The sequence below is a fragment of the Pseudoruegeria sp. HB172150 genome (genome assembly GCF_013184805.1).
Taxonomy (GTDB): domain Bacteria; phylum Pseudomonadota; class Alphaproteobacteria; order Rhodobacterales; family Rhodobacteraceae; genus Psychromarinibacter.
This window is the reverse complement of record NZ_JAATNG010000001.1, coordinates 1,583,448-1,641,118: the sequence shown is the minus strand read 5'-3', so window position 1 is coordinate 1,641,118 and position 57,671 is coordinate 1,583,448. Positions and strand designations below refer to the sequence as shown.

Annotated in this window: 43 protein-coding genes (2 of these 43 cut by a window edge); 18 read left to right on the top strand and 25 right to left on the bottom strand. The window is 61.3% G+C overall.

The genetic code is table 11. The features are described 5' to 3' along the window. From HCO70_RS07865 to HCO70_RS07840, 6 genes are all read right to left on the bottom strand, one after another. Nucleotides 1-647, bottom strand: partial view of a CerR family C-terminal domain-containing protein gene (locus tag HCO70_RS07865; protein ID WP_172294691.1) — the 5' portion only. 4 nt of this gene lie to the left of the window's left edge; the window shows 647 of its 651 coding nt (coding positions 1-647); the start codon lies at nucleotides 645-647; its stop codon lies off the left edge, out of view. Between the two features lie 153 nt (nucleotides 648-800). After that, the gene (locus HCO70_RS07860) at nucleotides 801-1,526 is read right to left on the bottom strand and encodes a GntR family transcriptional regulator (protein ID WP_256372955.1); all 726 of its coding nucleotides are present in this window, start codon (nucleotides 1,524-1,526) and stop codon (nucleotides 801-803) included. A 406-nt stretch (nucleotides 1,527-1,932) separates the two neighbouring features. Then, nucleotides 1,933-2,826: a LysR family transcriptional regulator gene (locus HCO70_RS07855; protein WP_172294687.1), complete on the bottom strand. Its 894-nt coding sequence runs from the start codon at nucleotides 2,824-2,826 to the stop codon at nucleotides 1,933-1,935. Between the two features lie 49 nt (nucleotides 2,827-2,875). Continuing rightward, the gene (locus HCO70_RS07850; protein ID WP_172294685.1) at nucleotides 2,876-4,873 is read right to left on the bottom strand and encodes a TRAP transporter permease; all 1,998 of its coding nucleotides are present in this window, start codon (nucleotides 4,871-4,873) and stop codon (nucleotides 2,876-2,878) included. Continuing rightward, nucleotides 4,873-5,337 carry a DUF1850 domain-containing protein gene (locus tag HCO70_RS07845; RefSeq protein ID WP_172294683.1) on the bottom strand — a complete coding sequence of 155 codons (465 nt, stop codon included), beginning with the start codon at nucleotides 5,335-5,337 and terminating at the stop codon, nucleotides 4,873-4,875. Before HCO70_RS07845 ends, HCO70_RS07850 begins: the two co-directional genes overlap by 1 nt. Continuing rightward, entirely contained in the window at nucleotides 5,334-6,293 is a 960-nt protein-coding gene (locus HCO70_RS07840) for a TAXI family TRAP transporter solute-binding subunit (protein ID WP_172294682.1), read from the bottom strand. Before HCO70_RS07840 ends, HCO70_RS07845 begins: the two co-directional genes overlap by 4 nt. Nucleotides 6,294-6,466: 173 nt before the next feature. Here HCO70_RS07840 and HCO70_RS07835 point away from each other — a divergent pair, with 173 nt between their 5' ends. Genes HCO70_RS07835 through HCO70_RS07825 form a run of 3 tightly spaced genes read left to right on the top strand, consistent with a single transcriptional unit; the run spans nucleotide 6,467 to nucleotide 7,462 of the window. Further along, complete coding sequence (locus tag HCO70_RS07835) at nucleotides 6,467-6,790, top strand: helix-turn-helix transcriptional regulator (protein ID WP_172294680.1); 324 nt, start codon at nucleotides 6,467-6,469, stop codon at nucleotides 6,788-6,790. Beyond that, on the top strand, nucleotides 6,787-7,197 hold the full coding sequence (locus tag HCO70_RS07830; protein WP_172294678.1) for an SRPBCC domain-containing protein: 411 nt from the start codon (nucleotides 6,787-6,789) through the stop codon (nucleotides 7,195-7,197). Before HCO70_RS07835 ends, HCO70_RS07830 begins: the two co-directional genes overlap by 4 nt. Nucleotides 7,198-7,240: 43 nt before the next feature. Next, nucleotides 7,241-7,462, top strand: a complete 222-nt coding sequence (locus HCO70_RS07825) for a hypothetical protein (RefSeq protein WP_172294676.1) — start codon at nucleotides 7,241-7,243, stop codon at nucleotides 7,460-7,462. Here HCO70_RS07825 and HCO70_RS07820 read toward each other — a convergent pair. Genes HCO70_RS07820 through HCO70_RS07800 form a run of 5 tightly spaced genes read right to left on the bottom strand, consistent with a single transcriptional unit; the run spans nucleotide 7,459 to nucleotide 12,571 of the window. Further along, a complete protein-coding gene (locus HCO70_RS07820) occupies nucleotides 7,459-7,950 on the bottom strand; it encodes a GFA family protein (RefSeq protein WP_172294674.1) in 492 nt (163 codons plus the stop codon). The two genes, HCO70_RS07825 and HCO70_RS07820, sit on opposite strands and share 4 nt — an antisense overlap. Then, the gene (locus tag HCO70_RS07815) at nucleotides 7,951-8,361 is read right to left on the bottom strand and encodes a Rieske (2Fe-2S) protein (protein WP_172294672.1); all 411 of its coding nucleotides are present in this window, start codon (nucleotides 8,359-8,361) and stop codon (nucleotides 7,951-7,953) included. Nucleotides 8,362-8,383: 22 nt separating this feature from the next. Next, the gene (locus HCO70_RS07810) at nucleotides 8,384-9,490 is read right to left on the bottom strand and encodes an amidohydrolase family protein (RefSeq protein ID WP_172294670.1); all 1,107 of its coding nucleotides are present in this window, start codon (nucleotides 9,488-9,490) and stop codon (nucleotides 8,384-8,386) included. After that, nucleotides 9,487-10,572, bottom strand: a complete 1,086-nt coding sequence (locus HCO70_RS07805) for an amidohydrolase family protein (protein WP_172294668.1) — start codon at nucleotides 10,570-10,572, stop codon at nucleotides 9,487-9,489. Before HCO70_RS07805 ends, HCO70_RS07810 begins: the two co-directional genes overlap by 4 nt. A 19-nt stretch (nucleotides 10,573-10,591) precedes the next feature. Next, nucleotides 10,592-12,571, bottom strand: coding sequence for a tripartite tricarboxylate transporter permease (locus tag HCO70_RS07800; RefSeq protein ID WP_172294666.1), 1,980 nt, complete (start codon nucleotides 12,569-12,571; stop codon nucleotides 10,592-10,594). Nucleotides 12,572-12,830: 259 nt separating this feature from the next. Here HCO70_RS07800 and HCO70_RS07795 point away from each other — a divergent pair, with 259 nt between their 5' ends. After that, entirely contained in the window at nucleotides 12,831-13,688 is an 858-nt protein-coding gene (locus HCO70_RS07795) for an alpha/beta fold hydrolase (protein WP_172294664.1), read from the top strand. A gap of 8 nt (nucleotides 13,689-13,696) precedes the next feature. Here the strand turns inward: HCO70_RS07795 and HCO70_RS07790 are convergent, their stop codons facing one another. From HCO70_RS07790 to mdlC, 3 genes are read right to left on the bottom strand one after another with little or no spacing between them, the layout of a single operon-like run. Then, the gene (locus HCO70_RS07790; protein ID WP_172294662.1) at nucleotides 13,697-15,091 is read right to left on the bottom strand and encodes an FAD-binding oxidoreductase; all 1,395 of its coding nucleotides are present in this window, start codon (nucleotides 15,089-15,091) and stop codon (nucleotides 13,697-13,699) included. Then, a complete protein-coding gene (locus HCO70_RS07785; RefSeq protein WP_371742197.1) occupies nucleotides 15,088-16,797 on the bottom strand; it encodes a thiamine pyrophosphate-requiring protein in 1,710 nt (569 codons plus the stop codon). The genes HCO70_RS07790 and HCO70_RS07785 overlap by 4 nt, the downstream gene beginning before the upstream one ends. A gap of 3 nt (nucleotides 16,798-16,800) precedes the next feature. Next, nucleotides 16,801-19,911, bottom strand: coding sequence for a benzoylformate decarboxylase (gene mdlC, locus HCO70_RS25045; RefSeq protein WP_216665296.1), 3,111 nt, complete (start codon nucleotides 19,909-19,911; stop codon nucleotides 16,801-16,803). A gap of 121 nt (nucleotides 19,912-20,032) precedes the next feature. Between mdlC and HCO70_RS07770 the strand changes: the two genes are divergently transcribed. Then, nucleotides 20,033-20,968, top strand: a complete 936-nt coding sequence (locus HCO70_RS07770; RefSeq protein WP_172294658.1) for a LysR family transcriptional regulator — start codon at nucleotides 20,033-20,035, stop codon at nucleotides 20,966-20,968. A 27-nt stretch (nucleotides 20,969-20,995) separates the two neighbouring features. Here HCO70_RS07770 and HCO70_RS07765 read toward each other — a convergent pair whose 3' ends face one another. Together HCO70_RS07765 and HCO70_RS07760 are read right to left on the bottom strand one after the other, a co-directional pair. Continuing rightward, on the bottom strand, nucleotides 20,996-21,775 hold the full coding sequence (locus HCO70_RS07765) for a GntR family transcriptional regulator (protein ID WP_253913137.1): 780 nt from the start codon (nucleotides 21,773-21,775) through the stop codon (nucleotides 20,996-20,998). 142 nt (nucleotides 21,776-21,917) lie between these two features. Then, nucleotides 21,918-23,015, bottom strand: coding sequence for a hypothetical protein (locus tag HCO70_RS07760; RefSeq protein WP_172294656.1), 1,098 nt, complete (start codon nucleotides 23,013-23,015; stop codon nucleotides 21,918-21,920). Nucleotides 23,016-23,490: 475 nt separating this feature from the next. Here HCO70_RS07760 and HCO70_RS07755 point away from each other — a divergent pair, with 475 nt between their 5' ends. The 6 genes from HCO70_RS07755 (at nucleotide 23,491) to HCO70_RS07730 (ending at nucleotide 30,168) form a co-directional block, all read left to right on the top strand. Continuing rightward, nucleotides 23,491-25,161, top strand: coding sequence for a hypothetical protein (locus tag HCO70_RS07755; protein ID WP_172294654.1), 1,671 nt, complete (start codon nucleotides 23,491-23,493; stop codon nucleotides 25,159-25,161). A gap of 64 nt (nucleotides 25,162-25,225) precedes the next feature. Then, the gene (locus HCO70_RS07750; protein ID WP_172294652.1) at nucleotides 25,226-25,957 is read left to right on the top strand and encodes an SDR family NAD(P)-dependent oxidoreductase; all 732 of its coding nucleotides are present in this window, start codon (nucleotides 25,226-25,228) and stop codon (nucleotides 25,955-25,957) included. A gap of 198 nt (nucleotides 25,958-26,155) precedes the next feature. Next, nucleotides 26,156-27,169, top strand: a complete 1,014-nt coding sequence (locus HCO70_RS07745) for a TRAP transporter substrate-binding protein (RefSeq protein ID WP_172294650.1) — start codon at nucleotides 26,156-26,158, stop codon at nucleotides 27,167-27,169. Nucleotides 27,170-27,265: 96 nt separating this feature from the next. Next, the gene (locus tag HCO70_RS07740; RefSeq protein WP_172294648.1) at nucleotides 27,266-28,279 is read left to right on the top strand and encodes a TRAP transporter substrate-binding protein; all 1,014 of its coding nucleotides are present in this window, start codon (nucleotides 27,266-27,268) and stop codon (nucleotides 28,277-28,279) included. 79 nt (nucleotides 28,280-28,358) lie between these two features. Continuing rightward, a complete protein-coding gene (locus HCO70_RS07735; RefSeq protein WP_172294646.1) occupies nucleotides 28,359-28,889 on the top strand; it encodes a TRAP transporter small permease in 531 nt (176 codons plus the stop codon). Continuing rightward, nucleotides 28,876-30,168 (top strand): TRAP transporter large permease, encoded by a 1,293-nt coding sequence (locus HCO70_RS07730; protein WP_172294644.1) that lies wholly within the window; start codon nucleotides 28,876-28,878, stop codon nucleotides 30,166-30,168. The genes HCO70_RS07735 and HCO70_RS07730 overlap by 14 nt, the downstream gene beginning before the upstream one ends. A 105-nt stretch (nucleotides 30,169-30,273) precedes the next feature. Here HCO70_RS07730 and HCO70_RS07725 read toward each other — a convergent pair whose 3' ends face one another. Next, on the bottom strand, nucleotides 30,274-31,878 hold the full coding sequence (locus HCO70_RS07725) for a GMC family oxidoreductase (RefSeq protein WP_172294642.1): 1,605 nt from the start codon (nucleotides 31,876-31,878) through the stop codon (nucleotides 30,274-30,276). A gap of 49 nt (nucleotides 31,879-31,927) precedes the next feature. After that, nucleotides 31,928-33,640, bottom strand: coding sequence for a dihydroxy-acid dehydratase (locus HCO70_RS07720; RefSeq protein ID WP_172294640.1), 1,713 nt, complete (start codon nucleotides 33,638-33,640; stop codon nucleotides 31,928-31,930). Nucleotides 33,641-34,169: 529 nt separating this feature from the next. Between HCO70_RS07720 and dctP the strand changes: the two genes are divergently transcribed. The 4 genes from dctP (at nucleotide 34,170) to HCO70_RS07700 (ending at nucleotide 37,993) form a co-directional block, all read left to right on the top strand. Next, nucleotides 34,170-35,288, top strand: coding sequence for a TRAP transporter substrate-binding protein DctP (gene dctP, locus HCO70_RS07715; protein WP_172294638.1), 1,119 nt, complete (start codon nucleotides 34,170-34,172; stop codon nucleotides 35,286-35,288). Beyond that, on the top strand, nucleotides 35,289-35,825 hold the full coding sequence (locus HCO70_RS07710) for a TRAP transporter small permease (protein ID WP_172294636.1): 537 nt from the start codon (nucleotides 35,289-35,291) through the stop codon (nucleotides 35,823-35,825). 4 nt (nucleotides 35,826-35,829) lie between these two features. After that, complete coding sequence (locus HCO70_RS07705) at nucleotides 35,830-37,143, top strand: TRAP transporter large permease (RefSeq protein WP_172294634.1); 1,314 nt, start codon at nucleotides 35,830-35,832, stop codon at nucleotides 37,141-37,143. 280 nt (nucleotides 37,144-37,423) lie between these two features. Next, on the top strand, nucleotides 37,424-37,993 hold the full coding sequence (locus HCO70_RS07700; RefSeq protein WP_253913136.1) for a hypothetical protein: 570 nt from the start codon (nucleotides 37,424-37,426) through the stop codon (nucleotides 37,991-37,993). Nucleotides 37,994-38,083: 90 nt separating this feature from the next. On the opposite strand, the gene HCO70_RS07695 is transcribed toward HCO70_RS07700, so the two are convergent. From HCO70_RS07695 to HCO70_RS07685, 3 genes are read right to left on the bottom strand one after another with little or no spacing between them, the layout of a single operon-like run. Next, nucleotides 38,084-39,502 (bottom strand): cytochrome P450, encoded by a 1,419-nt coding sequence (locus tag HCO70_RS07695; RefSeq protein ID WP_172294630.1) that lies wholly within the window; start codon nucleotides 39,500-39,502, stop codon nucleotides 38,084-38,086. Nucleotides 39,503-39,527: 25 nt separating this feature from the next. Then, nucleotides 39,528-40,184 carry an ABC transporter ATP-binding protein gene (locus HCO70_RS07690; protein WP_172294628.1) on the bottom strand — a complete coding sequence of 219 codons (657 nt, stop codon included), beginning with the start codon at nucleotides 40,182-40,184 and terminating at the stop codon, nucleotides 39,528-39,530. Beyond that, a complete protein-coding gene (locus HCO70_RS07685; protein WP_172294626.1) occupies nucleotides 40,181-41,341 on the bottom strand; it encodes a sugar transporter in 1,161 nt (386 codons plus the stop codon). Before HCO70_RS07685 ends, HCO70_RS07690 begins: the two co-directional genes overlap by 4 nt. 168 nt (nucleotides 41,342-41,509) lie before the next feature. Between HCO70_RS07685 and HCO70_RS07680 the strand changes: the two genes are divergently transcribed. Continuing rightward, complete coding sequence (locus HCO70_RS07680) at nucleotides 41,510-42,265, top strand: ABC transporter permease (protein WP_216665295.1); 756 nt, start codon at nucleotides 41,510-41,512, stop codon at nucleotides 42,263-42,265. On the opposite strand, the gene HCO70_RS07675 is transcribed toward HCO70_RS07680, so the two are convergent. After that, nucleotides 42,244-43,530: a capsular biosynthesis protein gene (locus HCO70_RS07675; RefSeq protein ID WP_172294622.1), complete on the bottom strand. Its 1,287-nt coding sequence runs from the start codon at nucleotides 43,528-43,530 to the stop codon at nucleotides 42,244-42,246. The genes HCO70_RS07680 and HCO70_RS07675 overlap by 22 nt on opposite strands. Nucleotides 43,531-43,532: 2 nt before the next feature. Here HCO70_RS07675 and HCO70_RS07670 point away from each other — a divergent pair, with 2 nt between their 5' ends. Continuing rightward, nucleotides 43,533-44,843 carry a capsular biosynthesis protein gene (locus HCO70_RS07670; RefSeq protein WP_172294620.1) on the top strand — a complete coding sequence of 437 codons (1,311 nt, stop codon included), beginning with the start codon at nucleotides 43,533-43,535 and terminating at the stop codon, nucleotides 44,841-44,843. A 24-nt stretch (nucleotides 44,844-44,867) separates the two neighbouring features. Here the strand turns inward: HCO70_RS07670 and HCO70_RS07665 are convergent, their stop codons facing one another. Genes HCO70_RS07665 through HCO70_RS07655 form a run of 3 tightly spaced genes read right to left on the bottom strand, consistent with a single transcriptional unit; the run spans nucleotide 44,868 to nucleotide 56,482 of the window. After that, nucleotides 44,868-48,101 (bottom strand): hypothetical protein, encoded by a 3,234-nt coding sequence (locus tag HCO70_RS07665; protein WP_172294618.1) that lies wholly within the window; start codon nucleotides 48,099-48,101, stop codon nucleotides 44,868-44,870. A 43-nt stretch (nucleotides 48,102-48,144) separates the two neighbouring features. Then, on the bottom strand, nucleotides 48,145-49,503 hold the full coding sequence (locus HCO70_RS07660; protein ID WP_172294616.1) for an aminotransferase class I/II-fold pyridoxal phosphate-dependent enzyme: 1,359 nt from the start codon (nucleotides 49,501-49,503) through the stop codon (nucleotides 48,145-48,147). After that, on the bottom strand, nucleotides 49,487-56,482 hold the full coding sequence (locus tag HCO70_RS07655; RefSeq protein ID WP_172294614.1) for a type I polyketide synthase: 6,996 nt from the start codon (nucleotides 56,480-56,482) through the stop codon (nucleotides 49,487-49,489). The genes HCO70_RS07660 and HCO70_RS07655 overlap by 17 nt, the downstream gene beginning before the upstream one ends. 1,125 nt (nucleotides 56,483-57,607) lie before the next feature. Here HCO70_RS07655 and HCO70_RS07650 point away from each other — a divergent pair. Continuing rightward, nucleotides 57,608-57,671, top strand: the 5' portion of a protein-coding gene (locus HCO70_RS07650; protein WP_172294612.1) for a phosphatidylglycerol lysyltransferase domain-containing protein. Its footprint extends 908 nt past the window's final position; 64 of the gene's 972 nt are visible here — the first part of the coding sequence; the start codon lies at nucleotides 57,608-57,610; its stop codon lies beyond the right edge, outside the window.

Here is a 57,671-nt window from a genome sequence, read left to right as displayed (position 1 = left end):
TCCGGATCCTCCCGATAGGCGGCCAGGATGGCGCTTAGGTTTGTGGTCAAGATCTTCTTTATCTGCTCCGTTTCCGCCGGGGCGATGCCGGACCAGCCGAGACGGCGGACGACGACAGGACGGCCGATGCGGAAGTAGAGGACCTGACCAAGCATCGAGAACGCGGTGAGGCGCGTGGTTTCGCTTTCCGGATCGGTGCCGGTCGCCTGCCCCCAGAGGCGGCAGAGCTGCCGGTGCCGGTCGGCGATGACGCCGTCATAGAGGATATCGAAGACCTCGCCGGATTCTGTCAGTTCCCTGAGAACGAAGGCGGCGAGATCCTCTGCCTCCGGTACCTGCGTCATGAAGTCCAGGAAGAGCGACAGCAGCGTTTCCAGCTGGCGTTCGGCCGCTGCCTGCCCTGCAGCGGGCATTTCGTCCGGTGCCGTGGGAAAAATGCGGTGAATGCGCGCCACGATCTCCTGAGCGCAGGCGCGGCGCAGCCCTTCCTTGGAACCGAAGTAGTAGCTCACCAAGGCGACATTCTGGCCGCCGGCAGCCAAGGCGATCTGGCGCACCGTCGTGGCTTCGTAGCCTTGATGTCCGAAGAGCCGTATCGCTGCAGCGATAACGAGATCTCTGGTCGACTGAGGATCATTGTCTTGCATATGCACCAACCTTAAACGCCTGTATAAAACAACCGTTTAAATCATGCAAGACGATGGAGGCCAAAGAAAAGCCGGCGGGAGACCCACCGGTACTGCATAGTGCTTTCGTTCACTTAGTGACGCCCGTTTAAGGCCCCGGACCGGCCCTATGCGTCAGTCGCGTGCCACCAGTTTCAACAGCGGCATATCGCGGTTCTGAGTACGAATCCGGTTGAGGTAATTCGAGATGAGATCAGCGCCTTTGTAGACATGTTCCTGCATATTCGCGCAGGCGCGCTGGGACTGGCGGCGCAGAATGGCGCAGAAGATCACCTCGTGCTCCCGCTGATTCTGATCCGCCCCGGCCTTAACGATTTCGGCGATTTCCGCGTTGACAGTCAGGACCATAGACCCGGCAAGCGGGACATTGTTTATCTGCCCGATCATCTCGGAAAGGATCGAATTGCCGGCCTCTTCGACGATTGCCTCATGAAACGCTTCGTTCAGGGCGAACCACCTAGTCGCGTAATCCTCTATGGTTTCGCGGGCGGAGTTCAGCGACTTACTTTCCTCGAGAATTTCGACGATCCGCTGCTGGCCCGCCTCGGAAATCCCGTTTTCGGCAACGAGACGGGCGGCCATAGCCTCGAGTTCACCGCGTACCTTGACCGCATCCGTGATCTCCTTGATGGAGAACTCGCGCACCAGAAAGCCGCGCTGCGGCTTGTAGATGAGCAGCCCTTCCTGAGCGAGCGCCCCCAGCGCCAGGCGGACCGGCGTACGTGAGGCGTTCAACTGTTTGGCGAGCGGAATCTCCTGCAAATGCTGCCCCGATTCGAAATCGCCCCGCATCAGCATTTCTCTGAGCTTTTGCGAGATTACTTCGAATTGTGTGGCCATGTTTATTCTCCCCTAGCCCCTTTAGTCCGGATTGTTACCGGCGAAACCTCGAAGCACCATTAAAACGTTCCTACAAGGGTGATTTTCAAAATTATGGTGGCAAATCTAGCAGAAAAACCAGTGAAAACTCACCATTTCAGAGATTTAGGTATGAAAATGCATGAAAGCATCTGGCTTTTGACCGGCGGTCGGTTGCCGTTCGGGAACGGTCTGGAAGACCCACCTTACGTAAAGTAAATTGTAGACCACTGGGCAAAGTCCGATCTGGCGGGCTTGCACCGAGTTCGACTGATTCTCTTTCACGATTCCGCTTGAAGTATCGTACCCGGACAGCCTGCCGCATAGCCCTCGCCCGTTCCTGCCCCTCCATGGCCCAGCAACCACAGCGGGTGGTCGCGGAGGGGTCCTACCTATCCCAGGGCGGCGGGTCGAATTCCTTCTGGATGTGATCAAGGAATGCGATGATCTCCGGCCTGCGGGACTTGTGGCTGGGCACCAGAGCCTTGAGCCAGAGCGCGGAGACCGGGAAATCGGGCAGCAGCTCTACGAGGCGTCCGTCGCGTAGGGGATCGCGGGCAAGGAAGCGGGGCAGAACAGCGAGGCCGAGCCCCTGGAGCGCGGCATCGAGCAGGATGCCGCTGTCGTTGACGGTGTAACGGGCACGGATCTCGGTTGAGACGGGACCACTGGGGCCCTCGAAGGTCCAGGTGTGGCCGACGAGCATGAAGGCAAGGCAGTCATGCGCGACGAGATCGGAAGGGGTCGCCGGTGGCGGCCTGACCTTCATGTAACCGGGCGCTGCAACGAGAACGCGGGGATAGGGCTGGATCGGGGTCTCGTGAACGCCCCAGTAGGATTGCGGAAGCGCGCCAAGGGATACATCGAAGCCCTCTTCCAGTGGGTTTACCGGGCGGTCGATGAGGTGCAGTTCTATCCGCATGTCGGGATTGGCCGCCTGAAACCGTGTGACCGCCTTGCCGATGAACATGGAGCCTATCGTGTTCGGGGTGCGGACGCGGAGTGTACCGCGCAGACCGCGTAACTCTGGTCCCGTGTCGGACAAGACATCCTGCAGTTCCGACACGATCTGCTGCAGGCGGGGGCGCAGGCGCTCGCCCTCGGCGGTCAGTTTCAGCGCGCGGGTGGAACGGGTGAAGAGCTTGGTGCCGAGTTCGGTTTCCAGACGCCCGACACGCTTCGAGATCACCGAAGGCGTCGTTCCAACCTCGCGCGCGGCGGCGGAGAGCCCCCCGGCGCGGGCGCTTGCGAGGAACGCCTCTATGTCGACGAGGACCGGCACGATCTGCACGCTCCTGTGTCACTGACCGACTGCAATCGGAGTTGCCGGATCAAGGGTCGGGAACCGGTTGGGGGGTGCCCTGCCCCGGATTGCTGCGTGCGCTGACCCGGTTCAAAGCAAGCAAGACACCGATTAGCGCGACGCCCGCAGCCTCTACCATGAGATCGGGCCAGAAGACCGCGATGATGCCGGGAACCAGCAGCAGACGCTGCCACAGAGGCATCGGCGCCCAGAGGAAACCTTCCAGCGCGACGGCCGCGCCAGCTATGGCAACGATGGCGATGAAGCCGTTCCACAGTACGAGCGGCACAGGACCACCGATGATGATCGGTTCGTTGAACACCATGAAGAGCGGGATGAGGTAGAGACCCTTGGCATATTTCCATGCCTGAAAGCTGGTTTCCATCGGTTTGGAGCCCGCAATGGCCGCCCCCGCGAAACCCGCGAGCGCCACTGGTGGCGTGACGTTGGAGTCCTGCGAGTACCAGAACACGATCAGGTGCGCGATCAGCAGCGGGATGCCGAATTCCTCTGTCAGCGCCGGGCCGACAAGGATGATCAGCACGATGTAGGCGGCGGTGACCGGCAGGCCCATGCCAAGGATCAGGCTGGCGATCATCACGAGGATCAGCGCCAGAACGAGGTTACCGCCGGAGAAGGCCAGCATCATCGCGGAGAACTTCAGGCCAAGCCCGGTAAGGCCGACGACGCCAACGATGATCCCGGCCACGGCGCAGGCCAGCGTCACCGGCACGGCATTGCGCGCGCCGAGTTCCATCGCTTCGACCGTCAGCTTCAGACCACGGAGGCAGAGGTCGCGAAAACCGGTGAGGCTGGGGGCATTGGTGGCGAAGGTCCAAAGCGCGCGGGCAACGGCGGCGACGACGACGGAAACGATGGCGTAGAAGCCGACGCGCATCGGCGAATAACCCGCGACGAGCAGCCAGATCAGGGCGACGATGGGCAGAAGGAAGTGCCAGCCTTCGGCAAGAACTTCGCGCACGCGGGGCAGTTCCTCGCGCGACATGCCTGTCATGCCTTGTTTCAGTGCCGCGATGTGCACCAGCAGATAGACCGCACCGAAATAGAGGAAAGCCGGGAAGATCGAGACCAGCACGATGTCGACATAGGGCACGCGGGTGAATTCGCTCATCAGGAAGGCGCCTGCGCCCATCAGCGGCGGCATGATCTGCCCGCCGGTCGACGCGGCAGCCTCGATGCCACCAGCCTGCGCGGGCCGGTAGCCCAGCCGCTTCATCAGAGGGATGGTGAAGGCGCCTGTGGTGACGACGTTGGCTATGGCGGAACCAGAGATCGAACCCATGCCGGCAGAGGCGATGACGGCCGCCTTGGCCGGCCCGCCGCGCTGACGCCCGGTGGCGGCATAGGCGAGGTCGATGAAGAACTTGCCCGCACCGGTCACTTCAAGAAAAGCGCCGAACAGAACGAAGACGAAAATGAAAGTCGCGGCGACACCGAGCGGCAGCCCGAAGATTCCCTCGGCTCCGAGCGTCATCTGACTTGCGAGGCGATCCAGCGAATAGCCGCGATGATTCAGGATACCCGGCATCCAGTCGGCGAGCCATGGCAGCTCGCCCCGGCTACCGGCGAAGGCATAGAGGAGGAAGACGGCGCCAATGATCGTCATCACCAACCCGACGGCGCGACGCGCGGCCTCGAGCACCACCAAAGTGGTAATGATTCCGACGATAACGTCGATCTGCCTTGGGAAGATTGAATTCGCGATAATGTCGATGTTCCACGGCACCCAGACCCCAACGAGAACGCCGCAAAGGATCAGGATACCATCGATGGTCCAGCCCAGCACGCCGCGCGGGCGGTCCATGCCGAAGGCCGGGTGGATCAGGAAGCACAGAACCAGAATGAAGCCGAGGTGGATCGGGCGCTGGTAGAACAGGCCGAGCGGCTGCACGCCGGCGGCGTAAAGCTGAAACAGCGACAACAGGACGCCGACGACGGTGATTGCGCGCAGCACGATCCAGGGCTGCGACGGTTTTCGCTGCGGCTCGGTGAGAGTGTCGGCCATCAGGAACCGTCCCCGGTCAGCGCGATACGCACGCGGGCATGCGGCGCCTGTGCCGATAGCGAGACTTCTTGCTCCCCCGCCTTGATCCGGTGGTTCACGAAACCGAGGCCGGGCCGCAGGATGTAGGCGTCGCCCGGCACCGGCTCGTCCAGATCCTCGATCCAGTAACCGCCCTGCCCGTCGGAGACTTGCCGCCCACGGCCCGGGATGTGATCCAGTCCCGCCGCGAAATCGGGAAGGTGCGAGCGCACCAGTACCATCCGCCCGTCGCGGTTCTCGTAACAGTCAGACACTTCGAAACCTTTCACCGAATGGTGCCACAGGATGCACCAGCCCTCCCCCTCGGGCATTTCGATCCGCGCTATTTCGGTGCCGTCGCCGACAACGGTCGCCGTCAGCGTGCCGGCCTGCGCGGCAGTCGCGAGGAGGAGGGCAAGCAGCCCTCCTCCGATCTTGCAGGTCATGGACGCAGATTGTCCGGGATCGTGGCGCCCGCTTCCTCGTAATAGCGGATCGCGCCCGGATGCAGCGGGATCGGCGTCGCGCCCATCGTGAACTCGATCGTGGTCTCGTTCGCGGCCGGGTGCACCGCCTTCAGCTCGTCGATATTCTCGAACATCGCCTTCGTGATCGCGTAGGCGAGATCGTCCGACATCTCGGAGGACACGGCCAGCACGTTCGGCACGCCGAGAACTGCTATGTCGTCGTCCACGCCTTCGTAGGTGCCACCGGCCAGAGTGGTCTCGGCGAAGATTGGAGTCGCTTCGCGGGAGGCGGCGATTTCATCGGCGGTCAGCTCGATGATGACGATGTCATTCGTCGTGGCGAGGTTGAGGATCGACGAAGTCGGAGCGCCCACGCTCCAGAATCCGGCGTCGATATCACCGTTGGCGAGGGCGTCGGCGGTTTCGTTGAAGTTCAGACGCTGTTCGTCGATGTCGTCATAGCTGATGCCGTTCGCCGTCAGGATCGCCTCTGCGTTCACTTCGGTGCCGGAACCGGGCGCGCCGATGGAAACGCGTTTGCCGGACAGGTCCGAGAGCGAGCTGATGCCGCTGCCTTCGAGTGTCACGATCTGCACCATGTTCGCGTAGAGCGAGGCCAGACCGCGGATCATTTCGAGCTGCTGGCCCTCGAAGCGGCCGGTGCCGGTTTGAGCCTGCTGGACCGTATCGGCAAGGCCGATGCCGAGGTCGGCGTCGCCTGTAGCGATGAGGCCCATGTTCTCGACCGAGGCGCCGGTGACTTCGGCGGTCGCGGCGTAGCCTTCGACGTGATTGTTGATGACTTCTGCCAGGCCACCACCCATCGGGTAATAGACACCGCCGGTGCCGCCGGTGGCGATCGAGAGCTGCTGCTGCGCCATTACGGGCGTTGCGGCGAGTATCGCCAGGGCGGCCAAGGTTTTCTGAAGCTTCATTTATCCCTCCCAGGAAAAGTTAATGTGTCCCATTACTAACGATGACACTGGCACGCGCCAAGGCGTGTTTGGCGGTGAGAGGCCAGTAGCGTTTTTCCAAGGTGGATCGGGGTTGACGAAATCATAATCATCTGGTTATGGGTCTGAAGTGAGAACTATCGGGTTATGAATTGATGCCAACTGCCCAGGACCTGATTTTCAAGTCCCTCGCCGACCCGACGCGCCGGGCTCTGTTCGAACGGCTCTGCCGCGACGGGGAACTGACGGTTGCAACGCTGACTGCCGGAGCCGGCGTGTCGCAGCCAGCGGTTTCCAAACATCTGGCCGTGCTGAAACAGGCCGGGCTGGTGCGCGACCGACAAGAGGGCCGGCAGACCCACTACACCGCCCTGCCCGGCGCTCTGGCGCCACTGCTGGACTGGACTCAGCAGATGGCCGGCTTCTGGGAAGATCGGTTCAACGACCTGGAAGACCTGCTCAAGAGGATGGACCAATGACGGATACCGCGACCGAAACCCGCTCTGTCATCGTGGAGCGCGAAGTTGCGCATCCGCCGGAAAAGATCTGGCGTGCGCTGACGCAACCGCACCTGATCGAGGAATGGCTGATGAAGAACGAGTTCATGCCGGAAGTCGGGCATCAGTTCGAGCTGAAGGCGGACTGGGGCAAGATCACCTGCGAGGTAACCGCCGTGGAGCCGAACAGGACGCTCGCCTACAGCTGGGATGCCTACAGCCTGAAGAGCGTCGTCACCTGGACGCTGACGCCCACGGAGACGGGAACGCGGCTGCGGATGGAGCAGACCGGGTTCCAGGCCAACCAGCCGCAGTTCTACGAGGGCGCGCAGCAGGGCTGGCCACGTTTCTTCGACGGTCTGGAGAAAGTGCTGGAGAAGATGAATTAAGTGGCTGTCAGGTTCTGATGCCGGTCGTCAACGGGAGGCAGGGATGAACGTAAATGGCTGGATACGGCAGATCCACCGCTGGGTGTCGCTGCTGTTCACGCTGGTGGTAGCGGGGATCTTCGCGGCACTGGGGTTTGGGTTGGAGCCTGCCGAGTGGATCTATTTCCTGCCGCTGGCGCCACTTGCGGTGCTGGTACCGACGGGCGTGTACATGTTCGTGCTGCCCTATTTTTCAGGACGACGCGGCGGGGAAGCGTCTACCTAAGCGCCAGCCCCGGCTTCCAGCATTCGTTTCCAATGGGCGTGGAGCGCAGGCATGTCGGGGCGGTCTTCGTAGACGAGCGTCGTGGCGGATGGCTCCGGCACCCAGGGCTGGCGCGTCGCGGTGAAGATATGGCCGGCCGGGCGCAGCCATGAGGTGTCGTCGAGCGTGCCGGGCTTGATCACGATGACCGGGCTGCCCTCTATCTGATGGGTTACGCGGACGCCGCAGGCAGGACAGAATGTGTGCCGGGACAGACGGCCGGAACCGCCAGTCCATTCGAGCGAGGCGCTGGGTCCTTCAAGTTCCACCGAGTCGTCCGGGCATTGCAGGGACATACCGAAGCCGCTGCCGGACTGCCGCTGGCACAGTGTGCAGTGGCAGGCGTAGCAGGTCACCGGTGCCGCTGTGATGCGGTAGCGGAGCGCGCCGCACTGGCAGCCGCCGGTTAGCGGCAACGGCGGCAGGCGGACGGGCTCGACCTCGGCCACCTAGACCTCGACGATGACGTATTTGCCGTCGGTTTCGACCTCGAAGGTTTCGACCTGGTAAGGGCCTTCGGCCAGCCCTGCCCCGTCGGAGACCGATACATCGAAGGGTTTCACGCGCACCCGGTTCGGATCGACATAGGAGCGGCCGGTTTCGAGGTCGAATTCCCAGCCGTGCCAGGGGCAGCGGACCATCAGTCGGTCGGAGACACGGTAGCAGCCCGGACCGTCCGCCTCGGGGAAGCCGAAGACCTTTCCGGCACAGAGGTCGGCGCCTTCATGCGGGCATTTGTTCGAGACCGCGGCGAAGCGGTCGCCCAGATTGAAGACGGCAATGTCGCGCCCCTCGACATGGACGAGCTTGCCCATCTTGATGTCGATCTCGTCGACGCGGCAGACCACGTGTTTTCCCATTCTGTATCCTCCCTGCCCGGTCTTAGTTCAGGCCGTATACGCTGATTGCATTGTCGCGCAGGATGCCCTGCTTTTCCTCGGGCGAGAGCCCAACCTTGAACACGCGGTCGGGGTGGTCGAAGTCCCAGTGAGGATAGTCCGTCGAGAACATCAGCTTGTCAGGGCCGAGCCATTTCAGCACATGGGCGATGTTCTTGACCTTGGTCGGTTCTTCCATCGGCTGAGTCGTCAGCCAGACATTGGAGCGGACGTAATCCGACGGCTTGCGCTTGCACATCGGGACCTCACCCTTGCGCAGCTCCCACTCGCGGTCCATACGCCACATCAACGGTGCGAGCCAGGCGAAGCCACCTTCGACAAGGACAAGCTTGAGCTTCGGGAACCGTTCGAAGACGCCTTCGAAGATCATCGAGATCAGCGCCGTCTGCGCGGTGTGGGCGAAGGAATAGTGTTCCTCGAAATAGAAGGACGCCCACCCTGCCCCGGTATTCGCATGGGTGCCGTAGGCAGCGGAGTGCATGCCGACCGGCAGGCTGTGTGCCTCGGCCGCTTCCCAGATCGGCCAGTAGCGTTTGCGGCCCAAGGGTTCGAGGCTTTTCGGGACGATAGCGAGCTGGACGAAGCGGTCGTCGCCGGTCCAGCGTTCGATTTCCTTGACCGAGGCTTCGGCATCCTCCTGCGGGACCGAAATGCCGCCCTTGAGGCGGGCATCCTTGGAGCACCACTTGTCGATCTGCCAGTCGTTCATCGCGGCGCAGACGGCGGCGCCGAGTTCGAGGTTCATGACCGAAGGCCCGGCATTCAGCGCGTGAAGCAGGCCGTATTCGATGTTGAGCGGATCGAGGATCTGTTCCTGCATGAATGCGAGGCTCGATGCGGGCGGGCCGCCTTCGGGCGGATAGCTGTCGCGCCGCATGCCGTGGCCGATCCGCGCGTAGGGCAGCGCGCCCATCAGCGGGTTCGGCGAGCGCATGCCGAATTCGCGGACGTGTTCGCGCCAGCGGAGCGGCAGGAAGGGGCCAAGTTCTCCCGGCGTCGAGAGGGCCGGATGGATATCGCAGTCGACAAGGCCGAGCTTCTGTTCGGGCTTCGATTGCGGTTCGCGGACGAGTTCCGTGGTGTCGGTCATGGCGTCACCTCCAGTCGGGGATAGGTCGCGAGGGCGTTGGCCTTGCAGATTTGCGCGGCGTATTCAGCGGGAATTTCTGCCGGCCATGTGCCCGGTGCATCAGGATGGGCACGCGGGTAGTCGCTGGAATAAAGCAGCATGTCGGGCGAGCCGATGCAATCGATGAGCTCTGCGCCGTCCGCGGGATCGGGCGGGGCGTCGAGCGGGCGGATGGTCATGCGGACCTGACGGGCGATGATGTCGTCGGGACTGTCCTTGATCCAAGGCACCTCGACCCTCGCGCCGCGCCAGTCCTTGGCCATGCGCCAGCTGAGGCCAAAAAGCCAGCCCGCGCCGGAGCCGGCGAGCACGGTCTTCATTTCGGGGAATTCGGTGAAGACGCCTTCGGCCAGAAGGCTGGCGATCTGGCTGGCGAAGCCCTGGGTCTGGTGCACCTGCTCTTCGACGAGTGACGAGAGGTATCCGGACTGTGTGGGAGAGGCACGGTAAATGCTACCTGGCTGGATGTTGAGTGCGAAACCGGCTTCGGCGGCGGCCCGGTAGATCGGCCAGAAATCGCGGCGGCCAAGCGGCGCCTCTCCCATCGCGAGGGCAATGATCTGGACGAAGCGCTTGTCATCCCTGTAGCGGTTGATTTCCTCCGCCGCCGCTTCGGGATTACGGAAGGGGATCACGAGCCCGGCGCGCAGGCGCGGGTCGCGGTCGAGCCAGTCGGACGCGAGCCAGCGGTTGGTCGCCTGGCAGATGGCGGTGGACATGTAGGGATCGTAAAGCGCCTGAACCCCGTTCACGAGATTGAGGATGCCGGCGCTGACCCCCGTCGGGTCAAGCAGGCTTTTGCCGAGGCTTGCGGCATCCTGCACACCGTCGGTGCCGCCGGGGAGCGCCCAGGAGCCGATGGATGTCGGCATCGTGGTCAGTTCCAGCCGGTCGATATCGCGTTCCGGCAGCATGTCGCGCCAGTAGGCATCGAGATGCGGCATCAGGTCGTCAAGCTTCGGGCTGCGCGGGTGGATATCGCAGTCGATGGCGCCGGGGAGGACCTTGGTCAGCGGTCGTTCAAGCGTGTCTGTCTCTGTCATCTTGCCTCCTTTCCGTCGCTCACATCCAGAACGGCGGGACGAACGGTGTGTGCAGGATGCGGTCGTAAAGGACGTAAAGAACTGCCCATACACCTGCAGTGTAAAACGCCACGGTAAGCCAGGTAAACTTGCCATTGAGCGTGACGAAAATCGCCGCGAAACCAACCATCGAGATGGTGGTGCCGAGCCACGGCGTGGCAATGGCCATAGCCGCGAAGCCGAGGAAGGTGGCGATCTGGCGTTTGTGCTTGTCGTAGAACTCGCGAAGCGTGCCGCCGGCTGACGGGTCGCCTGCCTTGCGGGCGGCGGTGAACTCCCTTTGCCGCGTACGGTCTTCGAGGAGGACAAAAACCATAAGGATCAGGCCGAAGGCGCTGATCGCGATGGGCGAAACGCGCGCCAGCGGGTGCCAGTCGACCGCCATCCAGATCGCGACGGCGAAGACGAAGAACAGCAGAGCTGCAATGCCGGTCGACAGCCAAAGGCTGGCACGGGAAACGGTGGTGATCTCGATGTCGAAATCGGCCAGGCGTTTCCGCGTGGTGCGGATGGCGAAGTAGAAAACTACGGCCACGACCGACAGCAGGATCAGGACGGTTGGCCGGCTGATGACCTCCATCGGTGTGTAACTCTGGTAGGTGATCGACATGGCATTTTCCATGATCGGACCGAGCACGAAGCCGAGGATGAAGGGCGGTCGCGGCCAACCGGCGATCTTCATCAGGTAGCCACCGAGACCGACGCCCAGAAGAACGATCCAGCTGAACATGCCGGGCGACCACAGCCAGGAGCCCATGAAGATGAACATGATCACGGCGGGGACGATGAAGGCGCCGTCGACAAAGGCGGCCCTGGCGACTTGGCGGCCCCAGATCATCAGGATGATCGCGCCGATGATGTTGGCGACGATGATCGTCCAGACCATCGAGAAGGTGATATCGAGGTTGTCCGACAGCATGTTGCGGCCGGGCGTGAAGCCGTGGATCGTCAAAGCCGAGAGCAGGATCGCCATACCGCCGGAGCCGGGGATGCCGAAGGTGACAGTCGGGATCAGCGAGCCGCCGAGCACGGCGTTGTTGGCGGATTCCGGCGCGATGACGCCCCGGATGTCGCCCTTGCCGAATTCCGATTTGTCCTTCGCGCTTTGTACGGCGTGACCGTATGCCAGCCAGTCCACCACCGAGGCACCAATGCCCGGCAACATGCCGACGTAAACGCCCATCAGCGAACAGCGGATCACCAGCCAGCGGTGCTTGATCGCCTGCTTGATGCCATTGAAGATGCTGTCATTCTTGGCCCGCTTGTCCTCGATATGGGCGATGGACGTGCCGCGGGCGGCAAGTTCCATCATCTCGGGCAGACCAAAGAGGCCGAGGACGACTGGTACCAGCGGCAGGCCGTCGAGGAGGTCGGGGTTGTTGAACCAGTAGCGCGGCGTGGAACTGGCGACGGGATAGCCCATCTGTGAAAGCAGCAGGCCAAGCGCCGCGGCGCCAACACCCTTGGAAACCGCGTTGCCACTGACCGCGCCGACCATCAGCAGACCGAGCAGCGACAGGAGGAAAAATTCGGGAGAGCCGAAAGCGAGGATGATCCACAGCGCGATAGGCAGCGAGGCAGCCATCGCGAGGCCGCCGAGGACTCCGCCGAACGCCGAACAGGCAAAGGCCGCTCCGAAGGCGGTCTGCGGCAAGCCACGCTTGGCCAGCGCGTTGCCGTCGATCACCGTCGCCTGACTGGCGATGGTGCCCGGTATACCCAGCATCACGGAGGTAACCGTGTCGGAGGTACTGACGACTGCGAACAGGCCGAGCAGCATTGCCAGAGCGGCGGCCGGGTCCATGCCGAAGGTGAATGGCAGCAAAACCACCATGCCGGTAACACCGCCGAGGCCCGGCACGACGCCAAGCCAGAGGCCGGCTGCAATCCCCGCCAGCAGGTACAATACGTTCGGGTAGGCGACAACGAGCGCCAGCCCCTCGATGAAGCTCTCGATCATACGGGTCCGGCCCTCTCTCCGGCCCCGAATGCAAACGCGAAGTTTTGCATTCGCTCCTCCCCTTGTGCCGACTCTGTATTCAGGAATGCACGATTCCCGCCTCTCCCAGCCGACTTTCGCGAGGAATGTCTCAGAAATGTATACATTACGCAAGAGGCACTAGCGGTTTCCCGTGGCATTCTTCGTCGCATGTGGAGTGTCCGTGTGCGCCCCACAGCGGATATGCTGTCGTCACATTCTTGCTTGAGAATCGGCTGTCATGACGCCTCGGGACATACTCGCTGGCTGGAAGGCACAGGGCACCCGTCTTTCCGTTACGGGGGCTGACACCCTGATTTGGCGGATAGGCGACGGCGAGCCCGTCGTCTGCCTGCACGGCGTTCCGTCCTCGGGGTTTCTCTATCGCAAGGTGTTGCCGGCCCTCGCGGCGCGGCGGCTTCAGGGTGTGACGTTCGATTTTCCGGGGCTGGGGTTCGCGGACCGGCCGGATGATTTCGACTATTCCTGGTCAGGGCTAGCGCGCTGGACCGAAGCAGCGCTGGAGGCCGCCGGAATCGGACGTTTTCATCTCGTTGTCCACGATATCGGCGGGCCGATCGGGTTCGATCTGGCCGAACGCGGGCCGGAGCGGATCCTGTCGCTGACCGCACTCAACACGATGGTGGATGTGGCCAGTTTTGCGCGACCATGGATGATGGAGCCGTTTGCCCTGCCGTTGATCGGCCCTGTGTGGACGGCGATGGCGCAGACGCCGGTGTTCCTAGGGCTGATGCGCTTTGCGGGTACCGGACCAACGCCGACGCGGGCAGAGATCATGGCGTATGGTGCGCTGTTGCGGATGGGCGACGGCGGCCGGGCGTTCTGCCGGATCATGCGCGGGTTCGAGCGGACAGAGGCTTTCGAGGCACGCATCAAGGCGGCGCTGGCGGCGCGGACCTATCCGGCGCAGGTCGTCTGGGGCCGGGACGATCCGACTTTGCGCATGACCCGCTATGCACCGGCTGTGTGTGCGGCGCTTGGGGTCGAGAACTGGCACGAAGTTGCGGGCAAGCATTTCCTGCAAGAGGACAGTTTCGAGGAAATCGCGGAGTTGGTACGCGCCATCGCGGCACGCTGACCGGATCTCTACCCCTCCTGCCCCATCTTGCCGGGGTTCATGATGCCTTTCGGATCGAGCGCCCGCTTGATCGCCTTCATTGCTTCTACTGCCGCGTCGCCATGTTCGGCGCGCAGGAATTTCAGCTTGCCGACACCGATGCCGTGTTCGCCGCTGGCTGTACCGCCGAGTTCCAGAGAGTGCTCGACCAGTTTGTCGGCCAGCCGCTCTGCCTCTGCCAGTTCCTCGGCATTGCCGGGCATGATCGGATAGGCGACGTGGTAGTTGCCGTCACCCACATGGCCGATGATCTGGCCCTGCAGGAAGGAACCCTGGATACCCTGCTGTGCGCCGAGGATTGCCTCGGCGAGACGAGAGATCGGGACACAGATGTCGGCGGTGAAAAGCTCGCAGCCCGGGCGCATCGCCTTGGTTGCCCAGTAGAGATCGTGACGGGCCTGCCAGAGTTTCGCGCGTTCGTCGGCGTCGGCGGACCACTGGAAATCCTTGCCGCCGAATTCCTGGGTAATCTGTTCGACCAGCTTCGCCTGTTCCTCGGCCCAGGCGGGAGTTCCGTGGAATTCGAAGAGCAGGGTCGGCGCGACCTCCATCGTGGTCTTGGAATAGTTGTTGACGTTGGCGATGGCGACCTCGTCGAGGAATTCGACGCGCGCCATAGGGATGCCGTACTGAACCGCCATGATGACGGCCTGAACCGCGCTTCCCACGTCCGGGAAGGCGCAGACAGCCGACGAGATCGCCTCGGGGATCGGGTGCAGACGGACGGTGAGTTCAGTGATGACGCCTAGCGTGCCCTCTGCCCCGACGAAAAGGTGGGTCAGGTCGTAGCCGGTAGAGGATTTGCGGGCGCGGCTGCCTGTTTTCACTACATCGGCATTGGCGGTGACGGCGCGAAGGGCCATGACGTTGTCGCGCATCGTGCCGTAGCGATAGGCCATGGTGCCGGAGCCTCGCGTGGAGGCCATGCCGCCAAGCGAGGCATCGGCGCCGGGATCGACAGAGAACATCAGGCCGGTGGCGCGCAGTTCTTCGTTCAGGCGCTTGCGGGTGACACCGGACTGCACGACGGCAAGCCCGTCTTCCGGCAGGATCTCGACGATCTGGCTCATCTCGCGCGTGTCGATGGTGATGCCGCCACGCACCGGGATCGTGTGGCCTTCCATAGAAGACCCGATACCGTAGGGGATGACGGGCACGTCGTTTTCGGCGCAGGCCTTCACGATTGCCTGCACCTCGGCTTCCGTCTTCGGGAAGGCCACGGCGTCCGGCAGGACCGGCTCCATATAAGAGGTGTCGTGGCTGTGGTGGGTGCGGACCGCGTCGGAGGTCACCAGGCGGTCGCCGAGCAGGGGTTTCAGGGTCTCGATGGCGCGCTCGGCGCCGGTGACGATGGTGTCGGTCATGGGTAGAGTTTCACCTCGGTTGCCGGGTGTTTCGACAGTTCCAGTTCCTGGCTGGTGATGAATTCCAGAAGCGCAGGCTGGCCTCTTTCGGTCGCCGCGATGCCGCGCTTGATGGCGGGGACGATCTGGTCGAGCTCGGTCACACGCTCACCAAAGCCGCCGAGCGCGGTGGCGAAGTCAGCGTAGTGGCCGGAAATGTCGGTGGAGCGGTATTTCTTCGTCGACTCGCCCATGATCGGCAGCTCCATCGCCATCGAGGCATTGTTGAGCAGGATCGAGAGGATCGGGATGCGTTCCCGTGCAGCGGTCTCGAAATCCATGCCGGTAAAACCGATCGCGGCATCACCCCAGACGTTGATGCAGAGCTTGTCCGGGCAGGCCAGTTTCGCGCCCATGGCGAGGCCGAGGCCGTAGCCCAACTGGGTGGTCTTGCCCCAGCCGATATAGGTGAGCGGCTCGGTCGTGTTCCAGAACGGCGACAGCTGATCACGCGGGCTGCCGGCGTCGTGGGTGATGATGGTGTTGGCCACGTCCACCGTCCGCTGCAGGTCCCAGAGCACGCGGTAGGGCGTGAACGGGGTCTGGTTCGAGGTGAGCTTGGGCATCCATTTCTTCATCCACTCGGCACGGACTGTCTGGATTTCGTCGGCGATGCCCTTCATCGCGCCACGGCGCTCGGCGCCGCGCGATTCCAGTTCAGCGAGGATGGCGTCAAGCGAGAGAGTGGCGTCGCCGACCAGTGCGACCTCGGATTCATAGTCTTTGTTGACGTGATCAGGGTCGAGGGTCTGGTGGATCACCCTCTTCTTCGCTTTCGGCATCTGCACGGCGAAGGCGCTTTCCGTGAAGGAACAGCCGATGCCGAAGATCACGTCGGCGCGGTCGAGGAAGCGTCGAACCGTCAGCGGCAACGCCGCGCCGCCGGAGCCCAGGGCGAGCGGATGGTCTTCTGGGAAGGCGCTTTTGCCTTCGAGCGAGGTGCAGACCGGGATCGACAGGCGTTCGGCGAGCTCTTTCAGCTGCGGCCAGGCCTTGGCGTAGTGGATCCCCTGCCCCGCGTAGATCACCGGGCGTTTCGCTTCCAGCAGCAGGTCGACCGCCGCGCGCACGGCGTCCGGGTCGGGGCCGTAGCGGGTGGAGAGGACCGGCTTGTAATCGACCTCCGGCGTAGGATCGTCCCAGATATCGTTCGGGATCTCGACGATGCAGGGGCCGCCGCGTCCGTTCTTCAGGCGCGAGAAGGCGCGGCGCATGACGTTGCCGAGTTCCTTCGTGTCATTCACCGGTTCGGCCGATTTCGACACGTCGCGCATGGAGACGGTGGCGTTGTAGTTGGCATCCACATGCGCCAGACGTCGGGCATAACCGCCGGGCATGACCAGCACCGGCACGGATTCCGAGTAGGCCTGTGCCACGGCACCATAGGCGTTCTCGGTCCCAGGGCCGGACTGACAGACGAAGACGCCCAGCTTTTCGCCTGAAGTCAGGCGGCTGATCGCGTCGGCCATGTGCAGGCCGGTGCGTTCCTGGCGCACGATGATTGGACGGATGTCGTGGATCGCCGCGTATTCCAGGACGTGATTCACCGGGTAGCCGATCACCATGTCCACGCCTTCGCGCTTCAGGATCTCGGCGATCGCATCACCGAATTTCATTGCTTGTCGCTCCTGTTTCCGGGGGCAAAGCCCCCTTTGCCCCCGGAATATGTGTCAGCCAACCAGATGGATGGCTTTGGTCTCGAGGTAGTTTTCCAGCCCTTCCGGCCCGCCTTCGCGGCCCATGCCGGACTGCTTGAAGCCACCGAAGGGCTGTTTCGGATCGACGACCATGCCGTTGATCGTGATATTGCCCGACAGCATGCGGCGCGCCAGCGCGTAGCAGCGTTCGGTGTCCTTGCCGAAGATCGCTCCGGCGAGACCGTAATCGGTGGCATTCGCCTTGGCGATGGCGTCCTCGGTATCCTTGTAGGTGATGACCGAGACGACGGGGCCGAAGATCTCTTCCTTGAAGATCTTCATGTCGGGGGTGACGTCGGTGAAGACGGTCGGCTCGACATACCAGCCCTTGTCCAGCCCGCGCGGACGGCCGCCGCCGCAGGCCACCTTGGCCCCCTCGGACCGGCCGGCGGCGATGTAACCCTGCACCCGCTCCAGTTGGCGCTCCATCGTCAGCGGGCCCATCTGGGTTTCCGGGTTCGACGGGTCGCCCACATTGATCGTCTTCACCGCGCCCGTGTACATCTCGACGAACTCGTCCTTGCGGTCCTCGGGCACCAAAACGCGGGTCAGCGAGAAACAGACCTGCCCGGTGATCGGCATGGTGAACATCATCAGGCTGGGCATCGCCGCGGCGAAATCGGCGTCCGGCATCAGGATCGCGGCGGATTTGCCGCCGAGTTCCAGCGACACGCGCGCCAGGCGTTCGGCGCAGACGCCGGCGATGTGCTTGCCGGCGGCGGTGGATCCGGTGAAGGCGACCTTGTCAATTTCCTTCTTGTGGATCAGGTAGTCGCCGCCCTCACGGCCTGCGGGTACGAGGTTGAAGACGCCCTTGGGCAGGTCCGCCGCCTCGATGCATTCGGCGAGGATATAGGCCTCCAGCGGAGTTTCCGGTGACGGCTTTGCGACGAAGGTGCAGCCGGCGGCGAGGCCCGCAGCGATCTTGTAGCTGAGCAGCACCATTGGGGCGTTCCAGGGCGTGACGGCGGCGCAGACGCCGACCGGTTCCTTCACGACGCGGGTGATGTTGCCGTCGTCGCGCTTGCGCTCGTTGACGATCGGGTAGCTTTCGATCAGGTCGGCATAGTAGCGGAACAGCGTGGCGTTCTGCGGCGCGAGGTACTTGGTCAGAAAGATCGGCGCGCCGACCTGGGCGGTCCAGGCCTCGGCGATATCGTCAAGCCGCGCCTCGATATTGTCGGCGACCTTGCGCAGCATGCGGGCGCGGCCCTGCGGGGTCATCTGCGGCCACGGGCCATTGTCGAACGCCTCTCGTGCGGCGGCGACGGCGCGGTCGATGTCAGCCTCTCCCGCTTCGGGGTAGCGCATCAGCAGGTCTTCGGTGACCGGCGAGATCACGTCGATCATCTTGTTCGACTGCGGGCTCACCCACTCGCCGTTGATGAAGAATTTCTCGGGCGCGCGCACGGCCTTGCCGGACGGGGCCTTGTCCATGACGTTCATTGAAGTCTCCTCCTTGATGGATTCGCGGGGTGAAGCGCCTTCGAGTCCGATCTCGAGAAGACGCGGTCCCTTGCGTTTCAGCATGTCGCGCAGCCGGTCGGGCAGCGCGGCGGGGTCGTCGCAATAGTCGGCGGCGCAACCCTGTGCCCGCGCGATCTGGGTGAAGTTCAGGTGGCCGATGTCCACGCCGTCGATGGTGCGGGGCTGCACCTGCCCGGCGATGCCCTTGAGAGCGCCATAGCCGCCGTTGTTCATCAGGATCACCAGCAGGTCGGTGTCATGTTCGACGGCGGACCAGAGTGCCTGAATAGAGTACATTGCGGAACCATCGCCGATGATGGCGATCACCGGTTTCTCCGGCTTCGTCATCGCGGCACCAACTGCGGCAGGCAGGCCGTAGCCGAGGCCGCCGCTGGCGGTGGTGAAGAAACCACGCGGGCGCTCGATGGGCAGGTGATCGTGCATCGGGGCGCGGGCGGTGGGTGCCTCTTCGACGATGATGCTGTCCGGGTCGCGCAGGTCGGCAAGGGTTTGCAGCAGGAACGGCTGGGTGATCTTTTCCGAGGCCTCCACGCGCAGGATTTGTCGTGCAGGTTCTGTCGCTTGCGGGCGGCCTTTCACATAGGCGGCGAGCGCCTCTGCCGCCGCACGGCAATTGGCGAGCATCGCTGTGCCTGTCGCTGCAGCCGCAAGCTGGCGTGGGTCGTCGGTGACGAGACACAGCTCGGCACCGTCGGGCAGATGTTCGGCCGGACCCGGGAAGTGATAGGTAAAGACCGGCCCGCCAAGGACCAGCACGAGGTCGGCATCACCGAGGCAGGTGGCCAGCGCGGGTTGCTTCGCGGGCAGGAATCCGGCGAAGAGCGGGTGGCGTTCGGGGAACGAGCTACGTGAGGAAACCGGGCTAACCCAAACCTTTGCCTGTATCTTTTCTGCCAGAGCCACGGCGGCGTGCCAGCCGTCGTCGCGGTCCACACCGGGGCCGACCACGATCACCGGTTCGCGGGCCGCGTCGATCTTTGCGGCGAATTCGTCTAAGGCGGTCTCATCCACGCCAAGGCGCGGGGTCATGTCGCGGACGGCAACGGGTGTTGCGCGGTGGTCCCAGTCGCCCAGCGGGATCGAGACCAGGACCGGCCCCATCGGCGGCGCCATCGCGGTCCAGTAAGCCTGTTCCAGCACGCGCGGCACGTCTTCGGCGCGGGCGGGCTCGATGGCCCACTTGACCACAGGTTTCGGCATTTCGGCCGGGCTTTCGTTGAACAGGAACGGATCGCCGGGAAGCAGTTCGCGGTTCTGCTGTCCGGTCGTCACGATAACCGGCGCGCGATTGCGCATGGCGGTGTAAAGGTTGCCCATCGAATGCCCCAGCCCCGCCGCCGAGTGAAGGTTCACCAGCGTAGCGTTACCGGTCACCTGCGCATAAGCGTCGGCCATACCCACGGCGATGGATTCCTGCAGCGCGAGAACGTAGGTGATATCCTCGGGCAGGTTGGTGAACATCGGCAGTTCGGTCGAACCGGGATTGCCGAAGATCCGGTCGATCCCGTGCCGGCGCAGCAGGTCGAAGGTCGCATCCGTGACCGACAGAAGAGACCGGCTGGCGGCTTGGGCCGCCGTTGGCGAAAACTTGTTCATCGCTGTCCTCCCAGGGTTCCGGTCGATCCGATGACTGAACCGTCCTGAACGATCCTCAGTGTGCGGCCTGGATGGGCATTACGGAATTGTCAAAATCGAACGAAAGCCATAACATACTTGCATGACTTTGGATGTACGCTCCGCCGCGATCGTGATGGAATGCGCCCGAACCGGCAGCATCGGCCGTGCCGCGCGCGCCCTGAACCTGACCCAGCCGGCGGTGACGCGCGCCCTGAACCGGCTGGAGGCCGAGATGGGCGTGCCGCTGTTCGAGCGGACCACGCGGGGCGTTGTCCCGACGATCTATGGTGAAGCCGTGTTGCCTCATGCAGAGGTGATCGCCGCCGAATCCGGCCGCGCGGCGGAAGCGGTGAGCCAGTTGCGCGGCGCGGGCCGGGGCGTGGTCCGCGTCGGCGGGGTCAGCAGCGTTGCCTGCGGGTTTCTGGTCGAGGCGATCTCTGTCCTCAGGCGCACCCACCCCGACCTGCAGTTCATTGTGGTCGAAGAGCTGGAAGATGCGCTGCTGAACGGGCTGAAGGAGGGCGATATCGACCTTGCGGTGACGCCCGACACCTATGCCGACGACGACGTGAGGGTAGCGACACAGGAGACCTTCGAGGATCGGGTCGGCGCCTATATTCGTGCCGGTCACCCGCTGGCCGGCGAAAACCATGTCACGTTGGAAGACGCCGCGAGGCTGGACTGGGCGATGCCTCCGGCGATCACGCCGGTGTTCCTGGAATGGCTACGCAGGTTCCATAATCACGGTATTGAGCCTCGGCTGCCCTGTGTGGTGTCGAGGTCCGTCGCGGTGGTGAAGGCGGCGGTTATGACCGGCGATCTGGCCTGTTGGCTACCGTATCCGCTGGTACGGGACGAAATGGAGGCCGGGACGATGCTGCAACTGGCCGCGCCGGACCTCGAGTGGCAGCGGACATTTCGGGTCTACAAGCATAACCGACGCACCCTGTCGCCCAGTGCGGCGCAGCTTCTGAAGGCGCTGAACGAGGTGCGGCGGATGACGCGGGAAAACATTCCCCGCCAACGAGTTGAATGATGGTCCTGAAGCGCTATCGCTATCAGCTCAGTCTACAACAAGCGCAAGGCCAGGCACCTTGTTGACGAGGCTCCGGTCGCCCTTGAGCACATAATCGAGGTTCCGCCGTGCAATGCGGGCATGTTCGCGCGCAATTGCCTCGGCACGGCCACCCTCTCCGGCGAGGATCGCCTGCAGCAACGTGCGGTGATGTTCCTGCCCGATGTAGAGTGTGCGCCGGAAGGCTTCGATATCGGCTTTGTCCGGCATGAAGGCGGTGGGTGATGCGAAGGGCAGACCGTTTACCCGCTCCATCTCGCGCCGGAGGATATCGTTTCCGGGTAGCTCCATCAGAAGTGCGTGAAATTGGCCATTCAGGTCGGAATAAAGCTCGAAATCGACGTCGTCGGGTGTCGCGCCGAAACAGTCGTCCAACTCTGCCACAAGTTCCCTGAGGCGTTCCGCCTGCTCGGGTGTGATCCCACGTTCGGCGGCCTGTCGGGCGGCGGCGCCTTCTAGCAGACCGCGCAGGTCGATGGCGTCGATGACGTCCTCGAAGCCGAACTTGCGGACCGTGAAACCGCCGCTTTTGCCCCGATCGAGCAGCCCCTCGTTCACCAGCCGCGACATGGCTTCGCGGATCGGGGTACGCGAGATATTAAGCTGTTCCGCAAGCGGAACCTCAAAAAGACGCGTCCCGCCTACGAATTCCCCGCTGAGGATGCGCTGGCGCAGCGCAATGACCGCGCGCATCGCGTGGGATTTGCCCCCTGATTCCTCATCGGATGAACTCATCGCCTTCTCGGCCTCGCGAACTTGTTCGGTCAAGCCTTTGCCCTCTTACGAATGAACCTTTCTCGATTAGAGAAAACTCGCTCAAAGCAAGGTTTCCCGCAAGGCCGCATCGACAGAGGGACGAGAACCGGGACCGTGCGGGCACAGTCCCGGCCATGGCTTCAGAATGCCCGGTTCAGCCTTCCATACGCGAGATGTATTCGCGCATCAGGTCTTTAAGGGCTTCCGGCGTCGCCTGAACATCTTCGATGATCCCGGTCATCGATTCCCAAAACTCGACGTTCGGCTCGGCACCGTATAGCTTGGTCGCCGCTTCCAGGTATTCCGGCGAGGTCATCGCCTCATGGAAGCTTTCGCGCAGCATGTCGAGATGCTCCTGCGGCGTGCCCGGAGGGGCCACGATGATCCAGTTCACGCGGTTCGAGACGCGGCCGTGAAACTGGATGACGTCCCAGGCCGGGCCGGTCGGTTTTTCGCCTTTTACCGCTTCATAGTATTCGGCGAAGGTCGGGACCTCGCCCAAGAAGGCCGGGTCGGCGATCATTCCGGAATTGTCCTCTGTCGGCGGAGCATAATGCCAACCAGAGACGGTTTCGCCTTCGGCGATGGGGCCGTCGCGCAGTTCCTTGCTCCAGATGACAGCGGTGGCCGGGTAAGCTTCGATCTCACCGCGCGCCTGGGCGGCACGCAGCGGACCGTCGCCGGCAAAGCCCGAGACGAAGTTCCAATCAACATCCAGCATGTCGAGCGCAGCGGCAGTCTGCATCGAGGCCGCTGATTTGGGAGAGAACCCGCCGAAGCTAAGGCTTTCCAGATCGGCGATCTCTTCACCCGAGGTGATTCCGTCACCCACATCCGAACGGACATGGAGGAAGAAGTTGGCGGCACCGACACCGCCGATCACGCCGAACTCGTCGAACGGGATCTGCAGCGGTTCGGGATCGAGGATCCGGGTCGAACCCTGCCAGGCCAGCCAGCCAATGGTGAGGCCGTTGGGCCGGGCGTTCATCACATGGTTGATGCCCTTGGTCAGGGCACCACCCTGCACGGACTGCACAACGATAGTTGGATTACCCGCCATGGTCTTGGCCCAGGCATCGGCCGCGAGTTGCGAGCCAAGACCGGTGGCGCCGCCCGGCGAGGCGTTGTGCACAATGGTGACGGTCTCGCCATCGAGGTCGATGACCTGCGCTGATGCCGGCAGAGCGAAGGCGGCCGCGATGAGCGCGCTGGCCATCGCCTGCTGGAAGATGGTCGATTTCGTTAGTTTCATGTACTCCTCCCTTGATTGGTACATATCCGTTCGGACGACGGTTCCGCGTGGCATGTATTCGCGGAAACCATTTGAAGTGCGGCTACCTTTGACGACCGCGACCATAGACGCAGCGTGTTGCGCACGTATGCGCTGGCTGCTTCACCTAGGCGGGCGCCTTTCATAACCTGCTGGTCTAGATTGCCTTTTCTCCTCCCAACGCAGCTCCTCCCGCGAATTCCGGCGCCTCTCCGACGGAAATCGCCCACCTCAGGGCACCGGGAAACCTGCACCGCTACAACGGTCGACTTGGCTCCGGCTTGCATTCATGTATACATTTCATCGCAATCGGTGCAAGTTTTCGATGGACGGGAGTGAGGAATCGGCAAGTCGGTAACGCTGGCGGGACTACAAGGCCTGCATGTCTGATCCGGCTATGTATACGATAAAGAAGACATCGGGCCCGGTCGCCCGGTGTACTGAGGGAGGAAGAAGCATGCTCGACAAGTCCCCGACGGAGTCTGCCGAACAACTTGCGGTTCATGACCCGCGTGGCTATCCGCCCGCGATTATGGCGAAGGAACCGGCCAAGCGGTTGCCGTCGCTGGACGGCAGGACGGTCTACCTGGTCGACAGCCGATTCGACGACTCGGTCGAGTTGCTGAAGCAGGTTGCCGACTGGTTCGCGCGCAACATGCCCAGTGTCACAACGAAGCTGGTACAGCTTTCTGGGACGTATGCACAGGACGATCCGGAGCTGTGGGAAGAAATCCGCGACAAGGGCGACGCGGCGATCGTCGGAGTGGGGCATTGCAGTACCTGCGCCCCGGCGGTGTCGACCCATGCAATCACTCTGGAAAGCAAATACGGCGTGCCGACCGTCGCTGTGCATACCGAAAAATTCGTGCGCGTCGTGCGCTCTGTCGTCCGGGTAGGCGGCCTGCCGCAGGCGCGGCTGGTTTTCGTGCCGCAGCCGGTGATGGGACGCACAGCGGAGGAATTGCGCGCCTATGTCGAGGGCAACGATCCCGCAACCGGCGAACCGGTGATGCGCGAGATCGTGGAAGGGCTGACAGGCGCCCTGCCCCCGGTCGAGGAAAAATTGGCCAAGGCACCGGACCTGAGCAAGAACAGGTTCGTGCCGGAAGCGTCTGAAGACGAATTGCACGAGTTGTTCCTGGAGCAAGGCTGGACGGACAAGCTGCCTATCGTGTTGCCGACGAAAGCGCGGGTCGAGGCAATGCTGGCAGGGACCAACCGAAAGCCGGACGAGATCGTGGGACGGATGCAGCCGACAAAGAACCGTGGGCTCTGGAGCTACACGGTCGAGAAGGTGGCGGTGAACGCTGTGATGGCGGGTGCGAAGCCGGAATACCTGCCGGTGATCCTGGCGCTGGCGGCGTCGGGGGTCAGCGCGCGCGGATCCTCCTCAAGTTCTGCAGCGACGATGTCTGTGGTGAACGGGCCAGTGCGGACCGAGATAGGGATGAATTGCGGGATCGGAGCCATGGGTCCCTACAGCCATGCGAACGCGACGATCGGGCGGGCTTATTCTCTTTTGTCGCAGAACCTGCAGGGCGGATCGGTTCCGAACGAGACCTTCATGGGATCTCTCGGGTCGAACTACACCTATAACGGGCTGTGCTTTGCGGAGAATGAGGAGCGTTCGCCTTGGGAGCCGATGCATGTCCAGAAAGGCTATGCGGCGGACCAGAGCACGGTGACGATCTTTTCCGGTTGCCGGTCGACTACGTTCTCGCTCGGGCTGCGGGAAAAAGGCTGGCGCGAACACGTATCGGACATGCTGCGCGGGACGGATGCCATTACGGCGCCAATCCTCGTGCTCGATCCGATCTGCGCACGCCAGTTCATCGAGCGCGGCGGGTTCGAGAGCAAGGCGGAGCTAATGCAATGGCTGCACGATGCTGCGGTGATGCCGGCGGGACGATTCTGGGATCTCCAGCTTGTGCAGAACTACATTTATCCGCGCGCCACTTTTGGCGAGGAACCCTATGCTTCTCGGTTGAAGGCCGTGCCGGACGAGGAGATTCCGATGTTCCGGCTGGAGGATATTCATGTGATCGTTACTGGCGGCGAAGCCAACGGGTATTGGCAGATCTATGGGGCCAAGCCGCAGGCGACCGTGCTGGTGGATGACTGGCGGTAGATCTTACGAACATCGCGGAAATTGACGGGCCGGCTTGGTGAGCCGGAAGTTTGAGGGAGGATACATGGCAGACCTGAAGGGCCGCGTCGCGGTAGTGACCGGAGCAAGCACCGGTATCGGGCGTGGAATCGCGGCGGAAATGGCGAAGGCCGGCGCCACGGTCGTAATCGCGGCGCGGAGCGCGGACAAACTGGCGGAGCTGGCGACGGAGATCTCGGCGGCAGGCGGAACCGCAATTGAAGTGCCGACGGACGTGACGCACGAAGCACAGATTTTGGCGCTGTTCGAGACCTGCATCGACAAAGCTGGGATTCCGGATTTCCTGATCAACAACGCCGGTATCGCGGATGCGACCTGGCTGCACGAACTGACGGCAGAGCGCTGGCACCAGGTCATCGATACCAACCTGACCTCTGCCGTGCTGTGTTCGCGCGAGGCAATTCTGGCGATGCGTAAGCGCGGCACCGGCGGGCGGATCATCAATATTGGATCGCTTTCGGCAAAGAGCCCGCGGCACCATTCACTGGCCTACACCGCGTCCAAATTCGCCATCGACGGGCTGACGCGGCAGATCTGCCTCGACTACCGGGACGACCTGATCTCTGCCTCGGCAATTCATCCGGGAGCGACAAAGTCGATGCTGGCGCCGGGATCGACCGACCAGATGGAAAGCGACTGCCTGTATCCGGAGCAACTTGGTGAACTGGTCGTCTACCTGTGCGGATTGCCGATGGATGTCACGATGCTGGACACCGTGATCCTCCCGCTGCGCAAGCCATATTTCGGGCGAGGATAAAGAAGATTTGCTGTTGCCTATGTATGCACGGAATGAAAATCACGATCCGACGGCCATGGCAGTTATTGGACGAGTCCCGATCAGGAAATGGGTCGCCGATGCGCTGTGTTTGTTGCCGTAACGTGCATTCTGTGCTGTAGTCGATGGCGGAGGAAATCGGCGGCCGCATCAGGGCATGCCAGTCATATGGGAGGAAACATGTACACACGGACATTAACCGCCGCGGCGGTTGCGCTGGGTCTGGCAAGCCCGGTTCTGGCGCAGACAGAGCTGAGCCTGGCGCATTGGGTGCCGCCGACACACCCGCTTCAGACCCTCGGGATGGAGCCTTGGGCAGAGTCGATCAAGGAAGCGTCCGACGGGCGCATCACGATTACAATATACCCGGCGCAGCAGCTTGGCGCGGCAGCCGACCACTACGACATGGCGCGGGACGGCATTTCCGATATCAGCTTCATCAATCCGGGTTACCAACCGGGCCGGTTCCCGATCATGGCGGCGGCGGAGATTCCGTTCCTGTTCGCCAATGCCAAGGGAGGTGTCCGGGCGCTCACTGAATGGTACCAGGACTATGACGACGAAGAGATGTCGGACGTCTTCTTCTGCATGGCGATCAGCCACGATCCCGGCACGATGCACGGCAAGGATCCGATCCAGGTTCCTGCCGACATCCAGGGCAAAACCGTGCGCCCTGCCAACGCGACCGAAGCGCGGTTCGTCAACCTGCTAGGCGGTGCCTCGGTTCAGGTCCCTGCCCCGGCGATGCGCGAAGCGTTGGCCAAGGGTACAGCGGACATCACGCAAAGCCCGTGGGAGTCGCTGTACATTTTCGGTGCGGATGACCTCGTGCCCTATCACCTCGACATGCCGTTCTACGCTTCGATCAACGTCTTCGTCATCAACAAGAGCGTGATGGACGGGATGTCGCCCGAGGACCGGCAAGTGATGGAAGACCACTGCACACCGGAATGGGCCGAGAAAATGTCGGAAGGCTGGGCGGATGTCGAAGCTGCCGGGCGCGAAAAGATCGCCGCGGACGCGAGCCATACGCTCTACACACCGACAGAAGAAGAGCAGCAGATGTGGTACGATGCCGCCGCGCCGCTCACCGAAGAGTGGAAAAGCCTGATGAACGATGCAGGCAAGGATGGCGATGCGATCCTTAACGGCCTGATTGAGGCGCTTAAGAAGTACAACTCTTACGCCGGCTGACGCGGGCGAAAATTTACAGCACTATTGCCGGGGCGGTTCGCGGCGCGCGATCCGCCCCGCGTATGAGAAACGGTACGCTATCCAGGGAGGAAAAAAATGCGCAATACAATACTTGCGACCGCGGCGGCCTTGTCGCTGGCGGCGCCGGCGGCTGCACAGGAAGTCGAACTCACTCTGTCACATTGGGTTCCGCCAACGCACCCGCTTCAGGTTACCGGGATGGAGCCTTGGGCAAATTCGCTCGAGGAGGCATCCGGAGGGCGGATCAAGGTTACCATCTATCCCGCCCAGCAGCTTGGCGCAGCGGCCGACCATTACGACATGGCGCGTGACGGCATCGTCGACATCGCTTTCATCAACCCAGGCTACCAGCCCGGCAGGTTCCCGGTGATCGCAGCAGGAGAGTTGCCATTCCACATCGCGAATGCCACCGGCGGCAGCAAGGCGATGCACGAGTGGTACCAGGACTATGCGGAACAGGAGATGAGTGACGTCTTCGTCTGCATGGTGCACCTGCACGATCCGGGGACCCTGCACGGCAAGACTGGACCGCTGCTGATGCCTGCCGATTTCGAGGGCAAGAACATCCGCCCGGCACATGGCACACTCGCACGTGCCGTGAACCTGATGGGGGGCGCTTCGGTACAGGTCCCTGCCCCGGCGATGCGCGAGGCTCTGGCCAAGGGAACTGCGGATGTCACCGCCTCGCCCTGGGGCTCGCTTTTCGTGTTCGGGGCGCAGGACCTCGTGACGCATCACCTGGATGTGCCGCTTTACGCGACCGTCTTCGCCTTTGTCATCAACAAGGACAAGATGGCGAGCATGGCGGAGGAGGACCGTACGGTTCTGATCGACCACTGCACACCGGAAGCGTCTCAAACCATGGCGACGCCATGGGCCGAAGCCGAAGCAGGAGGACGCGCGCAACTCCTGGAGATGGGGCACGAGTTCTATGCTCCGAATGACGAGGAGTTAGCGACGTGGAAAGAAGCGATGGCGCCACTGGTCGACGAGTGGAAGGAGACTGCCGGCGCGGCCGGGATCGATGCAGATGCGGCCTATGAGGCTTTCGTCGAGACACTCCAGTCGAACGGGGCCTACCTAGAGTGAAGCGTCGTTTCACCGAAACTTTCTGGGAGGGCGTTGAGCCCTCCCTTTTTCCGACTCACTTCCAACCGGACACCTGTAAATGAGCCGAACTCTCGAACGATTCTGCCACATCATCGAGATGGTCGCCGGGCTGCTTCTGGGCCTGTGCACGATCCTCGTCGTGGCATCTGCCGCCGGACGCTATCTGTTCGCCTGGCCGATCCCTGACGCATTTGACTTTTCCCGCCTGCTGGTCGGCGCCTGCATCATGTGGGGCTTTGCCGCGGTTGGGTATCGCGGCGGCCATATCAAGGTGGATCTCGTCACCGAGGTGCTGCAACCGCGGGCGCGGCGCGTGGTCGACCTGATTTCCTGGGGCGCGCTGCTGTTCTTCGTGGTTCTGCTGACCTGGAAGATGTCCGAGCGAGTACTCAGCGCCTGGCGCAGCAACGAAGCAACCTTCGATCTGCGGATCGAGGTCTGGCCGGTCATGTTCCTGATCTGGCTTGGCACCGCCGCCGCGATTTTCACCGTTAGCGTCCGGATCTGGCTGATCGCCACGGGTCAGGGCGAACTGGAACATAGCGAAGCCGCGGAAATGGGCATGGAGGACGACGATGTCGACAGGTGATCTGACGGCGATTGCCGGTTTCGTCGCTCTATTCGCAATGATCGGCCTGCGCGTGCCTATTGGCGTCGCGATGGGCCTGGTCGGGGTATTCGGTTTTGCAATGGTGCGCGGCTTGACACCAGCGCTGAACCTTTTGGCGACCTCACCGATCCGGGTGATCGCAGATTTCAACCTGACGCTGGTACCGTTCTTCATCCTGATGGGGGTACTGGCAACCAATTCGGGCATGTCGCGAGAGTTGTTCCGGGCCGGTAACGCCTGGCTCGGACATCTGCGTGGCGGGCTGGCGCTGTCCACCATCGCCGCCTGCGCCGGGTTCTCAGCTATCTGCGGCTCGTCGGTCGCCACGGCGGCGACGATGACCAAGATAGCCCTGCCCGAGATGCGCCGCTTCGGTTACGACGAGGCGCCAGCCTCTGGTGTGATCGCGGCAGGCGGCACGCTGGGCATTCTGATCCCGCCATCCGTGGTGCTGGTGGTCTATGCCTACATCACCGAAACCGACGTGGGTCAGCTGTTCATCGCGGGCATCATCCCAGGCCTACTGGCAGTATTGTTCTACATGGGCACTGTCCTGATCGCTTTCCGCAAGTCGCTGCCGTCCGGGCAGACTTTCAGTCTTGCCGAGGGGTTGCGCTCTCTGTCGGGCATTTGGGCGGTGGCGCTGCTGTTCATCGCGGTGATCGTGTCGATCTATTTCGGCATTGCGACACCGACAGAGGCAGCGGCCATCGGGGCCTTCCTGACCATGGTGATCGGCATTTTCCGTGGTCGGCTGAACATGAAAAGCATCATGGCCAGCCTGATCGAGGCGCTGCGAACCACGGTTTCGGTCTACACCGTCCTGATCGGCGCGATCCTGTTCGGCTATTTCCTGGCGATCACACAGTCGCCGCAGAAAGTGACGGCGCTGCTGACTGGGCTGGACCTGTCGCCCTACGGGACGCTTGTGCTGATCCTGGCATTCTTCGTGCTGATGGGCTGCATCATGGACACGATGGCGATGATCATCCTGCTGGTGCCGGTGGTGTTTCCGGTGGTCATGCAACTGGGTTTCGATCCCGTCTGGTTTGGCATTATCATCGTGATGACAGCGGAACTTGGCCTGATCACGCCGCCGGTGGGAATCAACGTCTTCGTCATCAACTCGATTGCAAGTGATGTGAAGCTGACGACGATCTTCCGGGGTGTGATCCCGTTCATCATCTCAGACCTGTTCCGGCTGGCGGTTCTGTTGATCTTCCCGATCATCGTGCTGTTCCTGCCGCAGACAATGTAGCGGGTTTGTAGGTATTCCATTCGCTACGTTTGCGAGCGATTACAGGAAAGCGAGAAACGCCGCGCAAGACCTGCGCGGCGTTTCGAATTTTTGGATTCGCCGTAGTCAGGCGGCGCGGGACATCCGGGCTTCGGCCATGATGGCCTCGGCCACCTTTTCAGCGATCATGATGGTCGCGGCGTTGGTGTTGCCGGAGACGATTTGCGGCATCACGCTGGCATCAACGACGTGCAGCCCGTTCAAACCGTTTACCGTCAGTCGGTGGGGTTCGACCACCGCTTCAGCATCGGAGCCCATCCGGCAGGTGCCGACCGGGTGATAGACAGTCCCGCAGCGCTCTCGGATAAAAGCCATCAAGTCCTCGTCCGACTGCGCCTGTTCACCGGGCAGCAGTTCCTCGCCATTGACCTCGGCGAAGGTCGGGGACTCCATAATCCGCCGCGCAAGGCGTGTGCCACGCAGCAGAGTCTCGCGGTCGTATTCCGTCGCCATCATGTTTGGGTCGATCCGGGGCGCCACCGCGGGGTCGCGGCTGACCGCATCGACGCGGCCGCGGCTGGTGGGCCTGAGGACGCAAACGTGTAGCGCGTAGCCATGGCCCCAGGCGTAAATCCGGCCCGGCACCGTAGAACGGTGAAACGGCACGAAGTGAAACTGCACATCAGGAGCCGGGATCCCCGGTATCGTGCGGGCGAAGCCCCCCGCCTCGACCACGTTGGACGCGAACATGCCGCGGTTCCGGTAGAAGTAGTTGAAGGCAGCCAGCGCGGCGCGGGGTATCCCGACAAGCGAAAGACCGTAGCTTTCTGAACTCTTAATTTTGCGCATGAGCATAACATTCGGGTGGTCATGAAGGTTGTCGCCGACTGCCGGATTTCCGTAAACTAGGTCAATTCCAAGTTGCGACAGCCGCGCAGGATCGCCGATGCCCGACAACTGTAGTAGCTGCGGCGAGGCGATGGCGCCGGCGGCAAGGATCACGCCGGCGCGGGCGGTAAGTTTGCCCTGATCAGTCTCGACTCCCTTTGCGCGCTTGTCTTCGACGATCACGCGGCGCACTTGCCTGCCAGTCAGCACTGTCAGGTTCGGACGGTTCATGGCTGGGCGCAGGAAGGCATCAGCCGTCGACCAGCGTTTCCCTTCATGCGTGGTGGTCTGGTACATGCCCAAGCCTTCCTGGTGCGCACCATTGAAATCGGGGTTGCGGGGAATCTGGAGCATGTCCCCTGCCCCGAAAAACCGTTCGTTCAACCTATGCGGATCGCGGTTGTCGGAGACGTGGAGCTCGCCGTCATCGCCGTGGTAGCCGTCGCCACCGAGACGGCCATTGACCTCGGATTTGCGGAAGTACGGCAAGACGTCGTCATAAGACCAGCCGGGGCAGCCCATAGTTGCCCAAGCATCGAAATCAGTCCGGTGGCCTCGGATGTATATCATGCCATTGATCGAAGACGACCCACCGAGCGCCTTGCCGCGCGGCACTGGGACCTCGCGCTTGTCCAGATGTTCCTGCGGCGAAGAGCGGAAACCGTAGTTCCAGCGCTTACCGCCCATCAGCCACATCAGACCCATCGGCATTTTGATCAGTACGGAATTGTCGGGCTTGCCAGCCTCAATCACGGCGACTGTCGTGCGCCCGTCCGCCGTCAGGCGGTTTGCCAGCACCGAGCCGGCAGAACCCGCCCCGACGATGATCCAGTCGAATTCCATTATGACGTTTCCCCGTCTTTTCTTTCCGTCAAGCCGCAGTGGAAGCGCATCAGCCGTCCCTTCTGACGGCGTGCTGCAGGAGCGACGCGCCCTGCCGCAGGCTCGTGACATTGCGTTCGTAGATTGCGTGCCAGCCGGAATCGGCGGTGGGTTCCGGCGGGACGAAGGCCTCGGCACGGCGTGCGAGTTCCTCTGCCGGGACTTCGAGTTCGATGGTCTTTGCGCCAACGTCGATGGCGATCATGTCGCCGTCCTGCACCAGCGCAATCGGACCACCCTCGGCCCATTCCGGTTGCACCTCGCCTATGACGAGGCCCTTGTTAACGAGGCCGGAAAGCTGACCGTCAGTGACCACGGCGACTTCGGCCCCGAGACCGGCGCCTTCAACCGCAAAGACCAGTCGCGATGCCCCGCCCATGCCCGGGCCACCGCGAACACCCTGGCGGCGTAAGACACAAACGTCGCCGCTGACAATACGGCCCTGCTTCAACGCGGTTTCCGCGTCGAGGCTGGATTCGAAGACCTTGGCGGGGCCGCGGAAGGTAAGCACACGGTCCGGGGTGCGGAGTCCGACCTTGGCGACCCCGGTCTCGGGCGCCAGCGACCCCTTCAGGAGGACAATTGCGGGATCGGTTGCGAAGGGTTCGTTCAGCGGCGGAATGACCGTCTCGTCGGCGACGATGACGTTGGCTAGGTTCTCGCCGACCGTATTGCCGGTGCAGGTGAGCACATCCGACTCTAGTAGCGGTTCGAGCCGTTTCATCACTGCGCGAGCACCACCGGCGGCCTCGAATTCTTCAATGGAGTTCGGTCCAATGGGCCGGACAGCGGCAAGAACCGGAGTGCGGTCGCCTTCGGTGTCGAAAGACTCATATAGGTCGATGTCGACGCCCGCCTCCAGCGCGGTGGCCTGCAGATGCTTGATGCAGTTGATCGAGCCTGCCTGTGCCAGAACCACACGGGCGGCGTTCCGGAAAGCGCCGGCTGTCAGGATTTCGCGCGGACAGGGACCGTCCCAGACCATGTCTACGATGCGTTGGCCCGCCGCTTCGACCTGCTCCCACATGGCCGGGGAATTCGCGGCAACCGGGGCGGAACCGGGGAGTGCCAACCCAAGGGCCTCGGCCACGGAATGCATTGAGTTCGCCGTGCCCATGCCGGAGCAGACACCGGGGGAACTGATTGCGACCTCGCTCATCTCCTTCAGGCGTTCGAAACTCGTGGCACCCTGGGCGTGATAGCCGGCGTGCAGGAATACCTCTTCGATATCAACATGTTCGTTTCCGATTTGTCCGGAAGACTGGTAGCCGCAGATCACCATGAGCGACGGGATGTCGAGCCGCGCCGCCGCCATCAGCTGTCCCGGCACCGTCTTGTCGCAGCTCGTCAGCAGGAGCATCCCGTCCAGTTGCGCGCCTTCCACCTGAACCTCGATATCGTTGGCGATCAGGTCGCGGGTCGGGAGAATGTAGGTCGCACGGCGTCCGGCGGAGATGATGAAATCCGATGGTGCAGAGGTGCGGATCTCGAATGGCAGGCCGCCTGCGGCGCGGATCGCTTCCTTGGCTCGCGCAGCGATGGCGTCGAGATGCGAAAAGCAGATTGCCACCTCGGAAGAGGTGTTGATGACGGCTATTTTCGGTTTCTCCATGTCGGCGTCGCTGAGTCCGAGCGCGCGCCACTGAGCGCGGCGAACAGCCCACCGCGAGGTGCCGGGTTCGAAATTCGACCGCAGCGCCGAAGGATTACGTCTGTCTGTCATGAAAGTCCTCCCGACCGTCAGCTTCGCCCTGTCGGCGGCGACCGACAATAGTCCAATGAAGTGAAACAGCTGCCGCGAATTGCGAAAGATCTCCGCGCGATTTGGTCCATTCTCAGGAAGTTAACCTTTGACTACCCTTTCGTCTGAGGGGAAATGGTACCGCCTGCTTTCGGGCAGAACTGTATTGTTGCCCGAATGGGAGGAGCCACTATGACGCTCGGGATCTCGATGGCTGCGAGGCTGTCACAGGGTACCGCAATGACCGCGGCAGCCCGGAATCCGATGCTTGCGGCACCCTGGAAATGTGGCGACTTGGAACGGTGAACGCTCAGGTGAACCGCGACCGTTTTCGCGCCACGCGACATTCGCACTCTGCCTGGAGTTCCGCGGGTAGCATCGCGTTACCCGCTCTGCCTGCGCTTGAGCACCGTGCAAATAATGCAGTCTCGCCTGCATCTACCGACAGAGTGACATTCAGCTAGCAAGACAAATGGGCAAAGGGACAGTCCGCAAAATGGGAGGAAGACATATGAGAACGTTTGTTACCGTAGTTGCCGCGACAGCGGCCATTGCCGCGACGCCGGTTGGCGCCGCAGAATTCACCTACGGCTCCTGGGTGCCCGCCTCTGACTACATCAACGCGAATGCCTTGCCAGAAGTGTTCAAACGGATCGAAGAAAAGACCGGCGGCGAGATCAAGTGGAACCTGATCGCCGGCGGCCAGCTGGCGGGCGGTGTGGAGACCTTCGCAGCGGTTCAGGACGGCCTGATGGAAGCCGGAGTGGCTGCTACGAACTACGTGCCGAACCTGCTGCCCTCGACAGCGACACTCTACGGCCTAGCAGTACCCGGCGACGATCCGGTGGCTGCCGCCGGCGCGGCGAACGAAGTGGTCATGCTCAAATGCCCCTCCTGCATTGAGGAGCTGAAGGCTCTGAACATGGTCGGGATGGGCGGCTATGCCTCGGCCCCGTATATGCTGATCTGCCGTGACCCGATTACCACGGTCGACCAACTTAAAAATCTGCGCGTCCGCTCCTCCGGTGCACCGCTGAACATCATGCAGATGGCGGAAGCGACAACGGTTCAGGTGTCGCTGGTCGAGACGGTTTCGTTGCTGCAGCGTGGGGCCATCGACTGCACAACCGGGATCGGCGACTGGCTGAAAACCTTCGGCTATGGCGATTTTGCCAAGAACGTCACCGATTTCAGCCTTGGCGTTTCCTCGCCAATCCTCGGGATGATCATCAACCGCGATACGTGGCTGTCGATGACCGAGGAGCAACAGCGCGCACATCTGGAGGCGATCGTTCATCTGTCGGCGGCGCATACAATCAACAACTTCATCATCCGGACCAACGAGGTCTTGGAGGATCAGATCACCAACAACGGTGTGAAGATGGTCGCGACTGAAAACCCGGAAGAATGGGACGCCCTGATGGACAAGTTCATCGAGGAGCAGCGTCAGATCGGGATTGATTTTGCCAGTGGCTTCGGGGTCGAAGACCCGGCCTCATTCATCGACGCCTACACGGAAGCGCTGGAAAAATGGCGTGGCCTGTCGGCAGAGATCGGGACGGACGTCGAAAAATTCGAGCAGGTCCTGTGGGACGAGGTGTACTCCAAGGTCGACCCCGGGAGCTTGTAATTGCTGTCTACCATCGACCGACTGCTTGAATATTGGTCGCGGGCGCTTCTGGCGCTCGCGATCATCGCCGGCATCCTGATGATGCTGCATGTCAGCGTCGACGTGTTCATGCGCACGGCGTTCAACGCGCCGTTGCGCCAAACCAACCAGACCGTCGCCGCCTATTACATGATCGCCGTAGCGTTCGCACCGTTGGCGATCCTCGGCAAGCACGGCAACCATATCTCTGCCGACGTATTCACTGGCCAGCTTAGCCCGCGGGGAAAGCGTCTGCTGGAGATCTTCACGACGCTGCTGAGCCTCGCTTACATGTACGTCTTCACCTGGCAAAGCTGGATCTCCGCCGCACGGCGCACATCGCAGGGCGAGGTCCTGGAGATCTCGGGCGGTTACATGCCGGTCTGGCCCGGTCGTTGGCTGCTGCCGGTCGCCGGTGCGAGCCTATTTCTCTGTTTTGCCTTCCGCATCGTTCGTCTGCTGCTTGGGCAGGATCCAGATGAAGGCGAAGATCACGGCCCCACGATAGAAAAGGTCTGAGTACATGGACGGTTTGACGCTGAGCCTCGTCTGCCTGCTGGCTGTACTCGCCCTTATCGCAGTGCGGACGCCCATTGGCGTAGCCCTGGGTGCCGTCAGCTTCTGCGGCTTCTGGTATCTGAAGAACTTCAATGTGGCGCTCGGGCAGCTGCGCGAAATCCCCTATTACTTTGCCGCCAACTGGGACCTATCGGCAATTCCGATGTTCCTGCTGATGGGGTCGATCATATATGTTTCCGGGATCGCCTCGGCGCTGTTCTGGGCGGCGCGGTTGTGGCTGTCGGCCCTGCCCGGCGGACTGGCAGTGGCGGCGAACATCGCCTCGGCCGGATTTGCTGCGGGATGCGGATCCTCGGTTGCGGCCGCAGCGGCCATGGGGCGCCTTGCCATTCCCGAGATGCTGAAGGCCGGGTACGAAAAGGGCCTTGCAACAGGCGTGGTTGCCTCTGCCGGGACGATTGCGGCGCTGATCCCGCCCTCGATCCTGATGGTGCTCTACGGCATCTTCGCAGAGACCTCGATTGTCGATCTGCTAATTGCCGGGATCATACCCGGCCTGCTGACGGCGGCGGCCTACACGGCAATGATCCTGATTCGATGCCGCCTGAACCCGGATCTTGCACCGCCGTCTGAAATAGAGGTCGAAAACCTTCGGCGGGAACGCTGGCGGGCGCTCGCCGCGATCTGGCCGCTCATTATTATCGTTCTGGGGGTCATTGGTGGGCTTTACACCGGCACCGTCACACCTACCGAGGCAGGTGCGGGCGGGTCGCTCCTGGCTTTGCTGGTCGCCGTTGTGCAAGGACGCATGACTTTTTCCAAGCTGATCGAGGCGGTGAAGGATGCGGTGTTGACCACGGCGCAGATCTTCTTTGTCGGCTTTGGTGCAGTAATGTTCACCCGGCTTCTGAGTTTTTCTGGAGCATCCGCGATGTTGGACCAGCTAATCGCGCCGCTGGCACTCGACCCGCTTCTGGTCCTGATGGCGATGACAGTAGTTTACCTGATCCTCGGCATGTTCCTCGATCCGATCGGGATTATGCTGATTACTATGCCGGTCTTCATGCCGCTGCTGAAATCTTTCGGGTTCGACCTTGTCTGGTACGGCGTACTGGTCGTGAAATTCATCGAGATGGGGATGCTGACCCCGCCGCTGGGATTCAACGTGTTCGTGGTGAAGGGCGTGGTTGGCGCCGCTATTCCGCTGACGACTATCTTTCGCGGAGTCGGCTGGTTCTTGATCTGCGACTTGGCAATCATCGCGTTGCTGATCGCCTTCCCTAGTCTGTCGCTGTTCCTCCCGGAGCTGATGAACTGAGCCAAATGGCGTTCCTGTCGGCGGATCTACGCGACCGGAGCACGAATTGTTGAAGAATGTGGCTTCGGCGCCGATGGCCGCTATGCGCTTGCACAACGCAGCTATCTGAATTTATTAGTTATTCTTGTTTAGATCCTGTGGTGTATTCGCTTCACATCCGCTCCACCGAACCGGCATGCCCCCCCTGACATTTCCTGCGCGATCAGTATAGTACAGCCGATCAACTGACGGGGTTCTGGGCTCTATGACTGGTGTAAATCGGCGCTTCTTTCTGCTGTCCATGCTGGCGCTTCCGGCTGGCTGCGCAGCACCCGGAGAAACGGTTTCGTTCAAAGGACCCTTGCCGGGGACAGAAGCGGATATCGCCGAGCTTACCCAAGCCATCCTTGCGCTCGGATCCGATATTGACCCTGACGAGGCTGCAAGGGCAGCGCGGGTTTCCTACGAGGCGACTCACGAACTGGCAATCCAATACCAGATCACCGATCCAGCGCTGGTCCATAACACCAAGGTCAACCTGGGCCTGAAACCGCGCGGTCTGTGCAAACATTGGGCCGAGGACATGGAAGCGCGACTACTGGCAGAGAAATTCCAGACCCTGAGCATTTTGCGTGCCATCGGTGAACTGGTTGGCATCGACCATTCAACAGCAGTCATCAGCCCGAAGGGCGGTGACATCTATGACGGCATTGTCGTCGACCCGTGGCGCAAGGGTGGCACCCTGACCTGGATCGCGACCGCAGAAGATACCGCCTGGGGTTGGGCACCCCGGCTGGAGGTTTTGGCACGCCGCGGACTGGTACGCTACACTGACGGGTACGAGTCGAGCCAGTACCTGCGGGGTTACTGATCGGACACCAGCACCATCATTTCCGTCAATTCGGGCAAAGGGCGGAGCGTACCGCGTCATATAGACACAAACGGTTCGCGCCTAATTCCCTCAGGCCGCCTTCCTTTGCGCCTGCCGTCTTCTTAGTAACATTGGGAGCGTCGCGCCGGGTCGTAGTGTCAGGCGGCACACCGGTTGCACTTCGTGGCCCGGTTTAAGGTCTATGTCGAACTGCTGGCCTAGGGTAGCCAGCGAGATGATCGCCTCAGTCAGGCCGAACATCAGGCCGGGGCAGATCCTCGGGCCGATGGCAAAGGGGATATGCGCGTATTTCTCCGGCCGCTTGGCGATACGTTCATCGAACCGTTCCGGAATAAAGTAATCCGGCCGAGAGTAGATAGATCGTTTACGGTGTAGCATGAAGGGACAGATCATGACGACAGATCCCTTACGTATGAATGTGTCACCGATCTGGGTGTCGTCGAGCGCCTGACGGCCAAGGATCGGAACCGGCGGGTAGAGACGCAGTGTTTCTTCGATGATCGAACGCGTGTAAATCAACTCGCGCACATCGGCAAAGCCCGGAAGATGGCCGAGCGCATCGATCTCGGTATGGAATTTGGTGCGTACGCGTTCGCTCTGAGACAAAAGGTACCAGGCCCAGGCAAGGGTGTTCGCGGTCGTTTCATGGCCAGCCATGAAGATGACGATCGCTTCGTTGCGGATAGCCTCACGCGTCAGCTTGTTGCCCTCCGCATCGCGCGAACTGAACAGCTGGGCGATCACCGCAGTCTCATCGCCGCGACCCTGTGCGAACTCTTCGATGATGTCGTCGATGACACGATGTACGCGGCGCAGCGCGCGGCGGGCCGCCCTACTCTGGAAACGCGGAATCCAGTCCGGCGCCCGGATCAGGGACAGGACGTCGAGTTGATCGACATGGGCTTGGTACTGGCTGAACCCTCGCACGATCTCTGCGGTGAATTCGCGGCCAAGCCGCCGGCCGAAGACCGTGCGCGAGATGATTTCGGCGGTCAGTTCCGCCATTTCGGCGAGTACGTCGACTTCTGCCCCGTCGCCGAGCGCAAGCCAGGAGTCACGCCACTCGGCGACGACGTCCAACATGATCGGCGCGAAGTCCTTCACCCGGCTGGCATGGATGATCGGGCTGACCACGGCGCGGCGAGAGGCCCAAGTCTCCCGGTCGGAAACGAACAGTCCGTCGCCAAGAAGCGGCTTCAGGGCATGGCGCATCTGCGGCGTCTTTGCCTGAAGCGTTTCGTGGTGAACGTGCAGTGCTTCCTTAACCAGATCCACCGTGTTGACGGTGTGAACGTCGAGTAGGCCGAAGCGAGTGGAGATGACATCGCGCTTGTAGTCCCGTTTTGAGAAAACGGAGATGAGGCTATTCCTGTACAGCCGCACAAGCTCGAAGGTGTTCGCCGGATCGGTGCGTCTATGCGGATAGGGAGGAACGAAGCTCGATCCCTGCCGCTCGATTCTCGAATGCCATCTTGGCCCCAGTTTCATGGTCCGCTACCTGCCCGATTATGTCTCAGTGGGCCATGACCTGCCCGTAGATTTCCAACGCTTCCTCGAGATCGTCGAAGAAAGTAGCAGTCCCGTTCTCGAGCAGCAGCGCCGACTCGCAATACGATCTCAAGGTGTTGTCCGAGTGCGACACCATGATGATCTGGGATGTGGCCACGCGCTCCTTGAAGGCGCGGCGGCATTTCGCCCGGAACCGCGAATCGCCAACGCCGGTGATCTCGTCGACAAGGTAACAGTCGAAACGCGCGGCAAGGCTAACGCCGAAGGCGAGCCTCGCCTTCATTCCCGACGAATAGGTGCGGACAGGCATGTCGAGGAAGCGCCCGAGTTCGGCGAACTCCTCGACATAGGCCTCCATCTCTTCGGTGTTCGTACCGTAGATCCTTGCCACAAAACGTGTGTTTTGCCGGCCGGTAAGGTCGCCATGGAAGCCGCCCCTGAATCCCATTGGCCAGCTCGTCCGGCCAAGTTTCACGATTTCCCCTCGATCCGGATCAATCGTGCCTGCAATCATGCTCAGAAGCGTCGATTTTCCCGCGCCGTTCCGACCGATAATGGCAATACTTCGATCTTTGGGGAAGGCCAGGGTCAGACCGGTGACTATCTGCTTCGTTCCGCCCTTGTAGGGAAATGCCTTCCAAACGTCGTGGAATTCGATCATCGCCGATCCCGAACGTTGTAGTAGATCATCACCAGGACACCCCAGAAGGCGAATGCGCAGGCAAAGATCACAACGATAAGCAGGAATCGGTCGGGATACAGGCTGTCCTGCGCCCTGGTCGGCGGAACGTGTACCGCGAGGTAACGGCTGCGCCGATTGGCCTCGATACGTGCCTGTTCCTCGGCGGCAAGCGCGGCGGTGTAGGCGTTCTGTGAGAATTCCAGGTCCACAAGGAGTTCCTCGTACTCGCCGATGACCTCCGACAGCGATTTGCCGTTCAGGGACTGGTTGCTAACGGCCGCGCGCTCATCCGCAATCTGGTTTCTAATCGCATCGACACGCCGCCGGATGTTGGGAAGCCGCGGGTCATCTTCAACAGAGTAGCTTTGGATTACTTCCAGATCGATCAGTGAATCCGCAAGCTTGCTTTGCAAAGCAGCGATAATGCCAACTTGGCTTTCGACATCCGCTTCGGGATCGATGATCTGATACTCGCTCCGGAATTCGCGAATCCGGATCCGATTCTCCTTCAGCCGCTCTTCCGCCTTCACAACATCCTGCACGGTGAAGCGCATCGAGTCCTCACGCGCGATCCGGCTTAGATCCTCGACCAGATCCGCCGATTTTGCGATAATGGTCTCCGCGATCCGCTGTGCATCTTCTGCCGTGAACGCCCGGGTCTCGATTTCGAGGACACCAGAATTCGAATCTATCTCTACGGTAACCATTCGATCCCAATAGGCGACAAGTTGCTCGATAGAGCGATCATCTCCGAGGGCAAATACCGGGTCCCTCTCGGGAATGTTGTAGATGGAGCGAAGGTCTAGTTCCTTGTCAATGTCCTCGATCAGGGGCTGCGACCGGATAAAATCATAGATGATCTCGCTGTCCGGCGCGGAATTCGAGCCGGTCTGGGTGAAGGCGCCGATCACATCCAACGGGCTCGACATTTCCTCTGAACGGACAGAAAACGCCGTTTTGGAGTGGTACTGATCGGTCGCGAACGTGTAGAGATACACCGCGCTCGCGACTACCGGCGCAACGACAAAGAGCACGAACGACAATGCGAGCAGCACATGACGAACCTTGCGGCGCTTTTTCGGCGCAGGGGGCGTCAATTTTACCGGCGGTTCGGACGGCTTGCTGGTATCCGCCAATTTCACAGCTTGTGGTTTCGACATGGGCCCGGTTAGCTTGTATCTGCTTGGGTTTACTCTCAGAGAAACAGGTAGCACAAGTGAGGCGCTACGGAATAGCGCGCTTTTGAACGGCCCTACGGCCACGTGTCCCGAATGACAGACCAGACGAACATCCCACGCTTTCAAATGCTTAGAGTGATTTCCGCACTTATGGTGCGCGAAATGATCACACGTTACGGCCGTTCCTGGGGCGGCTATTTCTGGGCGATTGCAGAGCCAGTCGGCATGATCGCCATGTTGTCGCTGGCATTCTCGCAGTTCCTGCGAACGCCGCCTTTGGGCACGAGCTTCATACTCTTCTACGCGGCCGGGTACCTGCCGTTTTCCTTCTACAACACCATCAACTCGATTACCTCAACCTCTGTGACAAGCAACCGGTCGTTGATGCATTTTCCCATGGTCTCTCCCATGGACGCGGTCATCGCGCGCTCCGCATTGCAGGCCCTGACAATGATCGTGGTGACAGTAGTGGTTCTGTTCGGAATCGACATGCTGATTTCCGAACCGATCCGGATATCGCTTCTTGAGTTCATTTCGGCCTGCCTGGCCGCCTCGATACTCGGCCTAGGCGGTGGGACTCTGAACGTGGTACTGTTTACGTTCTTTCCATTTTACAAGAACGTCTGGGCGATCGTCAGCCGCCCGCTCTTCCTGCTTTCCGGGATTTTCTACACCGTCGAGTCGATGCCGACGCAGGTGCAGTCGATCCTCTTGCTGAACCCGCTGGTGCACGTGACCGCGCAAGCGCACAAGGCCTTTTTTCCGATCTACGACGGGGAATTCGTAAATCTCGGCTATCCGATCGGTCTGGGCGTGTTCTTTTACCTGCTAGGCGGTGCGCTGATTTTCCGGCACAAGAGCTACATCATCGAAAACGCCTGAGGATCGTCCACCGAAAGACGCTTGCGGATCTCCTTTATCGCCACCTCCCGGCCCTCTGGGTTGTAAAAGGACCCCTTGATCTGAATTCGGGTAATCGCGCGCTGGAAGGCGTCGAAACATTTGGTATCGACTGCGTCTGGGTGGATCCAAAAGGTATTCAGGTCGCCTTGATGGGTCAGGCCCGCGACGTCGAAGACGGCCGCCCCGGCCACATATGTGGGTACGTTATGCCTGAGTGCATGCAGGCCAACGGTCGAATTCACGAGGACAACACCTTTGGACCTGCGCAGGAGTATCGTGAGATCGCCACCTTTCATTACGTGAACCCGATCACCAAGGCCGAAGCGCTCGGCGATGCGCGCCGTCTTCGAGAACCAGCGTTCCAGACCGTTGTCCAGAGGATGCAGCTTGATGAAGAGATGTCGGTCCGAAGGCGCGTGGCGTGAAAAAGAGGCAAAAACCTCTTCGAGAAATTCCAGAAGATGTGTGTACTTCGAGGAGGCCCGGATCTGGTAGTCGGCCTGAATTTGCATCGCGATGAGGTTATAGGATACCTCTCCGCTGACCGCCCATTGTTCGAGCCGCTCGGCCTCACGCTTTCTGCGCCGCTCGAAAGCCAGTTCTCCTAACCAGCCTATGTAGTCGACCGCTGGCCAGTAGATCTTGTCGGAGTAGTAGAGAGGATAGAATGGCCGGCCGTAGGCTTGCAACAACCCGAAAGTAACCTCGTGAAACGCTTCGACCGAAAACGGATAAGAATAGCGGTTCACCATGTCCGGCGGTTCTACACCTTCGGAGAGCCGCTCTATGGCCGCCATGTCCTTTGGAAAGGTCGACAGCGCGCCCATGGCTTCAGGTTCCATGGTCAGCCAGTCCGGTCTCAGGTATCCGTGTTCGATGGCCCAGCAGCGTATATCAAGCTCTTTGCCCACCTCGAGCGCATCTGCATGATAGGGCAGCCGGTCCGCGTAGTAGAGAATGTCGGTGACGCCTTCCTTTTGCAGGTAGGCCCGGAGCCAACCAGCCCATTTGCTGTAGCGCCCCCGGTAAGAAACGGCCGGACGCCGCCCCCAGTAAACCAGGTCGGCAAAGCACAAGTTGACCTTGAGCACACGGTGACCGTCTGCCACCAGCCCATCAGCGAGAAGACCCCAGAAGGGCGACGGGTGCCCCTGGAGCATCAGGATGCAACGTCTGTCTTGGGCTTGATTGGGCTCTGCCTGGCTCACGTGCTCGATTTCCACTTCAAGGCGGATTTTTTCCACTTATGATGGACCCTGCAGGCAATCTCAAGCAACTGACGATGCAGAATCAGGCGCACGAAGGAACGGCTGCAATTGTGCAGCAGGGCGCTAGCCCAGATAGCCTAGAGGGCCGGCGATTCCTGCTCCTGCAGGGTCCTTCGTCACGCTTTTTCTTACATCTCGGGTTCGCTCTGCGGGCGCGCGGCGGAGACGTCAGTAAAGTCGGCTTTTGCCCTGGCGAGCGTATCTTCTGGAACGGTCGGGCGGGCCGCTACCTGTCTTATCGCGGGCGTGCCGAGGCGTTTGGGGCCTGGTTCCGGGAGACTGCAGTGTCCCTTGGCGTGACGGATGTCATCATGCTCGGAGACGGGCGCACGCCGCATGCCGCCGCCATTGAGGAGATTACCACGCACCGGATGAATGTCCGGATCTGGATCGTCGAGCATGGCTACCTGCGGCCCGACTTAATTCTGATCGAGCCTGACGGGATGGGAGGCGCATCGACGATACCCGCCCGTTTCCTCGCAGCTGGCAACATCGCACAGGTGGGAACGCTGCCGCGCTGGAAGGGGTCGTTCCGGCGCTACGCGGCCATGGATGTGACATATCACGCCAGCAATCTGGCACTCTCATGGCTGACCTATCCGCATTACCGCTCCCATTCCGGCATTCACCCGATCCGGGAATATAGCGGCTGGATCCTGAAATCGGTGTTATCGTCTGCCCGTCAACGTTCACGCTGTGAGGCGCTGAAACGGGTCGCGGCACATGACGGCCCTCTGTTCCTGTTTCCGCTGCAGCTTTCGCACGATGTGCAACTGTTCAAATCGGGGACGGGTGAGCCACAAGAGGAAATTCTGGACCGGGTCGTTACATCCTTTCTGGGCAACGCGAGCCTCAATGCCGCGCTGGTAGTGAAGACCCACCCTCTCGATAACGGTCTGACCGACTGGCGTGCGCGAGTAGAGCCGGCGGGTTCGCGGGTAATCTACCTGGATGGCGGCGACCTTAACGGTTTGCTGGCACGGGCCGACGGGGTGGTGACGGTCAATTCCACCGTCGGCCTGACAGCGCTCCAGGCGGGGTGCTCGACGCATGTACTAGGACGGTCCGTCTATCGCAGCGCCGGGCTGACCGACCAACAGCCGCTTGATGAATTCTGGAACGACCCTCAGGCGCCCGATGCAGAGCGAGTCGATGCTTTCTGCGATTTCCTGCGCTCCTGTTTTCATGTGCCAGGTACGTTCGACGGCCCCGGCGCGATTGCGGGTGCAAAGGCGCTAGCCGGGTGGCTAGCAGCACCGCCACCCTACGCAGTAACGGATGCGATCTAGTGGCTCCGAGGCTGCGTTTCCGGGCTAGTCCCGGGGATAGAGGATCCGCCCGATCCGGCGGTATCGCGGGTCTGACAGGCGTCGGAAAAAGCCGATGGGATCGTCGCGGTAGTGATCCACGTCATGTACATCGCCAATACGACCGATCACGGGTGCGACGAAAGGTGTCAGCAGGTGGCGCCAGCCGAGGAGCCCGTATGGTCCTTTCGCCTCCCACTGCGGACGATTTCTGCGCCGTCGGCTGGATTCCCTGAACGAGAGCGCTTTTGCGCCTTCGCGCCAAACGGAACTGCTAGCGCCGGCTTCGGAGTTTACCAGCGTGGAGGTACCAGGAAAGGCAAAGGCATCGTCGAATTCAAGCGCGCCGAGCCATTCTGCAAGATTCCTGGATGGGTCGTCCAAAATTGCTTCTAGCAAAGCCGTTGCGACTGAAGGCGGGATCTCTTCGGACGCGTCGTACAGCTCGGCGAAATCCTGAACGAACCGGATGGCACCGGCATGGGCGGCAGTGACGAAGGCGTCGCGCTGGGGCGTGTCGCTGTCAGCTGCGGGGATGCCCTGCCATTGGCCGTCGATTTTTCTTATGCCAACGAAACTCGGTCCGGGTGCGCAGAGCAGTGTCTCGAAGACATGCCGGTGGCGACAAATGCCGTGGGCCCTGTCATTCGCCGTGACACCGCTGACGAGATAGGCCTGCGATGGCAAACTGCCGAGAATATCGTCGGCGGTCCGAAACTTGGCCGCGTAGAAGCCGGCAATGTCCGCCCCGGTGACCTGCGAAAACGCCGCCTGTACGCGGCCAGCGTAGCCGATATCAACAACGCCCGCCCTGTCCCCGGACAAACCGGTCTCGTCGAGATAGGCACGCAGATTTACCCTCGCGTCTATTGCATGCTGCAGGATCGGTTGTTGGAGAGTACTCAGCGCATTGCTGTGGTCTACCTCCGACGCGCGGGGACCGATGGAGGCGGTCAGGTCAGGCAATTGATCGCAATCAATTCCGGATCTACTCGCGCTGCAGTCCCTGACACCAAACTGCACGTCCAGAAACTCGTCCCAGTCGCGGTAGCGACCTGGGTCTGCATCACGGAAGATCCGTGCGATCTGTTCCCGGTTGACGATAGTTGCGGGCCGAACGATCCGACGCGACGCGAAGACCGTTTTGGCTTTAATTGCGCTTTGAGGAAAAAGAGCTTCCCAAGCGGCGCGCATCACCGGGCCCTCCCGGGTTAGGAATCCCAGCGTCTGGATGTCTCTTTCTGTTGCCCTGCGATTTAGCCAGTCAGAGAAGCCCGCAAGGAGCGGGCCGAGGGCGATGTAACCGAAGGTCTCTGCATCCCGGCCGAGCGCGTCCGTCTGTGGATCGGAGGCAGGTTCATCGTAGTTGCGCTGAGCAATCAGGGCGATCATTCGGCTGCCATTCAGGGTGTTCGCTTCAGCGATTCTGTTGGTCCCTTTGCGAAGGAATGGAGCGGCGGTCCGCATTATCTCAATCGCTTTCGGCAGCGGACGGCAGGCTATGCCGAGGCTTTCCGGTACGGCCTGATCGCCTCTCTGGTTGTCTCCTATGTGCAGTATCCCATTGACAGGCAGGGCCGTATCGTCCTGAAGACGGCGGAACAGTGTGCCGCTACGCTTAGTCAGACCGTATTCGGAGGACAGGTAGAGGTCGTCCCATCCTTCGTACCCGCAGTGTTTCAGGAGCGATTCGACCGTGTCGCGGGGAAGGTACATGTCGGACAACAGGACAATGCGCCGCCCCGCCTGCCGAGCCTTCTGGTAGAGCTTGGCACCTACGGGTCGAGGAAGGACAGATTTCAGTTCCTCGGCGATTTCCATGGCGCAGAGCTCAGCCACGCGCGGGTCATCGAAATCGCAGGAAAGGAGAGACTGGTAGATCTCCGCAAGCGTCGGATCCTCTCGCCCTGCCCTGTTTGCACGCGCGGTCGCGGCCCTTTCAGCTGCGCGCCGTCGGTCAACGAAATTTGTTGATTGGCTGCCAATGATCTCTGACGCCTTTGCCGCGATCGCAACGAACACGTCCGCGGGATCTGCGTATCGGCGGGTGATCAGCGTGTCGAAGACATCGAAGCTGACCAGTTCAGCGGTTTCGAGGGTCGGCCTTGCCGGTTCGCTCGGGATGGTCGCGTTGGCGGGCATGGAGGCCAGTTCGGCTTTGTCGATGAACCGGTAGCCCCAGTAGAAGGACAACGCGTGGCGCAGTTTGTTTTTCGGGTCGACGAAGCCCGCTGGAGCGCAATCTCGTGTGTCGGCCAAGTCCTGCAGGATCGCTGCCCAGAAATGGGAAAAACAGAAGTCTTGAAGGACAGTCGTATAGGCATCGTCGCCAGTTAGCGGGAATGGCGGGCGGAAGAAGCGCCAGACGTCTTTTCCGAAGTAGCGCGCCTCCTCGAGGATCGAAGATGAGATCGAGGCTACCGTCGCTATGCGCGGGTCTGCCAGCAGGTGATAGGCGGGAGCAGTGATCTCCGACACGTTCCCGTGGCTCTTCAGGAAAGCATCGACCTCTCGATCCAGCCGTGGCTCGTTCGGATGGCGCGAGAAGTAGACGTGGGAATGGTTTCTGGCGATGCCAGAGAACTCGGACCGGAAGTCCAGTATGTTGAGAAACCCATTCCGGTCGAGGACCGACTTGTCCCGGGCAGTCTGGCATATGAACAGTGCGGATCCGGGAGAGAGAGAGGACTCAAATTTCGCGAAGCCGCGATAGTTCTGGACCCTCAGGATGTCGGCCTGTGCCCAGAGCGACTCGTCCGCAATTGCAAATTTAGAAAGTCGTGACTGCATTCTTCGGTCAGATGCCCGCAAACCGAACAGTACGTCATCGGCGAATCTTACGGGGTGAAGCCAGATATCCAACCATGCAAGACCTGCGCGGTCGAGGACTGTGCGTGTCATCGGAGACAGTTCATAGCCAACGACTAGGGTTCCCACACCAACCGCCTGGCAGATTGTGTCTATCGACTTTTCAGCAACTGCACCCGGATCAAACCAGCAATGACGGTCCGCGAGAGCACGTTTGTCGACTGCGCCTTCAAGCAACGCTGCGCGGTCCAGTGGGTCAGTCAGGCCGCGGCAGACCGTACAGCTCGCGAGCGCAGACGTAATCGGCCGTTCGAGCAGATCGCCGAACCAGCGTAGATTTGAAGCCTGCTCGCTTTCCCGTGTGGCAAGGAAATCCCCGCAAAGCCGGACGCCGCTGATCTGCACGCCGCTGCTGTCGGTGGACTGGTCCATTGGGTGCCGCGCCTTTTACCCCATTGGAAACGGCTAATACGGTTCAGCCGCCCGCCATTTCCTGAAGGGACATGGTCTTTGATCGCTCGCGCAGGACTGCCGTCTCGGTCAAGACCGCGCGGATCATGTCCTCATCGTGCCCGTAGTTCAAGAAGAAGCGTAGCCGCGCGCTCTTGTTGGGTACGGCGGGCGTGATAATTGGAAGCACGTTGAACCCGGCTTCCAGCAGCTTGTTGGAAATCCAGACGGCCTTGAGCGAGTCGCCGATGATGATCGGACAGACCGCGTAGCCTTGGCTGGGACCAGTATCGAGCGCGAGTTCTTCCGCAGTCGTTTTGAAGAATTGGCATAACCTGCGCAGTTCCTGCACCCGTTCCGGCGCGTTTTCGATGGCGTCGACAGATGCCATGGCGGTAGCTGCGTTCGGCATCGACAGCCCGACTGAATAGACGAAACCCGGCGCGCGGTAGCGCATCAGGTCGACGAGCGCCGCCGACCCCGCAATAAAACCACCGCAGGAACAGAACGCCTTGGACAGCGTGCCCATGATGATTTCGACATCTGACGGGTCGACCTGCTGCTCCTCACAGATGCCGCGTCCTGTGGCTCCCAAAACACCGACCGAATGCGCCTCGTCCACCATCAGCCAGGTGTCGTGCCGCCGCTTGACCTCGATGAATTTCGCGAGATCCGGGGCGTCGCCGTCCATCGAGTAGAGACCTTCGATTACGATTAACACGTTCTTGTAGCGCGAGCGCGCCGTGGACAGATACTGGTCCGCCCAGGCGAAATCGTTATGCGGGAAGGTCGAGTGCGCGGCTCCAGAAGCGCGAATGCCCTCATAGATCGAGTTGTGCGCCAATGTGTCAACGAGCACGAGGTCGCCAGGCCCGAGAAGTGTGCTGACCAGCGCCATGTTGGTTGCGTGCCCGGAGACCATGGCCAGTGCGGACTCAGTTCCGACGAAATGTGCGAGCCGTTTCTCCAGTTCGACATGCACCGTGCGCTCACCTCCGACGAGGCGGGAAGCGGTTGCGGAAATGCCCCAGTTCTCGATCGCCTGCTTGGCCTGCCCCTGCACCTGTTCGGTCAGGTTCAAGCTAAGATAGTCGTAGGATGAAAAGTTACGGACCCATTTGCCGTCAAACTTCGCCTCAGTCGTCCGGACCGCTTCGGCAACACGGAAGAACGGAGATTGCACGCCGAGGGTCTGCCCGGCGGCCTTAGCAACGCGCACCTCAGAATAGGCTGGATGACGCGAAAAATCGAAGGAGCCGGACTGCGACTTCGATCTGCCCGTCGACACGACCGGGCGCGGCCGCTTGGCTTCGTGGGTCTGCCGCAGGTTTGCAAGCAACGATTGTCGGTCAGATTTCTCGGCTGTTTTATCCGGCGGCGGCATCGGCGATCTTTTGTCTCAATTCTTCTGGCAGGTCCGATTCCGTCAGGTGACGTTCGGCCATTGTTTCTGTCACGGTATCTTCTTTGCCCGCAATGGCAGATGCAACGATGGAATGCGCGAGTTTCGATAGCGTCATGGCGTCGGCGATGGAAGTCATCGGCGTCGCGGTTCCGAGACGCTCTTCCATTGCAAGTTTCAGGCTCATGCCCATAAGACTATCGAAGCCGAGTTCGACCAGTTCCCTGTCCACATCGATCTCAGACGGGGCGATGCGCATGATCTGCGCAGCTTCACGTTGCAGCAATTCTACGAGCATCTTCCGGGCTTTCGCCTCGCCTTCCGCTTCGATCAACCCGGCTAGATCGATCATTCCATCGGCACCGCCAACATCCTGCCGAAGGTCGAGGCATTCGAACAACGGCTCGGAGACCACCGGAAGATCGCTCATCAGGCGCGACCATTCCACCGGTGCGATGGTAATCGTAGCCCGGTTCCCGTCCGCTTCCAGCGCCTGGGCCAAAGCATTGAACGCATCTTGTGCCCGCATCGGCCTGCCAATCTTGCGCTCGATGACAGCTTTCACCTCATCCGAGCGTTCAAGGTAGCCGGCGTCGCCGATCGGGCCCCATGCGATAGCAAGTCCAGGCAGGCCTTCTGCGCGACGTCGTTGCGCCATCGCTTCGAGCTCCATATTCGCGGCGACATAGGCCGACTGACCTGGGTTTCCGAAGCGCGCAGAGACTGAAGAATAGAGCCAGAAGTGCCGCAGTTCGAAACCGCGCGAAGCTGTATCGAGGTTCTGTGCACTGAGAAGCTTGGCGGCGATCACACGGCGCAGTCTATCGGTGTTGGTGTCGGCGAACATCGCGTCATCGAAGACCGCAGCGCCATTGACGATACCGGTCAGCCCATCATTGTCGGCCGAAATTTCGTCCATAAGGCCCTTGACCGAGTCCTCATCCATCAGGTCGACAGCCCGCGCTTCAATACGGACGCCCTTTGCAACCAGCGTATCGACGATCTCGCGCTCAGCGATCTCGCCACTGCGGCTGGCCAGCCAGAGCGTCTTTGCCCCACGGTCCGATAGCCACTTCGCAGTCGCCAGGCCAAAGCCACGCGTGCCGCCTGCGATCAGCCAACTACCACCGAGTTCCGTTGCACTGGAGACGTTGGCGTCATTCACCTGTGGCGGAGCAATCAGTATCTTGCCGATATGCCCCGAGCGCAGCATCAGGGTGAAAGCGTCGCCGACCATTTCTGCCGGGAAACGGCGGACGGGCGGGAAGGTATAGTCGCCGGCGGTGAAGGCACCGACGATCCGGCTCATGATCTCGCCTACGAGTGCGGGGCGATGTCCTAGCAGTTGGTCGGCATCGACAGCGAAATACGAGATATTGTTCTTGAGCGCCCGTAGACCGATTGCTGTGTTAGCGACGAAATCGCGTTTCCCCAGCTCGATGAAACGCCCAAAGGGCGCCAGACAGCCGATGCCCTGCTCCATCGCCTCACCGGCTAAGGAGTTCAGGACAACATCGACACCGCGGCCCTCGGTGACCTTTTCAACGTAGTCGCAGAAACTAAGGCTGCGGCTGTCACAGACATGTTCGATACCGAGTGAGCGCAGCAATGCCCGTTTTTCGTCGGACCCGGCGGTGGCGATGATCCGGGCGCCGGCCCGCTTGGCGACCTGGATTGCGGCAAGCCCCACACCGCCAGCCCCGCCGTGGATCAGGCACCACTCGCCCTTACGCAGGCGCGCAAGGTCGGTAAGCGCGTATTCGGCGGTCACGAAGATGACCGGGATCGACGCCGCGAGGCCGAGGTTCAATTCCTCCGGGATCGCCACAGCCGCGCGGCCGGAAACGGTAACGTGACTTGCGAAGGCGTCCGGCGCGAAGGCAAGCACGCGGTCACCGGTCGCGAAACCCGATGCCTTGCCGGCGCGTGTCACGATGCCGGCACACTCCATGCCCAGAGTCGGTCCGGCGAACCCGCCTTCGAGCAGATCGCTTGGCAGCAGGCCTTGGGCCCACATCACATCTCGGAAGTTTAATGCAGTGGCTTCGACAGCGAGTTCGATTTCATCGTCCTTTGGTGCCTGCCGCGCCGAGACAGTCCAAGAAAGGCTTTCGATCCGACCGTGTGCCGATTGCGTCAGTGTGGCTTTCTGGTCGCCACCGATTGTCAGCGGATCTCTAAGCGCGGGCAGAAGGCGCAGGCCGCTGCTGCCATCTGCGGTCACGCTGAGTTCGCGTTCGCGGTTGGTGGCGGCAAGGTGCAGAATCCTAGTGGGATCTACGTCATTGTCCACGCTGATGCAGCGGATATCACGCCCGGTCTCATTCGCCAGGACGCGGCGCCAGCCTCTCAGTGACGCTTCGCCCTGAAGTCCGGACTGGACGATCCAGACAACGACCGCGTCGGCCGGCAGATCGCGCATGGCTTCTGACTGAGCTAGCGTTGTAGTCAACAGGTCATCTTGCGCGTCCAGCGCGACAATCGCGACTCTGCCGGGCTCGGCATCCTGGTGTACTGAGCGCAAGGCCATGGCGAGGTTTCCGGAACCGTGCACGGTGACCGCAATGTCGGCAGTTTCGGATTTCGCGATGAGTTCAGCAGTGAGGAACGTGACATTCGCCGCACCAGTCCAAGTGTTCCGCTCCACCTCCACGCCGCCCAGCACCAGATTGGCATCCAGTTGATCGATCGCATCGGAGTTGGAGTAGCGTCCGGTCATTAGTTCGAACAGGTCGACTGCATGATCGACCAAAAGCAGCCGGGCACCCTTCGTGCCATTGCGGGTGATACGCTTCTGCACAGGGGCAGACAGCGTTTCGGACACACCCAGACCGACCACCATGTCGAAGCCCGGAAGCGTCAGCGCTTCGTCAATTGTCGTCACAAGGCACCGATCCGCATCGTCGAGGCTCAGGCGAAGCGCTTCTGCTTCGTCTGAATTTTCTGCCGCGACAACGAGATGGCCGGAAATGTTCAGAAGTTTCAGGAATACGGCGCGATCGATCCGCCCCACCATGAGCACCCTGGGAACGGTTTCAGCATTCTCACCCAGCAAAGCCAGAGCCGCAGCACGCAGACATTCGATGCCGACCGCTTTATTGAGCAGGTCAGACACCATTCCGTGCAACGTGGCTTGGATTTCGTCGACTGCGTCAGGTTCGGTTTCGATTAGCAGCGTCAGGAGTGTGGACATTTCTGGCCACGGGCAGTCGCCCTTAACGGTGACCAATCCGGCCTCGTCGATCGCCACCATCTCCATCGACTCGAGCGCGGACAGCGCGGTCTGGTAACGTCGGTCGAGCGAAGCGTCCTGCTCTTGCGCTGTCACGATATCCCACGCCAGCCTACTTCCAATGGTGTCGCGTAGGACCTGAAGGTCCGAGGCCGGCGCATCGGGTTCCTGCGCCATTCCGGCCACCGCTTCGAGGTGGCCGGAATGGGAATGCCCGTCAATCGAAATACGTCTTTCATCCCAGAACAGTGGACGTTCGCTACGGCCCACCGGCATCGGGCGCAGGCGCAATTCTTCGAACAGCGCTACGGATTTGCCCATGGCGTCGAGATAGCAAACATCAACGCATAGACCCGCGATGCTGGCACTGCGCAGGCTTAGGCGCGCACCGGTGATCTCGCCCTGCCCGAACCATCGGACACGGCCGACGCGGCCCGGGACGAAGACAACACCCTTGCGGCTCGCATTGTGCTGCCGGAGCATCGGCAGCACGCCATGGAGGGCCGCATCGGTTGAAGTAGGATCCAGACAGAACCCCGTCACGGATTCAGTCGGCGGAGCGAGCCAGACATCCACCGACGTATCGCTGACTGCTAGACGGTCGGCCCTTGCAAACGAGCGACCATAAGCGAGGCCGAGTTCGGCAAGCGATGTATAGAGCGCTCCGTCCTTATTACCTTCGGCAAGCTCGATATGCGCGGGCGGCTTGGATTCGGTTTGGAACAAGGCCGTTCCGGCCACCCAAACCCAGCCGCCGCCCGTATTCATTTCCAGTGTCAGCCGCCTAGCGACGCTGTCGTAGGACACCCGGATCGGGACATTTTCCGTTTCGCCGATGTGGACGGGCCGCAGGATCTCGAGGTTTCTCAGTTCGACCGCACCGTCGCCAGACATCTCCTGAGCTGCGGCCAAGAAGAGCTCCACGATAGCGGTCGCCGGTAGAATTACCTGGCCGTCGACCTTGTGATCGCCCAGCCATTGCTGGCGTGCAAGCGACAGTTCGGACGTCCAGACAGAGGAATTTGGATAGAGCCGACTGCCAAGCAGCGGGTGATGCGGCCGCCGTCCGAACAAATCAACCTGTTCATCGGAAATCATCCGATGCGTCTTGCGTTCGAACGGATAGTCGGGGAGGCCGCTTGCGAAGGGAACCGCTGTGCCGAGCAGTGCATCCTCCTCCAAAGTTCCACCCTGAGCAAGAACGTTCAGTGCGATACTTTTTGCGTTGATCTGCTCACTGTCAGCCTGTTCTAGGCTGCCAAGCACAGCGCCGCCCAGGCCTGCCCCGTCAAGAGTGTCCCGGATATAGGATTGCAGGACTGACTTTGGTGAGATCTCTAGGAAAAGTGAAACGCCGTCCCTCGCCATCGCTTCGATGCAATCGCGGAAACGCACCTTGTTCCGCGCGTTGGCCCACCAGAATTCAGTATCCAGTTGGTCGCCGTGAACGATGCGGCCCATACACCCCGAATAAAAGGGAATGGACGTGCGCTTGCCGGCGAAATCGCTCAGCTCCTCGACGAGGCGCGGGCGAAGTGGATCGTTCAGGCGGGAATGGTATGGGTATTCGATTTCCAGCCGCTTGCCGGCGATGCGCTGTTTGCGTGCCAGTTTGAGCAGATGGGCCAGATCCGCGGATGCACCCGAAACGGTCAGACTCTTGGCCGAGTTTTCCGCTGCGATATCGACCTCGAGTTTGGCGGCCGCGATCAACTCGCGCGCGCGCTCTTCCTCACAGACGAGTGCGGCCATCGCACCCTTGCCGTAAAGTTGATCCAGCGTCGTAGACCGGGCGACGATGATCCGAACGGCCTCTTCACGGTTGATCGCACCGCACGCATATGCCGCGGCAACCTCGCCTGCGGAGTGGCCCAAAACGGCCGCCGGACCCAGGCCGATGGCGGCAAGCGCGTCAACCACGGCGATCTGTATCGCCAGCAGCAGCGGTTGTGCGACCGGGGCGCGGTCAAGCCGCGCGCCAAGATCGGTCGACATCAGCAGGTCGAGCAGGGACTCCGAGCCAAGCTTGACGGCCAGCGCACTGGTCGCGGTGAAGCTATCGCGGAACACACCGTCGTTGAGCAGCATGTATCGGCCCATTCCGGCCCATTGCGACCCGTTGCCGGAAAAGACGAAACCGACATCCGCATCGGCGTTTCTGGCAACGCCATCAGCAACGAATTTGTTCTTTTCGCCCCGAAGCCAGCTGCCCAAGTTTTCGTTCAGCCGTTCCGGCGAGTTCGCCGGCAAGCATAGCCGGTACCGGTGCCGGGCGATCCTTGTGTTTGCGTTGACCAACGCCTGCGCGAGACCAGGTTTCTTTTCCTGCGCACGGACCTGCCAATTCTCAGCCAGTTGACGAAGCGAAGACTGGCTTTCGGCGGTCAGGATTAATGCCTTCGGATAATCCACCTTGGGCTGTGCCGGCTGCGTTACTTGGCGCAGCACCGCATGCGCATTTGCGCCACCGAAGCCAAAGGAGTTCACCGCGGCATACCAAGGATCTTCGCGTTTCGGCAAAGCGCGCGCTTCACGCACGACCTCAAGCCCGAGTTCTTCGAAGGGAATGTTCGGGTTCAATTCTTCTGAGTGGAGCGATGGTGGCAGCAGGTTGTTCTCGAGCGAAAGCTGAGCCTTCAACAGGCCAACCAGCCCCGCGGCGGGTTCCAAATGGCCGAAGTTAGTTTTCGCCGAACCGATGGGGAGCGGAGTGGACCTGTTCTGGCCGTACGCCATGCCTATTGCGCGTGCCTCTTCCGGGTCGCCCACCGGGGTGCCGGTGCCGTGCGCTTCGACGAATGCCAGATCTTCCGGATCGACTTCGAAACGCCGCTTCACGAACTCGAGCAATTCATTCTGCCGGTTGCTCGAAGGCATCGCGATGCCCGGCGTCCTGCCGTCGCTGTTGGTGCCGGTCGCAGCAACGTAGGACCGAACCCGGTCATGCGACTTCCGGGCCAGATCTGCACTGCGCAGGACGAAGACGACTGCGCCTTCTGCACGCACGTAACCGTCCGCGTTGCGGCCGAACGCCTGGCAGAGGCCGGTGGCGGACAGCATCGAAGCCTTGGAGAAACCAATGAACGGCATCGGCGACAGAAGCATGTTCACACTGCCCACAATGGCCGTGTCGATATCGCCCGCCGCGATGGACTTGCGCGCCTGATCCAGTGCGAACAGGCCGGAGGAACAGGCCGTGTCTACGGTGTAGCTGGGCCCCTGAATGTCCCAATGATACGAGATCCGGTTCGAGATGATCGACAGAGTATTGCCGAGCATGTAGTGAGCGTCGACAAGCGTCGGATCCTGAAGGCAGGTGGTGGAGTGATCCGATGACGCTGCGCCCACGAAGACCCCAGTGCGCTCCTTATCCAACCCGGCTGGATCGACACCGGCATTGTCGAACGCGCTAGCCACGGTTTCGAGCAATACCCGTTGCTGCGGGTCCATCTGCTGCGCTTCACGCGGTGACAGATGAAAGTACTCTGCATCGAAATCGTAGACGTTCTTCAACAGGCCGGCATGACGCGCGTAGCTCTTGCCGGCGGCCGAACGGTTGGGATCGAAATAGCGAATGCTCGACCAACGGTCGTCTGGCACCGGGCTGACTGCGCATTTGCCGTTGATCAAAGTCTCCCAGACTTCTCCAACATTGTCTGCTCCGGGCAAACGCGCGGCATAGCCGATGACTACAACACTCTCAGTGTCAATAGCACCAATATCCCTCAAACCTGCACCACTCTTGCTGTCCCTTTCCAGGGGCTAGAAATTCCGACGTTTTTCCGTTCGGTTCATACGCCAATTCGTCTCGTGACTGCCTGCGCGGCCAGACCACTCACATCGTCGACCTTAACAGTTGAGGAAGACAACGCAAACGTGTCGAGATATAGCAGATTTCCAACATCATGTTGCTTTGACCCCGCGATTTGGGACGGGCGTTTCCGATGTGCGCTCAGGGCGAGATGTGAATTCTCCTGCAGCGCTTAACACCTCTTCCGGCACGTAATACAGTCTCTGCGTGTCCTGCCCCATTTGGCCTGGGCAGGCAACACATCGGCAGCAGCTTACCGCCGCTTGCAGGCCTGCGAAAGTCGACATTGGACTGTCATGCAGCCGACCAATTGCGGGAAGCGAAAGCGTGGAACCAAATTTCCGGAAGCTAGGACGATCAGAGTTATGTGCCCTGCTCAGATGCTAAATGTGAAGATGGCGGGCGGTTTTATCGACCTTCTGTCGGGCTCGTCGAGCATGTATCACCTTGAAGAGACTAAATCTTTTGCAATTACCTGGACGGATCAACAAGATATTGCGCATGTGAATACGTTTGGCACGAGACACTGGTCCATTCGGACCGGCGGGATCGGCTCGTGGTAGAAGGACGACGCACGAGGGTGAGGACGTCCGTGCCGACTGCCCCCTCACCGGGCAGACCGGTTTGTGGAGTTTTTCCGACAGTGCGGCCAATTAAACACAGATCGCGACCCGACGTCGGAGCGGTGCGCTGCCATCCCGTGCTCTCGTGATCCGATCGGACAGCACGTCTCTTTCGTCGCCGCTGTGACTATAGCGACGCCCCGCTGTGGCTGGCAGCTTCACTGTGGTTAAGCTGCCGGGGTCCAAGACATCATCGGGCGAAAACAGCAACGCTGATTATTGCTCGGATTCGGGCGGAATGGACTTTCGCAGCGAATAGAGGCAATTCAGGACTGGCAAAGGGCCAAAGCCAGATGGCTCTTTGCTCTGACGCATTAACCCAAGGTTGGAAGTAATCTCCTGCAAATGTCAGTCTTTTGGAGAACCGTCGACAAGACTTGCGACCGCCGCTTGATCCGAACTCCCGAGCGGGAAATTTCGATGGACATGCGCTGGCAGCACCTACGCCAGCATGGGGATTTTCCTCTGGCCTATCCGGTCATCA

What these genes read in the sequence shown, in the direction of transcription:
- HCO70_RS07860 (WP_256372955.1), bottom strand. Translation starts at nt 1,526, where the DNA reads ATGGCCACACAATTCGAAGTAATCTCGCAAAAGCTCAGAGAAATGCTG.
- HCO70_RS07850 (WP_172294685.1), bottom strand. Translation starts at nt 4,873, where the DNA reads ATGGCCGACACTCTCACCGAGCCGCAGCGAAAACCGTCGCAGCCCTGG.
- HCO70_RS07845 (WP_172294683.1), bottom strand. Translation starts at nt 5,337, where the DNA reads ATGACCTGCAAGATCGGAGGAGGGCTGCTTGCCCTCCTCCTCGCGACT.
- HCO70_RS07840 (WP_172294682.1), bottom strand. Translation starts at nt 6,293, where the DNA reads ATGAAGCTTCAGAAAACCTTGGCCGCCCTGGCGATACTCGCCGCAACG.
- HCO70_RS07835 (WP_172294680.1), top strand. Translation starts at nt 6,467, where the DNA reads ATGCCAACTGCCCAGGACCTGATTTTCAAGTCCCTCGCCGACCCGACG.
- HCO70_RS07830 (WP_172294678.1), top strand. Translation starts at nt 6,787, where the DNA reads ATGACGGATACCGCGACCGAAACCCGCTCTGTCATCGTGGAGCGCGAA.
- HCO70_RS07825 (WP_172294676.1), top strand. Translation starts at nt 7,241, where the DNA reads ATGAACGTAAATGGCTGGATACGGCAGATCCACCGCTGGGTGTCGCTG.
- HCO70_RS07815 (WP_172294672.1), bottom strand. Translation starts at nt 8,361, where the DNA reads ATGGGAAAACACGTGGTCTGCCGCGTCGACGAGATCGACATCAAGATG.
- HCO70_RS07810 (WP_172294670.1), bottom strand. Translation starts at nt 9,490, where the DNA reads ATGACCGACACCACGGAACTCGTCCGCGAACCGCAATCGAAGCCCGAA.
- HCO70_RS07805 (WP_172294668.1), bottom strand. Translation starts at nt 10,572, where the DNA reads ATGACAGAGACAGACACGCTTGAACGACCGCTGACCAAGGTCCTCCCC.
- HCO70_RS07800 (WP_172294666.1), bottom strand. Translation starts at nt 12,571, where the DNA reads ATGATCGAGAGCTTCATCGAGGGGCTGGCGCTCGTTGTCGCCTACCCG.
- HCO70_RS07795 (WP_172294664.1), top strand. Translation starts at nt 12,831, where the DNA reads ATGACGCCTCGGGACATACTCGCTGGCTGGAAGGCACAGGGCACCCGT.
- HCO70_RS07790 (WP_172294662.1), bottom strand. Translation starts at nt 15,091, where the DNA reads ATGACCGACACCATCGTCACCGGCGCCGAGCGCGCCATCGAGACCCTG.
- mdlC (WP_216665296.1), bottom strand. Translation starts at nt 19,911, where the DNA reads ATGAACAAGTTTTCGCCAACGGCGGCCCAAGCCGCCAGCCGGTCTCTT.
- HCO70_RS07770 (WP_172294658.1), top strand. Translation starts at nt 20,033, where the DNA reads ATGACTTTGGATGTACGCTCCGCCGCGATCGTGATGGAATGCGCCCGA.
- HCO70_RS07760 (WP_172294656.1), bottom strand. Translation starts at nt 23,015, where the DNA reads ATGAAACTAACGAAATCGACCATCTTCCAGCAGGCGATGGCCAGCGCG.
- HCO70_RS07755 (WP_172294654.1), top strand. Translation starts at nt 23,491, where the DNA reads ATGCTCGACAAGTCCCCGACGGAGTCTGCCGAACAACTTGCGGTTCAT.
- HCO70_RS07750 (WP_172294652.1), top strand. Translation starts at nt 25,226, where the DNA reads ATGGCAGACCTGAAGGGCCGCGTCGCGGTAGTGACCGGAGCAAGCACC.
- HCO70_RS07745 (WP_172294650.1), top strand. Translation starts at nt 26,156, where the DNA reads ATGTACACACGGACATTAACCGCCGCGGCGGTTGCGCTGGGTCTGGCA.
- HCO70_RS07740 (WP_172294648.1), top strand. Translation starts at nt 27,266, where the DNA reads ATGCGCAATACAATACTTGCGACCGCGGCGGCCTTGTCGCTGGCGGCG.
- HCO70_RS07735 (WP_172294646.1), top strand. Translation starts at nt 28,359, where the DNA reads ATGAGCCGAACTCTCGAACGATTCTGCCACATCATCGAGATGGTCGCC.
- HCO70_RS07730 (WP_172294644.1), top strand. Translation starts at nt 28,876, where the DNA reads ATGTCGACAGGTGATCTGACGGCGATTGCCGGTTTCGTCGCTCTATTC.
- HCO70_RS07725 (WP_172294642.1), bottom strand. Translation starts at nt 31,878, where the DNA reads ATGGAATTCGACTGGATCATCGTCGGGGCGGGTTCTGCCGGCTCGGTG.
- HCO70_RS07720 (WP_172294640.1), bottom strand. Translation starts at nt 33,640, where the DNA reads ATGACAGACAGACGTAATCCTTCGGCGCTGCGGTCGAATTTCGAACCC.
- dctP (WP_172294638.1), top strand. Translation starts at nt 34,170, where the DNA reads ATGAGAACGTTTGTTACCGTAGTTGCCGCGACAGCGGCCATTGCCGCG.
- HCO70_RS07705 (WP_172294634.1), top strand. Translation starts at nt 35,830, where the DNA reads ATGGACGGTTTGACGCTGAGCCTCGTCTGCCTGCTGGCTGTACTCGCC.
- HCO70_RS07700 (WP_253913136.1), top strand. Translation starts at nt 37,424, where the DNA reads ATGCTGGCGCTTCCGGCTGGCTGCGCAGCACCCGGAGAAACGGTTTCG.
- HCO70_RS07695 (WP_172294630.1), bottom strand. Translation starts at nt 39,502, where the DNA reads ATGAAACTGGGGCCAAGATGGCATTCGAGAATCGAGCGGCAGGGATCG.
- HCO70_RS07690 (WP_172294628.1), bottom strand. Translation starts at nt 40,184, where the DNA reads ATGATCGAATTCCACGACGTTTGGAAGGCATTTCCCTACAAGGGCGGA.
- HCO70_RS07680 (WP_216665295.1), top strand. Translation starts at nt 41,510, where the DNA reads ATGCTTAGAGTGATTTCCGCACTTATGGTGCGCGAAATGATCACACGT.
- HCO70_RS07670 (WP_172294620.1), top strand. Translation starts at nt 43,533, where the DNA reads ATGATGGACCCTGCAGGCAATCTCAAGCAACTGACGATGCAGAATCAG.
- HCO70_RS07665 (WP_172294618.1), bottom strand. Translation starts at nt 48,101, where the DNA reads ATGGACCAGTCCACCGACAGCAGCGGCGTGCAGATCAGCGGCGTCCGG.
- HCO70_RS07660 (WP_172294616.1), bottom strand. Translation starts at nt 49,503, where the DNA reads ATGCCGCCGCCGGATAAAACAGCCGAGAAATCTGACCGACAATCGTTG.